The sequence below is a fragment of the Paenibacillus silvestris genome (genome assembly GCF_009882985.1).
Classification (GTDB): domain Bacteria; phylum Bacillota; class Bacilli; order Paenibacillales; family NBRC-103111; genus Paenibacillus_E; species Paenibacillus_E silvestris.
Map to the genome: position 1 here is coordinate 697,422 of NZ_WTUZ01000022.1, position 57,671 is coordinate 755,092.

Below are 57,671 nucleotides of genomic sequence, written 5' to 3' on the forward strand. Positions count from 1 at the left end.
ACGAAGGAGCAGAGTCATACGGACAGTCAACTGGCTGCCAAGCTGCAAAAGGAAGAAAAAGATCTGGAAGAATTGAAGAAAAGCATGGATGCCTTCATCAAAGAAAATCAGTTGAATGAGCAGTTAACAACGAAACTTGATAACGAGAAACTGACGATAACGATCAGTGATCGCGCGTTGTTCGATTCCGGATCTGCAACCATGAAGCAAGATTCTCAGAAGCTGGCAGTTTCCATTGCAGGTATGCTGGCGAGTTACCCAGGCTATCAGGTTGAGGTGGGAGGGCATACGGACAATATCCCGATTCACCGAGCGGATTTTGAAACAAATTGGGATTTGAGTGCCAAACGATCCGTTAATTTCATGAAGATCTTACTGAATAATGGTAAAATCGACCCTTCCTCTTACTCCTCAGTTGGCTACGGGGAATACCGCCCAATTGCATCGAATGACACAACAGAAGGCCGCGCCAAGAACCGCAGGGTGGAAGTCAGCATTCTGCGCAATATTAAGGCAACGGATGAGATTGCGAAATAAGTCTATACGCGAGAAAGGCCAAGAACCGATGAATGGTTCTTGGCCTTTTTGTGTCTAGATCTTTACTTAAAGTTGTGCAGAAAAACCATACCGTTAACATATCGTCTTGCCAAAGAGTTAAAGCTGGACGAATGTACGGAAATAATAGCTACATGGATGGCATTTTTGAGCATTTCCTGTTCCTTGGCATTCGCATGCGGGCAATGTGAAACGGCATATTCATGTGCTGCTTCATCCAACATTTGATCCCATTTGGAGATAAAATCCTGACTATTTCCTGCGAAATTCCTGTAACGAGCATCTAACACTTCATAAAGTTCCGCATAGACGGAATAGAACGCAAGAGGGCTGATGGTTTGTTCATCGCAGCTAGATGACGCGGAACGGAATAAGATGTGGAACAATTGACGAATGGACTCATAGTCCAAGGAAGATCTTAGGTCCTCAATAATGAAAAACAAAGCCACTTGTTGAAGGGAATATTTCTTCCCATCCTCAGGAAGTCCAATCAATTCCTTGAAATCACGTTTCACCCAGTTCTGAATAGAGGTAACACTAAATTGAGTAAACTCTACTTGTGTACCGAGCGTGGCGATATCGCTTAAGGAGAAAGCCGGCTTAATATTGGACTTAATCATTTTCTCCATCAAGGGAGGAAGTGTCGTTGAAAGAAAGGCGGACATCGATTTACCCTGTTCAAGATCACTCTCATGCTGAATTCGCCATGTGTCTTGCAGGATAGCCAGAGGTGATTTCTCTAGATGACCACTCAAGGACAACATTAAATCAGCCATATCTTTGCGTCTAAAAGTTAATGTTTCCATTTGACGTCACCTCACCCGAATTCGAACCGTTCTTATGAATTTATAATAAAATACGGTTTAAGTCATGTCAAAATTGTTTATTTAATAATAATATACTAGAATAGTTCATAAGAACTTGTTATAAGAATAATTCAGTTCGTAAAGGATGAGTTGCCATGGTTTTGAATCTATTTTTAATCGCTTTACTCATATTATTAACCGCTTTTTTCGTAGCTACAGAATTTGCCATTATTAAACTCCGCCCGAGCCGTGTCGAACAGATGGTACTTGAAGGCAGCAAGAATGCGCTTGCCGTGCAGAAGGTAACAACTAATCTAGATGCGTACTTATCTGCCTGCCAACTGGGTATTACCATTACAGCGCTCGGCCTTGGTTGGTTAGGTGAGCCGACGGTAGAGAAATTACTGCATCCTTTATTTGAAATATTAACCATAAGCGATAGCTTGTCACACATCTTATCTTTTGGTATCGCTTTTGTTTTGATGACTTATCTTCATGTTGTACTTGGTGAGCTTGCGCCAAAGTCTCTTGCGATTCAAAAAGCGGAACAAATCGCAGTAGTAACAGCACCTATCATTGTTATTTTCCACAAAGTGATGTATCCATTCATTTGGCTGTTAAACGGATCTGCGAATGCTATGATCAAAATGCTCGGAATGAAGCCTGCCAGCGAACATGAAGAAGCTCACTCCGAGGAAGAGATCCGCCTTATTCTTCATGAAAGTTATCAAAGCGGGAAAATTAATAAAACAGAATACGGCTACACAGACAGAATTTTTACATTTGATGAGCTGTTGGCGCGCGAAATCATGATACCGCGGACTGACATGGTTTGCTTATATGCTAACAAGCCATTGAAAGAAAATTTGGAGATCATTAAGCGTGAACAATATACCCGTTTTCCTGTTGCCAAAGAGAATAAGGACAATATTATTGGGATTGTGAATACCAAGCAGTTTTTCTTGAATTATGATAATAACCCTAATTTTGATTTTGGATCGTTGCTGCAGCCTGTAATGACCGTGCCTGATGTCATGCCCATTAAGCAGCTGCTTAAGAAGATGCAGAAAGAACAGGTGCATATTGCGCTTCTACTCGATGAGTACGGTGGTACTGCCGGTTTAATAACCATCGAGGACATCCTTGAGGAAATTGTCGGTGAGATTCGTGACGAATTCGATAAGGATGAGAAGCGGGATATTGAATCACTGGATACGAACCGATTCTTGATTATAGGAACCGCGCTCGTGGATGAAGTTAATCATTATCTTGAAACCAAAATAGAGCATGAAGAAGTCGACTCTATTGGTGGATGGCTTTATAGTAAACAACCTGAACTAGAGAAAGGCCAGCCTTGGGATTATGGGGATTTGACCTTTATCGTACGGGAGAGAGAGCACAACCGCATTCGTAAAATCGAGATTATCAAAAAACTTCCGCAACAAATATAAGCGATAAGGCCGACCTGCCATATGCGGGTTGGTCTTTCTTCTATTTGTTCAGATAATCCGAATCAGTAAAGGGGATGATAATAGAAATTCATCAGCAAAGGAGTAAGACAAATTGGATACTACCTATGAACACACGCATATCCCGATAACGACGGTATCAAGCGGAGAAGGTCAAGAAGTGAGCATTGATATTTATTGCTACTGTATTCAGTTTGTTAACATATGTTTGATTGGCAATCCGACCAGCAAATCGAAGACATGGTTTTTAGTCGACGCCGGGATGCCACATGCCTCAGACACTATTATTCAATTGGCAGAGGATCGTTTTGGCACGATGACGAAGCCGCAGGGAATTATTTTGACGCATGGACACTTCGATCATGTCGGCTCAATCGCGGAGCTGCTTGAACGTTGGGATGTACCTGTCTATGCGCATGAGCAGGAAATCCCCTACCTAACAGGTAAAGCGAACTACCCTGAAGGGGATTCCACAGTGAATGGGGGACTCATTAGTGAGCTTTCTCCGCTATTTCCGAATCACGGCATCAACCTCGGGGATCAGGTGAAGGCGTTACAGGCCGATGGAACCATTCCTGGGCTGCCTGACTGGCAATGGATACATACCCCGGGGCATACGCCAGGGCATATATCACTTTTTCGGGAAAAAGACCGCTCCTTAATCGCTGGTGATGCCTTTGTCACTGTGAAACAGGAGTCGCTCTACCGGGTACTTCTTCAGACGCAGGAAATTAGTGGTCCTCCGAAATATGCTACGACGGATTGGGAAGCTGCCGCAGCATCTGTCAAAAAGTTGAATGAGCTTCGTCCAAGCTTGGCTGTGACGGGACATGGCAAACCGATGCGTGATGAGGAATTGACGAATCAATTGACGTACTTGGCAGAGCATTTTGACGAAGTTGCTGTGCCGGAGGAAGGGCGTTTCGTGCATTAGCGCTTTGGAGGACAAGCTCTGCAAATTAACGGGAGGATTTCCATTTATTATAGCGCAGCAAGTGCCTACCGCGTGAAAAGAGGCTCTCCCAAAAGTCATCATGTGACCGAGGGAGAGCCTCTATTGTTAACTTCTTGGGGCAGCCCGTTCTTCGGTTACCCGATAAGTACAGGCTCTTTTTTATCCTTCGTATTTGCGTCTGCTGTCTTCGTATCGGCTGTCAGATCCCGAGAATGATCAGCAGCTTCTTTGACAGTTTCGTCCTTATTAATTCCTGTGAAAGCAGCCTCAACCTGACCATCTTTATTTTGTCCGTCTTCGTCCTTATCTCTGTTAACTAGGGTGCCTTCATCGACACTTGAAAGATCTATAGCTGTGTGGACAGATTCATCAACTAGTTCTTCATCAGTTTCGGTTATCTGGAATTTACTAATCTCCGTGAATAACCGGTTAGCCAAAGCGAGAATGTCATCCGACTCTTCAGCAATGCGGCGGATGGAGGCATCCTGCTGAATGGACGTCGAGTTGACTTCTTCCACACCAGCTGCTGTTTCTTGGGCGATCGCCGCCACGAACTGCACGGAGCCAACAAGCTGATCGTTCTTGGAACGAGCTTGTTCGATTTTCGAATGAATGTGCTCAATCTGCTCCTTGATCCCAGTCATGGAATGCTCGATACTCTCGAAGGAGCTGAGCGTATCAGCGACACGATGATTCTGGGTAACCGCAGAATCCTTCGCTTCCAAGAGCGAGCTCTGCAGCTCTTGGATTTGTTTCTGCAGCGCCTGCGTAATGCCGCTGATTGTCTTGGACGAGTCGCTCGTCTGCTGCGACAGGTGACGAACCTCATCCGCGATGACGGAGAAGCCGCGGCCGTGCACGCCGGCCCTTGCCGCTTCAATCGCGGCATTCAGGGCCAGGACGTTCGTTTGCGTCGATATCTCCGTAATCGAACGTGTGATGGCGCCAATCTGCTTCGAGCTGGCGGCTACGGTCTGCATCGCTGCATCGACTTTGTGCAGCACTTCCTGCGACTGTTCGGACGATATCTTCAGCGCCCGGACATAACCTGTGCCTTGCAGCGTACCGGCTGCGGCTTCATCGCTCGCTTTTATCATTTCATAGGTATACGCGGTAATGTCCCGAATCTCTTCTTCCAGCTCTGTAATGATGAGCGAACTGGACTCTGTTTGCATGGCCTGTTCATCGGCCCCCTGTGAAATTTCATTGATCGCTTTCAAGATGTCCGTATTGGCAGACGCCGTAAGCTGAGAGAAGCGATGAAATTCATGCGAGTGATCGCTTAAAGAGGAAGCGATTTGTTTGGTTGCATAAAGCATATGACGCACCTGGCGAATCATATGATCGAAGCTTTGGCTGAGCTGACCGAGCTCATCTTTGGAAGTCGCATTGATCGTATGGGTCAAATCCCCTGCCGCGATAAGCGAAACGGCTTTCTGCAGTCTTTGAATCGGACGGATAAATGAACGAATCAATAAGAAAGCGATCAAAACCGTAATCACTAGCACGACAATGGAAACATACGTCATAACCAGACTCGTGCTATCCAAAGCTTTGGTGGAGGAGACGATGGCCTGATCGGCTGACTCCGCATAGGTCACATAGAACTTATCGACTAGATCAAAGATCACATTTTTCAGATCCTGAGACTCATTGTACAAATACATGAGGTTGATTTCTAAATCCTTCGTACTTGTACCATTATTGACCTGAATCATTTTGGCAGCAGAATCAAAGTTATTAATGTAGTCAACGGAGGCTTGTATTAACTGGCTGCGCCATTTTTGCTGATCGGGCGTAACCGCGGTATCCCCTATTTTTTTAATATAATCATTGAAAGGCTGGCGTTTGGCATTGTATTTAAATATGTATTCGGGTTTCTTCGAAATCTCAAGTCCAGAAGCAATTATGTTCATGTCTTGAACCATTTCCTTTAATTCCAACGCCATAACTTTCAGCTGGACCTTGTCATTCTGATCATTCATATGTTGTTTGATTTGGCTAACCTGATGAAGATTGAAATAAGCAACAGCTAGAAAAATCAAGAGCACCCCACTGAAACTGACAATTAATTTGGAACGCATGGTCATATTGAAGAAAAATAACCGGCTCACATTCATCCCTCCATAAATAGACAAGATATGACGCGTTTCTTGTTTCTACTTATAAATATAGGAGACTTCTATTAACTAAAGCGTCGAACTGTGTAAATAAGATGTAAAATTAACCATACAACTCTATCGAAAGTCCTATGAAAAAGTTTTACATTACGTTTACGTTTCATGGGTTTGGAATTTACATTCGATTGTTACGATGTATTTGTAAGTTAGTTGCGAGGGACAAACAAGGAAATCGAAACTAACCAGAGAAGCAACATAAAATAAAAGGAGGACATGCTGACTATGTTCAAGTTCATGTCGAAAAAAGGAATTACATTATCTCTATCCGCGGTATTAATGATGGGGTCATTGGTTGGATGCGGAGCAAAAACAGAAACAAACGGAGCTGCTTCCGCAACACCTGCTGCAACTACAGCTGCTACAGCGTCTGCAAAGCCTTCTGATACGCCTAAAACAGAACTTACTGGTACAATCACTGCTTCTGGTTCAAGCGCATTGCTTCCACTAGTTAAACAAGCAGCAACTGAGTTCATGGAAAAGAACCCAAAAGTAACAATTAACGTTACAGCTGGTGGTTCAGGAACAGGAATTAAAAACGTAGCTGACGGTACTTCCGATATCGGTAACTCCGACGTTGAGCCAGGTGCTGAATATAAAGATAAAGGTCTTGTTGACCACCAAGTAGCAATCGCTCCTTTCGCATTCATCGTTAACAAAGATGTTAAAGTTGAGAACGTAACAAAACAACAAGCTGCTGATATTTACATGGGCAAAATCACGAACTGGAAAGACGTTGGCGGTAACGATGCGAAAATCGTTCTTGTACACCGTCCAGATAGCTCTGGTTCCCGTACACTTGTAAAAACAATCATTCTTGATGGTAAAGACTTCACTAAAGACGGTATTACACAAGAAAACAGCGGTGCTATGAAAACAGCTGTTGTTGGTCAATCCGGTTCCATCGGTTATGTAGATACTCCTTACATCGACGATACAGTTAAAGCGTTGAAAATTGACGGCGTAGCTTTCTCCGAAGAGAACATCAAAAACGGTACTTACAAACTATTTGGTGTTGAGCACATGTATACAAAAGGTGAAGCTAAAGATCCAGCTAAAGCATTCATCGAATATATGTCCACAAAAGAATTCCAAGGTAAACAAGTTCGTGATTTGAAATTCTTGCCTGCTGATTTGCTTAAAAAATAATTGGATTTCTCAACTAGGGCGTTCGCATCATGCGGGCGCTCTTTTTGCTGCTTTAGACCTGAAGAACACGAAACTTTTACATTGCCTTTACAATTCATTAACGATGCAATGACATTCATGTCCTATCATAACAGTATGACATGTTAGGGCATGTGGTATTAAATAAAGGGGGATTAACCCAATGAATTCCGTAGCAGACAAACTATCAAATGCGAGTTCAGACAGCAAAAGCCGTCCAATAGTTTCTAAGTGGACCCGAGGACAACATAGACAAGACAGCATCATGCGATGGGTGTTTGTCATTAGTGCTGCTCTTGTATCGGCGATTATTTTCTCAATCATTGTTTTCGTAGGGATGCAGGGGATCAAGACTTTTCAAGGAGTAAGTCCCTTGGAGTTTTTCTTCTCGACGGACTGGACACCAGGTTCGAATAAATTCGGAGCGTTTCCTTTCTTATACAGCACCTTGCTGATGACGCTTGTTTCCGTCGTCATTTCAGTTCCGCTGGCTTTGTCGGGCGCTTTATTCATGGCCAAAATCGCTCCAAAATGGATGCGCGAAATCATGCGTCCTGCGACTGATCTATTCGTAGGGATTCCATCTGTCGTGTACGGTTTGATCGGGTTAACCGTCATTGTGCCTTTCTTAGGTAAATTAACCGGCGATGTCGCTTACGGCATACTGCCTGCTTCTATTATATTAGCAATTATGATTCTACCAACTATTCTCTCCATCTCAGAGGACGCTATCCGCGCACTTCCTGGTCGTCTGGAGGAAGCTTCTCTAGCGCTTGGAGCAACACGCTGGCAAACGATGTGGCGCGTGTTGCTGCCGGCAGCTAGACCGGGCATTTTAACAGCAATCATTCTTGGGATGGGCCGTGCAATCGGAGAAACAATGGCTGTATTCATGGTAATTGGTAACTCGCCACAAATGCCAAAATCATTGCTCGATTCTACAACGGTATTAACAACGGCAATCGTCAAGGACATGGGGAATACGAACTACGGATCAACATGGAACAATGCGTTATACATGATGGCGCTGCTTTTACTTGTGATCTCCTTATCCTTAATCATCATCATTCGCGTTGTTGCAAAAAGGAGTGAAGTGAAATGACAAGTAAATCAACAGACCGGATTGCTACGGTATATTTTTGGGCATCAGGCATTGTTATCATAGGGATTTTGGCTTGGTTTCTCATTCGGATTTTGGGGGATGGCATTCCTCATCTGTCCTGGCATTTTATCTTCGGCAAGCCAGAAGAGATTAAAGCGGGGGGCGGCGTAGGGCCCCAATTGTTCAACTCTTTCTATGTCTTGTTCTTGTCACTCTTGATCTCCATTCCAATCGGATTGTTTTCGGGCATATACTTAGCCATTTACGCACAAAAAAATTGGTTTACAGATCTTGTCCGTATTTCTGTTGAGGCTTTGTCTTCTGTACCTTCCATCGTTTTTGGATTGTTTGGATTCTTGCTTTTCGCCAATTTGCTCGGGCTGAAGTTTTCCATTATCGGTGGCGCGGCGACGGTTGCCCTGCTGAACTTACCAGTCATGGTCAGGGTTACAGAAGAATCGATCCGCACGGTTCCTGAGTCCTATTGGGAAGCAAGCTTGGCACTAGGTTCAACGAAGTGGCAGGCGATTCGTAAAGTACTTATTCCAGCTGCATTGCCTAGCTTGATTACAGGCATCACGCTGATTGCTGGTCGTGCATTAGGTGAATCCGCGATTCTTATTTACACAGCTGGGTTATCGGTTTCCCGGTTCTTCCCAGATTTCAACCCGCTGAACATGGGAGAGACGTTATCGGTTCATCTTTGGTATGTCGGGGCTGAAGCGCTGGTTCCAGATGCAAAAGAAATTGCTAAGGGAAGTGCCGCACTGCTCCTGATCGTCGTACTTATCTTTAACCTGCTGGTCAGCATACCAAGCCGAATCTTACAAAAAAGACTTTCCGGGGGGAAATAAACAATGGCGACTTCAACCATGACAAAAACAAAGATCAAAGCAGAAAAATTGAATTTATTTTATGGCGAAAATCATGCACTTCACGATATCGACTTGTCGATTGAAAAAGGAAGTATCGCGGCATTGATTGGGCCGTCAGGTTGTGGAAAATCAACGTTCCTGCGTACTTTGAACCGGATGAATGATTTGATTGACAGTGTTCGTATTACAGGAAATGTCGCTGTAGACGGTCATAACATCTATGGCTCTGATTCTGATGTCGTCTCATTGCGTAAGCGCGTGGGTATGGTGTTCCAACGCCCGAATCCTTTTCCAATGAGCATCTATGACAACATTGCTTATGGCCCGCGCATTCACGGGATCAAGAAAAAAGCTTTGCTTGATGAAATCGTGGAACGCAGTCTTGTACAAGCTGCGCTATGGGATGAAGTTAAGGACCGTTTGAACAAATCCGCACTTGGATTGTCGGGTGGGCAACAACAGCGTTTATGTATCGCACGTTTGCTCGCAGTTGAACCAGATGTATTACTGATGGATGAGCCGACTTCTGCCTTAGACCCAATTTCAACATTGAAGGTTGAAGAACTTACACAAACCCTGAAAGACAAATATACGATCATTATCGTTACACACAACATGCAGCAAGCAGCTAGGATTTCCGATATGACATCCTTTTTCTTAAATGGCGTTTTAGTCGAAACTGACAAAACAGATAAAATCTTTACAAACCCGAATGATCAACGCACCGAAGATTACATCACAGGAAGATTCGGCTAACCACTACTGGAAGGGGCAACGTACATGGATGCAAGACCCGGGTTTCATCAATCATTAACTTTGCTGCAAAAAGAATTACTTGAGATGGGGGAAAGTGTTAAGGAATTGATTCTAACGTCCGTTAATTCCTTGGCAACTCTCGATGAGAAGGCCGCGCAGCAAGTGATTAACAATGACGATCAGATCGATGATTATTTAACGAGGATTGATGAACTGTCGCTGCGTCTCATTGCTTTGCAGCAGCCTATGGCGAGTGATCTGCGCATTATTAGCACTGCACTCAAAATTGCCATTGATTTGGAACGTATTGCTGATCATGCGGTAGACATCGCCAAGATTACAATTCGGTTCGCGGGAGAAGAACTTGTGAAGCCTCTCGAAACGATTCCCCAAATGGCGAATATCGCCATTGAGATGCTGCAAGAAAGCTTGCTCTCCTATACAGAGCGCGATGTTCACCGTGCTGCGGCGCTGGCTGAGAAGGACGATCGTGTAGATAAAATGTACAGCACTGTAATGACAGAGCTGATGGGTATGATGAATTCCGATTACCACCGGAATCGCCAGTTGACTCACTTGCTGCTGGTTGCCCACTTCCTGGAGCGGGTAGCGGATCACACAACGAATATTGGTGAAGGCGTTATTTATATGGTGACTGGGAAGCGCAAAGATTTGAACGTGTAAGGTTATTATGAATGGTAGAATGATAGAATAATAAAGAAAATAGGCTGTCCAGAGTAGAATTACTACTTTCGGGGAGCCTTTTTTATTGGTACTAGAGTTCGTTATCCACGGCCGATAGGTTTTTGAAATTTGTTTGTGGCAGGTGAGGTGGAGGAGGATTGGAATAGTGGAAGTGGTCGTATTTCCCACAGTCTCAGTCGAAGTAGATGGAAAATCTCCCGTTATTTTGTGCTGCACGGGGCATTCGGACGAAATAGCGGTATAAACTCCATCTAAATCATCGCTTGCGGCGGGTTCGAGCTGAAATTGGTGAGATTAGCGGGAGAAATTCCATTTAATGACACAAAAGTGGTTCAAATGAAGATAATAGCAGGAGTAATCGGCGTTGCATACAGTAATCAATCTACTCCGTTGCCCGGTTACCAAGGCTCGATTAAAGTATGGCACTCCGTAGAGGAATTGCCCATCAAAAAAGACCGTAAAACCAAGCGGAACCCGCTTAGTTCTACGGTCTATCCTGCCTCCCTGCCAATCGGTTCGCTGAATGCCGCGGCTCCTGCGGAGCGGAGCTGGCATACAATAGTCAGCATAATCAATCCTAATTAGGATCGATTGTATCTACAGGAATAGGGAAACGGATAAGAAAAGTCGTCCCCTCCGAACTAGATTGGACCTCTATGGAGGCCTTGTGCCTAGCAGCGATGCTATAGCAAATGGCTAAACCAAGACCTGTGCCTTCATCCTTCGTGGTGAAGAAAGGGCGTCCAAGCTTCTCCAGATGCTTCTCATCAATGCCTGTCCCCTCGTCCGATATCAACAAGACAACATATCCGTTTTCTTCGAAGGTTTGGATCGTAAGCGTTCCGCCAATCGTCATGGCCTCAAGCCCATTCATGCACATATTGAGAATAAGCTGCCGCATTTCTTTATCATCAAGATGAATAACAGGACAATCTACGAATTGGAACTGAACGTGCTTGCCTGACATGACGGCTTCAGCTTGGATAAGTGGAAGGAGCATTTCGATGATCCGGTTAATTTGATCCGGTTGTTGATGGGATTGTTTATTTTTGGCCAGCGACAAATACTCGGTAATGATTTCGTTAGCCCGATCCAGCTCCTCGAGCATAATCGGAATATACTCTTTTTGCATATTGCGATCGTTTTCACGAAACAATTGCAAAAATCCGCGAATCGTCGTCATCGGGTTGCGAATTTCGTGGGCGATGCCGGCCGCCATTTCCCCGACCAAATTCAGCTGAGCAAGACGAGCCATCTCCGTCTCGAAACGCAAGCTCTCCGTAATGTCGACAGCCACTTGAAGCAAGCAGCTCTCATTTTCGATATCGATGATCTCCGTAGACAGAAGTGCTGTCCGAGTCTCCTTGGATTTGGTTTCATATTTCACTTTGCAGTTATGGATGACCTCATCGCAGCTAGTTGATTCCCCGGAATCCGTGCGCAATAAATCCATATTGGTGCCAATGATCTCATCGCCATACCCCGTATATTGCTTCCAGCTTTCATTTATTTCGATATAAGTAAGATCCGGCAGACGGCGGATGGCCATCAAAGAAGGGGAGAGCATGAACATTTTCTTGAAATGGTCCTGGGACTTCAGCAGCTTCTCATGGGCATCGACTAGTTCCGTAGTCCGTTCTTCGACCCATTGTTCTAATAGCGAATTCTGCTGTTTCAGCTTCTCCTCGGCTTCCGCCAGTTTGCGGTTCGTTTCTTCGAGATCAAGCGTCCGTTTGTGCAGGAGCTCACTTTGATATTTGATTTTCTGGTGTCCCAAATGCATATTGACGAAAGCATCGACTTTCATACGCAGCATTTCGGGATGAACAGGCTTGAATAAATAATCAATTGACCCTACATGATATCCTTTTAATACATGCTCTATCGATGTACTGAGAGCCGTTAAGAAGATGATAGGAATATCCTGACAGGCTTTGCGCTGTTTAATCAGCTCAACCGTTTCAAAGCCGCTTAAACCCGGCATTTGTACATCCATTAGAATGACAGCGATATGATCGGCGGGTTCCTTTAACAAATATCGAAGAACTTCCTCACCCGATTGCAGAGAAATAACGTCATAGTGGGAAGAGGCCAGAATGCTATTCAGAGCCAGCAAGTTCTCGTAGCGGTCATCTACCGCCAAGATTTTGACTTGTTGTTCCATTTCAAATCCTTTCCGTGCTTGTACAAGCGCTTGTACGCACCTAGCAATCGTCCTTCTATTTTTTCGTGGCAAAAGGGCAATTCCCTCTTTTTTATTTAAACTCTTTACACACATTTTACATATTGATAATAAAGCCTGCCATTTGGTTTGATAGACTGAGAGTAAACTTAAAGACGCAAGGGATGATGGACATGGGTATTCAGTCAGAAGAGCTCCTCCAATTTTACGATATCATTGAAAAAGGTTCCATATATTCTGTCTATCAGCCTATTGTTTCTATGCAAGATGGCCTAGTAATGGGGTATGAAGCACTAATTCGTGGTCCCAAGGATAGTAACTTTCACTCGCCGTTAACGATGTTTCAATTCGCAGAACAGCACGGTGAGCTTTATAAGCTTGAGCAGCTAGCTCGCGAGAAGGCCATACAGGGGTCAATTTTGGAACATCCGCAGCAATTGCTTTTTATTAATATTTCTTCGCATGTGCTGTATGATCCTGGGTTTGTTCCGGGGAAAACGTTGGAAATTCTACAGAAACACGGACTTCGGCCAAGCAATGTCGTTTTTGAAATAACAGAAAGAACCTCCATTGAGGATTTCTCCCTAGCCCAAAAAATATTGGCGCATTACCGGAAACAAGGGTATCGGATTGCGATCGATGATGCTGGCGCGGGGTATTCGTCTATGCAGGCCATTGCCGAGCTTCAGCCGGATTTTATCAAGATTGACCGATCTCTCATCCAGGATATCCATATCAACAAAGTAAAAGAGTACATATTGGAAACATTCGTTACTTTTGCACAAAAAATGAACATCTCTTTGATCGCTGAAGGCATTGAACATGTCGATGAACTGACCAAATTGGCGAGGCTTGGCGTACATTATGCCCAAGGCTTTTTGCTGGGCAGACCGCAACCGGATGCTGCTACGATTCAGGACAGCTTGAAGATGTTGATTTGGCAGCAGCGCAAAGTACAAGGAGGCCATATGACCTGGGCGATTGGCGATCTGAAAACACCTGTGAAAGTGTTCGACAAGAAAGTGCCTATATCGGAAGTGGCGGATTATTTCAAAAAGAATCAAGAATCTGTAGGAGCAGTCATCGTTAGTGAAGAAGTACCAGTCGGCCTCATGATGAGAGATCGCTTGTTCCAGCAGTTAGCGGGGCAATACGCGTTCTCTTTATTTTGGAATCGGACGGTTGACAGTGTCATGGACGACTCGCCGCTCATCGTGGACGAGTTTATTTCAGTCGAGCAAGTGTCCCAGATGGCAACTTCGCGGTCGATTCATCATTTATATGACCTTGTAATCATTACAAGTAGTGGGAAGATGGCAGGTATTGCTTCAATCAGATCTATTCTAGAGAGCATAACCAATGTCCGGATGGAGTCGGCTCGCGTGGCCAATCCACTCACTGGCTTGCCGGGGAATTTGCAAATTAACCGGGAATTGAATAAACGGATTCATGAGAATAAGCCTTTCCATGTTGTGTATGCGGATCTGGACTATTTCAAATGGTTCAACGACAGGTTCGGTTTTCAAAAAGGGGATCAACTTATTCAATATACGGCGGATATTATGCAGCAGGCGATCTCCGTTTGCGGGAACCCGCTTGATTTTGTGGGGCATGTCGGAGGCGATGATTTTATCGCGATTTCTTCTACGGATGAGCCTGAGCTTCTGTGTCAGGAAATGATTCGCAGGTTCGAAATGGGCGTGAAGATGTTTTATGAAGATGAGGATTGGGAGTATGTGTGGGACAGGAGCGGCAACAAGGTTAAAAGCGAGGGAGTCACACTGTCGCTGTCATTAGTCGTTTGCAGCTGTGAATCTCCCATTTCACTTGAACATATTTCACAAACAGCGGCTGTGCTCAAAAAGAAAGCAAAGGCCTACCCAGGCAGCATTTATTATTTTCAAAATATAGGGTAAACACGTTTAGAAGGTGTAGATCAACTGTTTAAAGGAACGGATGATAACGACCTTCTGCTTGCCGATCCGTCGTTCAGAAATTTTCTTCATATTCCCGGGATGAATCCAGATGGCATCTAGACCGCTTGAAGCGGCTCCTACCACGTCATTGCGCCACGAGTTACCAACCATCACACTTTGGCTTGAAGCCGCGTTCATGGTCTTCAGAGCTCTCTCAAATATAGCTGGGTGCGGTTTACGCGGACCGTCCTTCTCCGAGCTAAATAAGCGATCTTCGGTGATCCACCGGGTCAGCTTCAATTTATCCAAATTGCTATGTAATCTTCTGCGGTTTCCGTTACTGATAATGGCAAGCTTATAGTTCTGGGACAAAGCTTCCAGCGTATCCTCTACTCCGGGAAAAAGCGCTACAAAATGGTCCTCTTGTTCCTCGACCTGTTCAAAAAAAGCGCGAGTAAAACCCGTGCTGACATTCACTGGCAGCGGGTGCAGCGCCTTGCGCAAACAAATATGCCTAAGCTCATCCGGCGATAAAGGACTCCGTACAGGCGCTTTGCGGTGCCGGCTCCACTCCATTTTGTAACTTTGAAGAACGTCTTGCGCAGTGAAAAGAGTTTCGTCCGGCTCCCACCTCGCCGTGTAGTCATTCATGACCTCAAGAAATGCGGAATCAAAGCATTGTCTGCGATCCAGAATCGTATTGTTCATATCGAAAAATATAACCTTTTTACGTGTTGGTGAGAAAAAAGGGCTCATTCGGAGAACCTCCTTTTGAAGAGCGGAACATCGATTAATGGATTCCTTACATGTTTATGTGCGCTAGCGTTTTTTTATTTTAATTTCGTATGCTATGATGAAGGAAGTATGTCTAAAAACGGGGTGCGAACTTATGGATAAGCTTATTATTATTGACGGTAACTCTATTGCGAACAGAGCCTTCTATGCTTTACCGCTGCTCAGCAATTCTAGTGGGCTGCATACGAATGCCGTTTATGGTTTTACAACGATGCTGCTCAAATTAATAGAAGAAGAAAAGCCGACGCATTTTCTTGTTGCTTTTGATGCCGGGAAGATTACGTTTCGACATAAAGAATATACCGAATACAAGGGCGGACGGGCCAAAACGCCGTCGGAGCTTTCCGAACAATTCCCGCTGATCAAAGAATTGCTGAAAGCGTTCAAAATTCCGCAGTTTGAGCTGTCCGGCTATGAAGCTGATGACATTATCGGTACGCTGACCAAAGCCGCAGATGCCAAAGGCGAGAAAGTTCTTCTCGTCTCAGGAGACAAGGATATGCTGCAACTGGCTTCCGATCACGTGACCGTTGCGATAACTCGCAAAGGAATTACGGAAGTTGAGCTCTATAACCCGGCTGAGATCAAAGAGAAATACGGTCTTACGCCTGCGCAGATTGTCGATCTAAAAGGACTTATGGGCGATACATCAGATAACATTCCGGGTATTCCGGGAGTTGGCGAGAAAACAGCGCTCAAGATGCTCCATGAATTTGGCACTGTTGAAGAAGTGCTTGCGAATACGGCTAGCCTGAAGGGCAAAATGAAAGAAAAAGTCGAGGAGCACGCGAAAGACGCGATCATGAGTAAAGAACTCGCAACGATCTTCCGTGAAGTGCCGATGGAAACTGCGTGGGATACGTTCCGTTACGAAGGTTTTGACGGACAAGCTTTGGCAGGCATGTTCCGCAAGCTGGAATTCAAATCATTGCTGGAGAAAATGGATTTCGGCACTCTGGATTTGGAAGCTGAGGGAAAAGTTGTTGAAAGCATGGAAGCGGTTGTTGTTACAGAAGCCAATGTGGGTGAGCTGATTGCTAAACTAAGCGACAGCGGAGCCATCCATATAGAAGCTGTCGGCGAAAATCCACATCAAGCCGTCAATGTCGGCGTTGTCTGGTTTACACATGATGGGGACGTGAATACGTCCTATTACGTGCCTATCCAGCTCCTAAAAGGGGAAGCGGGCGTGCCGCTGCGCGCATGGCTGGCTGATGATTCGAAGAAGAAGCAGCTCTTTGATCTGCATCGTTCTATTCTGGCTTTGGCCTGGCAGGGGATCGCGCTCAAAGGTGTGGATTTCGACGCCTTGCTGGCCGCTTACCTGCTCGACCCTACGGAGTCGAATCTCACCTTGAGCGGCTTATCGGCGAAGTACAGCCTGCCTGGTCTGAAGGCAGACGAAGACGTGTTCGGCAAAGGCGCGAAATTCCGCCTGCCGGAGCTCTCAGCGCTTAGCGACCACGTGGGACGCAAAGCAATGGCGACTGCGCGCCTGGTGCCGGTGCTCGCGGGAGAGCTGGAGAAGGGCGAGATGCATCAGCTCTTCTATGAGCTGGAGCAGCCGCTGGCTAGCGTGCTCGCCGAGATGGAGCTGCGCGGTATCGCCGTAGACGCCGAAGGGCTTAAAGCGCTTGGCGTGGAGCTCGTAAATAAGCTGGACACGATTATGTCCAGTATTTACAAGCTCGCCGGCGTGGAGTTCAACATCAACTCGCCGAAACAGCTTGGCGAGATTCTGTTCGAGAAGCTGGGGCTGCCAGCTTGGAAGAAGACCAAAACCGGCTACTCGACGGATGCCGAGGTGCTGGAGCGCCTAGCGCCCTACAACGAAGTGGTCGGGCAGATTCTGAACTACCGTCAGCTTGCGAAGCTGCAATCGACGTACGTTGAAGGGCTGCTGAAAGAGGTGCGGCCAGAGACCGGTAAGGTGCATACCTATTACCGGCAGACCATTGCCGCCACAGGACGGCTCAGCAGCCAGTTCCCGAACCTCCAGAACATTCCGATTCGTCTGGAGGAGGGCCGGAAGATCCGCAAAGTGTTCGTGCCATCCGAGCCTGGATGGTACATTCTCGCTGCGGATTACTCGCAGATCGAGCTGCGCGTGCTTGCGCACATCTCGCAGGATGAGAATCTGAAGGAGGCTTTCCTTCAGAATATGGACATCCACACGAAGACGGCGATGGACGTCTTCGGGGTCGAAGAGAGCGCCGTCGACGCGAATATGCGGCGCCAAGCCAAGGCCGTTAACTTCGGCATCGTTTACGGGATCAGCGACTATGGCTTGTCTCAGAACTTAGACATTACTCGCCGGGATGCAGCGCAGTTTATTGAACAATATTTTGCTGTCTTCCAAGGCGTACGCAAATATATGGATGATATCGTAAAGGATGCACGTGAGAATGGTTACGTCACGACGCTGCTGCAGCGCCGCCGGTATTTGCCGGAGATTACGCATTCGAATTTCAACCTGCGCTCCTTTGCGGAGCGGACCGCGATGAACACGCCGATTCAAGGTACGGCGGCTGACATCATTAAGCTTGCAATGGTACAGATGGATGCTCGCTTGAAGAAAGAGGGCTTGAAGAGCCGTATGCTGCTTCAAGTACACGATGAGCTCGTCTTCGAGGTTCCGGAAGAGGAGCTGGAGATGATGCGCCGCCTTGTGCCGGAAGTCATGGCAGGGGCATTGAAACTGGACGTGCCGCTGAGTGCGGACGTTGATTATGGCCTTACTTGGTATGATGCCAAGTAAACAAGTAAGGAAGGCTGAACTACTACCAAAGAGGTGAACATCCATGCCTGAACTACCCGAAGTCGAGACGGTCAAGCGCACACTGAACAATCTGATCACCGGTAAAACGATCGAGCAGGTTCAGGTCAGACTGCCCCGCATTATCCAGAAACCTGATGATATTCAAATGTTTGAAGTGCTGCTGCAAGGGCAGCAAATTGAAACGATTGAGCGCAGAGGCAAGTTTTTGCGATTTGTTTTAACCGATTACGTCATGGTCTCGCATCTGCGGATGGAAGGCCGTTATGGTTTATACAGCAGTGAAGATCCACTCGAGTCTCACACGCATGTGCTATTTCGCTTTACCGACGGCAGCGAGCTGCGATACAAGGATGTGAGGCAATTTGGCACCATGCATTTGTTCCCGAGAGGGGAAGAGCTTACGCAGCCGCCACTGCATAAACTTGGCTTGGAGCCACTGGATGAAGGCTTCACGTTCGAAGCTTTCCGGGACCGGATCGCTCACAAGAAGACGAAGATTAAGCCTCTGCTGCTGAATCAAGAATATATTGTGGGCATCGGTAATATTTATGTAGACGAGTCCCTTTTCTTAGCCGGCATCCATCCGGAACGAGAGGCATCTTCGCTCAGCAAGAAGGAGCTCATGTTGCTGCATGAGGCGATTATTCGCACGCTTAGCGATTCTGTCGAGGTGGGAGGATCTTCGATCAAGTCGTATGTGAACGGCCAAGGTGAAATCGGCCTATTCCAGCATCAGCTGAACATTTATGGCAGACAATCGCAAAGCTGCAAAACATGCGGAAGCGAAATCTACAAAACCGTGGTTGGGGGCCGCGGCACGCACATTTGCCCAACCTGTCAACCGTTAAAGCGAAAGAGAATCATAAAGAAGTCTGAGAAATAGGCACGTGAAGCGCGCCCTTCCCATATGATATGGAGTACTTAGCCCAGATGATGTGCTGTTACCCAGCTTTTGTCGTCAGTGGTAAAACTCTTAGGAGGGGTATTATGCTTCCGGTGGTTTCTTTGCTCATTCTGGCTTTCGCAGTTTCTTTAGACGGTTTCGGCGTTGGCGTCATGTACGGATTACGTAAAATTCGCATCCCATTTCTCTCTATTGGTATTATATCCCTATGGTCTGGTATCATTATTTATAGTTCGATGCAAATTGGCGTCCTCATGTCTTCTTTCATGTCTCCCCTGTTTGCCAAACGGATCGGTGCTCTCATCCTGATCGGGATTGGTATCTGGGCGCTTTCCCAGCTGAGACAGCAGAAGTCGCATGATGCTCAAGAGGCAGCCAAATCGCCTGAGGACCAGATATCTCTCAGCAGCGTTCCTCCTTCTGGTCATGAGCCCGCCACGCTCGATACGCTGCAAAGGACGAAGGAAATTCTGAATATTGAGCTCAAGCGCTTTGGTTTGGTTATTCAAATTCTGCGAACACCGTCCATTGCAGATGTGGATAAATCGGGTAACATTTCAGCTTCTGAGGCAACATTGCTAGGGCTAGCCCTCTCGCTCGACGCATTTGGTGCGGGAATTGGCGCTGCATTAATTGGTTTTGTTCCATTGTTAACGGCATCGGTTATATCGGTTTCGAGCGGTTCGTTTATTGCATTAGGACTTCGTATTGGTTTTCGTTATGCCGAAATGACTTGGATGAAGAAGTTAGCTATTCTTCCAGGATGCGTACTTATTCTCATGGGTTTATTGAAAATGTTATAGTGGAAAAGGAATATACTTAGGAGAGATTGGCCTATGAATATCGGGTTAACAGGAGGAATCGCTTGCGGCAAAAGCACGGTTAGCGCCATGCTGGTTAGCCGCGGTGCTCTATTAGTAGATGCGGATCAAATCGCGCGTGATGTTGTCCAGCCCGGCAGCCCTGTTCTTGAACAGGTTGCTGCGCATTTTGGACAAGCGGTCATTCAGGAAGACGGCTCGCTGCATCGTAAAAAACTAGGAGAGATCGTATTTGGGAATACAGAAGCACGTAAACAACTAGAACACATTTTACACCCGCCTATTCGCAAGATGATTAGAGATCAGATGGAAGCCTATGAGAATCAGTTTCCAGACAAGCTGGTTGTCGTCGATATTCCTTTATTGTTTGAATCCGATTTATCCTTTATGTTCAATGAAGTAATGGTCGTGTATGTGCCACCTCACATTCAGGTGGAACGTTTAATGCGCAGAGATAACTTAACGGAAAGCGCGGCCAACAACCGAATCAACGCCCAAATGTCGATAGAAGAAAAACGCAAATTGGCGGATATCGTGATCGACAACAGCGGAACCTGGGAAGATACCTTAGCGTCGGTTGAACGGTTTTGGCTAGGGAAGGGGCTTTCATGAAGTTTTTACGCAAAAAACGAGTTTTTGCCCTTTTACTCGTTTGTTTCGTTGTAGTCCTCTTTATGAACAGCACTTTTATAGGAAGAAAGTTGTATCCCATCTATTTTGAGCAGGAAATTAGGCAAAGTGCGGAGAAGCACAATATAGACCCTTTTCTCATTGCAGCCATCATCAGGGTGGAAACGAATTATAAGCATCACTTGGAATCGAGTAAAGGTGCCTTGGGGCTAATGCAGTTGATGCCAGACACGGCAGAATGGATTGTGGAGTCCACCAATTTAGGACCACATACCCAGGAAGATTTGTTAAAAGCGGACGTGAATATTAATCTCGGTTCTTGGTATTTGAGCTGGCTTAATAAGCATTACAATGGAAATTTAATTTATGCGATTGCCGCTTACAATGCAGGACAAGGGAATGTGAATAAATGGAAGCAAACGAACCTTTGGGACGGCTCACAGGAGCGCATTGACCAAATTCCATTCGGCGAAACGCGTCATTATGTTCAGCGAGTTATTTATTATTATGAGAAATATACCAAGCTGTATGGAGAGCAGTGGCAAAGTCAGACGTAGTCATGACAAAAACAAAGAAGCATTGGACTGGCTCCTTTATGGGGGGCTTAAGTCCAATACTTCCCGTTTTGCAGATTCTGCGGCTATTTCATCTCAAGATTACTTGAATTGACCAGCCAAAGATTGTTCTGCGATTTGTACCAGGCGACGAGTAATGTGACCACCGATGGCACCAGTGTCACGAGTAGCCATGTTACCGTAGTATCCATCTTGTGGGATAGAGATACCAAGTTCTTGGGCTACTTCGTATTTCAACTGATCCAACGCTGCGTTAGCTTGAGGAACAACTAGCGTGTTGCTGTTTCCTGCGCTCATGTCTGTTCACCTCCTTGTCGGTTGGTACTAGTATTGTGCGCACTTCTTCATTGTTCATGACATGTAACATATGGTAATCCATCACATAGAAAAGAAAGGAGAGATAGCGAATGAAGTGTCCGTTCTGTGATTATTCCGGTACGAAAGTGCTTGACTCACGTTCAGCTAATGAAAACAAATCGATCCGCCGTCGCCGGGAATGTGAGAAATGTGCCCGAAGATTCACGACCTTTGAGATGGTGGAAGAAACGCCGCTTATTGTGATTAAAAAGGATGGCAGCAGGGAAGAATTTAGTCGTGAGAAAATATTAAGAGGCTTAATACGTGCCTGCGAGAAGCGTCCGGTGTCCATGGAGAGACTGGAGATGCTGGTATCCGAAGTCGAAATGCAGCTTCGTACGACGGCTCATGCGGAAGTTGACAGTTTAGGCATTGGCGAAATCGTCATGGAGCAATTGTACCCCGTCGATGAAGTGGCTTACATTCGCTTCGCTTCTGTTTACCGACAATTTAAGGACATTAATATGTTCCTAAAAGAGCTTACCCAAATATTGGGAAAGCATGATCCCGGCCTACTCCGGGACAAATAAAGAAAGCCGGTTCTGATTCGTTCAATTGAACGTGCTCAGATCGGCTTTTATTTGTTAAATTTGTTGGATTGCTTAGACCGAATGAATGACCGTAGTGACAACTAAATTAGATGTCGTTGAAGTTGATGTCGAGGTAGCAGTAAACGAGAGTGTCTCCAGAACAACCGTGGCGCCGATCGTAAGGGAATTGGTGATAACCAGATTGGCTGTGGTCAATGTCGTAAGGCCTCCCGCAATGAGAATGCCATTCACGAACACATTGTAATAGCCATTGCTGCCTGGAACAGTAAGACTGTTCGCGGGCAAATTCGTGCCAGAGTCGTCCTTGAAACTGCTGGAGGGAATGGTGGTCACACCAGAGAGAATGTTGCCTATGACGACAGTATCTGTGAAGCGTTTGACCAGTGGCGTAATGGTCGAGGTGGTCGTTGTTGTAATGGTCCCCGAAACGGTGCTGGTTGCAGTTAAATGCAAGGTAATCAAACCTGAACTCATCGTCACTCTCCCTCTCTATCCCTCTATCAAATCATCATTCTAGTACTCTATATACTATATGTAATTTAATTGGAAAAAATTGGATGAAAGACTTGTTGAGGCAACATATTCAAAAAAATATTCCAACGAGCTAAACTTTAAACCTTAAATCTGACAAAAAATAAGAAAAAGACAGCGGGATTCCCGTTGTCTTTTTACTGTTTTATTCATAAAAGGCTATGATGACGCGATTTCGTTTGATTATAAAAAAAATAATGTTATTGACATCAACCGACTGCATTTTTGTGGGCGTTCGTGCATAATTCTGTTATTGGGTACGTTTGTCCAGTTCACTCCTAAGAAATTGAATAAATCGAATTGATTCCTCGGGGGACAACACGTTGTTATTAAACTTAAAGGAGAACATGTTCAAAATATCAGATTCTGGGAGATGCAGGTTAGCAATTAAGTTTTCCACATCCAAGCTTATGTTTCCGTTTAATACAATTTTATCCATCCTTTTCAGCTCCTCCTAAGTCATTCTACATTAATCGGACGGAGGCTGTTGGCAGCTGGCTGACATTTTGGACATATACACATGCCAAATTAGTCCCTATAGCTTTGCGTCATCACTTTTCAGTGATTTTGCCCTTGTCGTGCCGATTAATGCTTGTAAGAAAACTATATCACATTATTTCCATTTATTACATCTATTCGAAGGATGGTTGAAGCATATGTCCGTCAAAACGAATCCAATTCCAGGTTTTTCTTATGAATTAGACATTATGAAAGTAGCCAGCTCGTTAGGAATTGATCAAGATCGCTTACTGGCTTATGTGTATTCGAATATGGATACTACGAAACGGAGTGAGGATAGGACCGGGCAGCCGATGATTAGGCTTGATGAGCATTCCTAAATTTCGTATATAAATCAAAAAAAGCACTGCAACCATAGCGGCGGCAGTGCTTCTTGAGCGTAGAAAAGGCTCTTTCTACACCATAATTTTGCAAATATCGTTCGTGAACTCAACGGGATCTTGAAGAGGCAAGCCTTCGATCAGGAGAGCTTGGTTGTACAAGAGGGCTGTGTACAGGTTCAGCTTCTCTTTGTCTTTCTCGAAAGCATCTTTCAATGAACCGAAGACTTCATGGTTCATGTTGATTTCAAGAACCTTCTCCGCTTTCACATTCGGGTTATTCGGCATCGCATTCAAGATTTTCTCCATCTCGATCGTCATGTCACCATCTGTTGATAGACATACCGGATGCTTTTTGAGGCGCTTGGATGCTTTGACATTAGAAACTTTGCCAGACAACAAGCTAGTCATGTAATCAAAAAGCTCTTTATTTTCGCTTTTGTCCGCTTCGGTTTCGGATTTATCATCAGCTTCAATGCCGAGGTCGCCGCTGGAAACAGATTTGAATTCTTTTTCCTTGTAAGTCATGATCATCTTGATGGCAAACTCGTCGATATCGTCAGTGAAGTACAAGATTTCATACCCTTTATCGGTAACAATCTCCGTTTGTGGAAGCTTATCAATGCGCTCCATGGACTCCCCGGAAGCATAGTAGATATACTTCTGATCTTCCGGCATTCTCGCGATGTACTCGTCGAGTGTAACGAGCTTCTTCTCGTTGGAGGAGTGGAACATCAACAAGTCCTGCAGAACGTCCTTATGAGTCCCGTAGTCGCTGTAAACGCCGAACTTGAGCTGACGTCCGAACGATTTGTAGAAGGTCTCGTATTTCTCTCTTTCATCTTTCAGCATGGATTGAAGCTGGCTTTTGATTTTGCTCTGAATGTTTTTGGCGATCAATTTTAATTGACGATCATGCTGCAGCATCTCTCTGGAAATGTTCAGAGACAAGCTTTCGGAATCGACCATCCCTTTCACGAAGCTGAAATAGTCCGGAAGCAGGTCCGCGCATTTGTTCATGATAAGAACGCCATTCGCGTACAGCTCTAAGCCTTTTTCATATTCCTTGGAATAGTAATCGAAAGGCATGCTTTCTGGAACAAAGAGGATCGCTTGGTAAACAACAGCCCCGTCTGCGCTAACATGAATATGCTTGAGCGGCTTATCGAAGCCGTAATGTTTCTCATGATAAAACTTCTCATAATCCTCAGGCGTTAATTCACTTTTGTTTTTTCTCCAGATAGGCACCATGCTGTTGAGCTGCTGCTCATCTTGATAATCTTCGAACTCATCTTCCGTGCCTTCTTTAAGTCTTTTGCCGGCAACGTCCATTTTAATCGGGTAACGGATGAAGTCGGAATATTTTTTGATGATAGCTTTCAGGCGGTACTCGTCCAAAAACTCGTCATAGTTGTCATCTTCCGTATTTGCTTTGATTTGCAAAACGATTTCTGTACCCACAGAGTCTTTCTCTGCTGCTTCGATCGTATAGCCATCAGTGCCCGTGGATTCCCACTTGTAAGCCGTGTCGCTGCCAAGCGCTTTACTTGTTACTGTCACGACATCCGCTACCATGAATGCGGAGTAGAAGCCTACGCCGAACTGACCGATAATATTGTGGCCGTCTTTGGCTTCATTATCTTTTTTGAACGCAAGGGAACCGCTCTTCGCAATGATCCCTAGATTGTTCTCCAAATCTTCCTTCGTCATCCCAATACCCGTATCCCGGATTGTTAACGTTCTATTTGTTTTGTCAGCAATGACTTTGATAAAGTAACTATCTTTGTCAAATACCAACGAGTCGTCTGTTAGAGCTTTGTAGTAAATTTTATCGATGGCATCGCTGGAGTTGGAAATGAGTTCTCTCAAGAAGATTTCTCTTTGCGTGTAAATGGAGTTAATCATCATTTCTAATAGTCGTTTGGACTCAGCCTGAAACTGTTTCTTTTCCACGGTTAAATCTCCTCTCGATATGTAACAACACTTCAATATTAGCACTCTATCTACTTGAGTGCTACACCTTATTTTTATATCATTCCTCCAAATTAATGTCAATTGCTATTCCTGTGAATCCCCCCTGAAGATGACAAAAAAATGCCGTCTCCCCCTTGCACGCAGAAGTGCTAGCGAGAAACGGCATTTCCTTATCTCATGGAACCCGCTGGTCCGGGCTTCAGGGCGACACTTGATTTCCGGTGATGCAGCCCGTAATACAGCAGGGATGAACAGGCGACAACGACTCCTGCCACGAAGTACATCGTATGATAGTTTGTTTTGGATGCCACAAGGCCAAGCACATACGAGCCGATTCCATAGCCGGTATCGAAGAGCAAGAAAAACGTGCCTGTGGCAAGTCCTCTTCGGTGCGCAGGCGCGGCTTGGATGGCGATGGTCTGGAAGCTCGGAAGCATTGCACCGAAGCCAAGTCCCAGCAGTCCGCCGGCAACTAAAAAGGGAACCGGGGAAGACGTCAGACTGAGGCCAATCATCCCCAGCGAGAACAAAATAACGCCAGGATATACTAAGCCGTTAGGTCCTGAACGATCGAACCTTTTGCCTGTAAAGGGCCTGGAAATGACAATCATCAAAGCGAACACCATGAAGAAGTAGCTCGCATATTTCTCCAATCCGTTCGACTTCGCATAAACGGACAGGAACGTTGTGATCGCACCATAAGAGAAGGCGAGCACACTGCCTGTCAAGGAAATCGGAATCGCGCGCGGCTCGATGAATTTTCTCCAACCCTTTTCCGGTTTCACAGAGGCTTGTACGACGCGCTGCGGGATACGTAGAGATAGTCCGAATATAAGGGATAGCACGGAGAATACGATACATATGCTGAATAGCAGCACATTATTGTTCGATTGCATAATCGTTAAACCGAGAAACGGTCCAACAACCATCGCTAGGCTCATGAAAAGACTGAAGTAGCCGATGCCTTCTCCCTTGCGGCGATCTGGCACAAGATCAATGGCGACTGCACCCGCGGCAGTTGTCGCCATCCCGAAGCCAATGCCGTGAAGAAAACGTAGGCCAAGCAATAGACTATACTGATGTATAAACGGATATATCGCGGTGCAAATCATAAAGAGAACAAGGGAGAAGGAGATGATCTTCTTCCGGTTCCATTCGTCCATCCATTTACCAGTTAACGGCCGTAAAATAACGGTTGAAATAATGAAGACGGTCATCACCAGACCAATTTGCTCCTGCCTTGCATGCAAAGTATCGGTGACAAAGATAGGCAGAGTTACGGCTAGAATATAAAAAGTCATAAATAAAAAAAAGCTGCTGAGACAGACAGCAACGAAATCACGATTCCACAATTTCTGATCGGTATCGGTATTCACTGTGTTTCCTCCACTTCCTTGATGCGTGCATTGGCTTCTTGGGTGATTTGAATAAGCAGTGACTTGAGCAGGGAAGCCTGCTCCTCTGAGAGGCTGCTGAGAAGCGAGGCGATGACCTCCTGCTCAATCGGAGTAAGGATGTCATTCATGGCCTTGCCTTGATCTGTAATGAACGTTAGAAAGGACCTTCGATCCTGTTCATTAGCGCGGCGTTCAATCATACCTTTGCGCTCCAATTGGTCAAGGATTCGGGTAATATTCGTCTGATCTTTCTCCGCCCGGATAGCAAGTAGTTTCTGCGTAATGCCATCCTCGTATGCGAGACGATGAAGCACGACCCACTGTTCTGTCGTCATATCGTATGGCTGGAATCGAGATCCTAAGAGCTGTGTCATTCGCCGTCCGGCATGATTCAAGATAAAGCCAAAGGAATGATCTAAGTGCATAGCACAAAGCCCCCTTTCGAAATTTAGTTGCTATAGCAATTATATTCTTAGCAAGTAAATTCGTCAATGATTTAGACGCGCTTTGCATAAGGTTAGGGAGATCGGACATACTATTTTTGACGGTGATTTAGAGAGGTGTTGTGTCGCATTTCATGTAGACGAAATACCAGGGAAGTTGTTGTTGAATCTACCGTAAAGCGAGGAGATGTGCCGCAGGCCATTAATGTAGTCCAAAACTGCAGGAATGTGATGAGGTAGTTACCGAGCGTAGTATGGTTCAAGGCAAAAGTACCATCAATTTGTCACCGTCGAAAAGGACTCCGTGAGGAGTCCTTTTTCTTTTGCTTATTCTATTGGTGCAAGGCAAAAAGTCAGAAGCGGTTCATATCCATGCTCTCGATGATCGGCTTGGAATAACCGTTGATGGCAATTTCAATCATGGCGCGGCCAACCTTCTCCGAAGTCGTGACTGAATTCGGGAACCATTTTTCCAGCATAGGGTAAAAAGGTTTCATGATCGTATAGACGGCCTGATATAACTTCGTTTTGGATCTGACGCCATGCAGGGGGAGAATGCCTCCGGGCCTAAACATATAGGCCGCTTTAAAAGGCAGCTTGAGCAGGTCATTTTCTGTTTTGCCTTTGACACGCGCCCACATACTGCGTCCTCGCTCGGAGCTATCTGTGCCGGTGCCAGTCACATAGGTAAATGTCATGGCGGGGTTCAGTCTCACCAAAGTTTTGGCCACACTCAGAGTTAAATCGTACGTTATCGCCGTATATTTCTCCTCGCTCATTCCCGCTGAAGAGACGCCAAGGCAGAAAAAGCATGCATCAAACCCGGAGAGTTCGCCCTCCATGGCTGACAAATCCAGCAAGTTCGCATGCACAAGTTCGCGCAGTTTTGGGTGCTGCTGGCCTGTTGCATTTCGACCTATCGTTACTACACTCTTAATCCTTGTATCAAGGAGACATTCGCGCAGCACAGATTGCCCTACCATTCCGGTTGCTCCGAAAAGAAGAACGTTCAAAATGAGATCACACCTCTCTATTTACTTCCATTGTTTCCGATTAAAAGAGTTCATAAAAGATGCAGCTTCCGGTAGTGCGAAGGGGTAATTCGCAGGTGTTTTTTGAACACGCGGCTCAAATAGAATTCATTCTCGAACCCGCATTGTCCTGCAATTTGCTGAAGCGTTAAGTCGCTATCTAGCAATAACTTCTGCACCTTCTGCAATCTCAGAGAGGTTAGGTAATCAAGCGGCGCCATGCCGGTCGATTTTTTGAATCTCCGCGTAAACTGTACCTGCGTCAGCCCTAATTCCATGGCCAGTTGTTTTAAATTGAACGAGGATGCTGCGTGCTCTAGCATGAAGTCAATGGCTTTCTGCACAAGGATGTCCTTAACGCTGGATGGTGCACGCGAGTCTGAATGCCATTCTTCCACAACCTGCATCCAGATATCCGTCACATAATGATGACGTAAAGCAGTAGAGCTATCAGTGCTAAACGCTGCCCACTTTCGCAAATAAGTGTAAGTCGATGTGAGGCGATGCAGATCGTGAACGGTTATTTTGCCAGTAGGGATACCGTCATCCGTGAGTAATGTACTGTTCGCTTCGTTGACCCATCTCAGCAAAATGACGTGAAAGGAAAGCGGATGGACCACTTCTCTTCGAAACGTGACGCCAGGCGGACAAAACACGAGATCACCGAAAGAGGCGGTGCCTTCCTGCGGACCGATTGTGTAGGTGAAGCTGCCCTCTTCCACAGCGAATATCACCCAGATGTCGTTCACGTCCTCTTGCAGTTGAAAGGCGGCTTTCTCCTTCCAGTACACATGGCTGATCACTTCCGGTTTCGTAGTCGTTACATCGCGTATTCGCACGGGTTTGTCCCTCGTTCCTGCCAATTTACCCCACATGACTATCATATCCGAAATCTTGAAGGTAGTGGAAGTGGCACATGAAATTTTGTATATGTTTATGTTGAAGGCGTGCATGGAGTAAAGCGCTTACTATCATTTAGAATGAGGATATAAGCGAGCGTGGAGGGGGAAATGGGAATGAAAGAGGAACTGGTAAAAACGGATATAGCCGTTATGGGCGGCGGTTTATCAGGAGTGTGTGCAGCGATTGCGGCAGCACGACTTGGGCAGTCGGTAGCGCTCGTACAGAATCGGCCTGTGCTAGGCGGGAATTCGTCCAGCGAGGTACGCGTTTGGGTCTGCGGAGCGACAGGACACGGGGTCAACCGCTATGCGAGGGAAACGGGCATAATGGGGGAGCTGTTTGTCGAAAATCAATATCAGAATATGGATGGGAATCCGTATTTGTGGGATTTGACGGTACTCGAAGCGGTGCGCGCTGAGAGCCGTATTCAGCTTTTTCTCAACACTGATGTCCATGAGGTAGAGGCGGGTGGTGATGAGGAGAATCGAATGATCCGCAGCGTTACAGGTTGGATGATGGGCTCTGAGCGAAAGATTCGGTTCGAAAGCGAAGTATTTCTGGATTGCACCGGGGATGGGCTCATCGGCTTTCTGGCAGGCGCCAAATACCGGATTGGACGCGAAGCTAGGCAGGAACATGGCGAGGCATGGGCGCCGGAGGTGGAGGACGGCATTACGCTCGGCAGTACGATTTTATTTTATACAAAAGATGCAGGACATCCAGTTACGTTCAATCCTCCGAGCTTTGCCAAAGACATTACGCAGACATCGATTCCGATCAAAAGGGTCATACGCAGCGGAGACTCGGGCTGTCATTATTGGTGGATTGAGTGGGGTGGCGAGCTGGACACCGTACATCAGAATGAGAAGATCCGTGACGAGTTATGGTCAGTCATATACGGAATTTGGGATTATATTAAAAACTCCGGTAACTTTGAAGCGCAGCAAATGACGCTCGAGTGGGTCGGTGCTTTACCCGGTAAAAGGGAGTACCGGCGTTTTGTCGGCGATTATGTGCTTAATCAAAATGACATCATGGCGCAGACGCCTTTTGAGGATCGCATCGCCTTCGGCGGATGGTCGATTGATCTGCATCCACCGCAGGGGATGTACGCTGCGGAGAGCGGCTCTAAGCATCTGCATGCCGACGGCGTCTACCATATTCCGTTCCGTTCGCTGTACTCGGTGAACGTCAGCAACATGCTGATGGCGGGACGCAATATCAGCGCTTCGCATGTTGCGTTCGGCACGACGCGCGTTATGGCGACCTGCGCCGTCATTGGAGAGGCGGCAGGTACTGGCGCGGCCCTGTGCGTGCAAAAGCAAGTGATGCCGCGCGAGTTGTATCAGAAGCATCTGAAGGAGCTGCAGATGACCTTGCTGCGTCAGGATGCTTCCATCATCGGCCTCCGCAGCGAGGATGAGGCGGATCTGGCCCGTGGGGCGCAGGTAACGGCGTCGAGCACGTTAACCAAGATAGGCGTGGAGGCGGCCGTGGAGCCTAGGCGCTTGCATACGGACGTGGCCGTGTTGTTTCCTGTAGCCCCGGCGCTGCGGGGCTTTGAGCTTCTGGCGGACGTCTCGGAGGCAACGACGATTAGCGTCGAGCTATGGGATACGGGACGCGCGGAGAACTATGTGCCGAAGAGCATGATTGCGGCAGCATCGGCTTGTGTTGAGGCCGGCGAGCGGCAGTGGGTTAGATTTGATCTGCGCTGGCAGCCAGAGGTGGCGCAGAACGCATTTGTCATTCTAAAAGCGAACGAGCACGTAACTGTGTACCATGCGAATGAGCCGAGCACAGGGACGATCGCTTTGGTTAAGGGAGCGAAACCGATTGTTGATCCGAAGCTGGAAGATCACCAGCCGGAGCAGCCAGTTGTGCTGTGGAGCATGAAAGGCGGCTTGGACCGCAAGCCGATCTGCTTCCGAGCGTCTGAAGCGACAAGCGCCTTCTCGGCGGAGAACGTGATGGACGGCTATCTGCGACCATACGGCACGCCGCATCTGTGGATGTCGGAGCCAATGGTTGCAGACAGGGAAGAGTGGCTTGAGCTGGTCTGGGAGGAGCCGAAGGAGATCAGACAGGTGCAGGTGACTTTTAATGATAATGTGAATCAGGATTTGATCAATCTGCACGCGTTTAGAACGTCCTTTGACGTTATGCCGGAATTGGTGAAAAATTACCGGATTGAGGCTTATGTGGACGGGGCGTGGATCGTTCTGCAGCGTGAGGTGAATAACCGGAAACGAACACGCAGACATGAGCTGGCGAGCTGCGTTTCTGCTGCGCGATTGCGGCTGATCATCGAATCGACGAACGGGAGTCCGAGTGCGGAAGTGGTGGAAGTACGCGTGTATGGGTGAAAAAGAGGGTATCGTTGGGGCGCTGGTCAGGATGCTGGAGCTAGAGTAGGGGGAGGGAGAAGAAGAAGAAGAAGAAGAAGAAGAAGAAGATGAAGAAGAAGAAGAAAAGGTAGAGGTAGAGGTAGAGTTAGAGGTAGTGTAGTGATTGTACTGCACTGGTGCACTCATTGGATGGATTCCAATGAAAGTAGGTTTTTAGTCGTCGAAACTGCCGTCTCATTGGACGGAATCCAACGCAGCCAGCTATTTTCGCCGTTTATTAGGGCTTTTCAGTTGAGTTCGTTGGATTCTGTCCAACGAAAACGACGATCAGCCCGCAAAAACAACCAGCTCATTGGAAATCATCCAATGAAAACTAAAAAAACCAAGGCCACCCAATCCACTACTGGATTGGATGGCCTTGGGAAGTTTAACAGGCAGCCCTTTTTCCGCAAGCGATGCCCTTCTAATCTTCTAACCTTTTAACCCTGAACTGGCGAAGCCCTCCACGAACCACTTCTGACAGACGATCACGACGATGAGAAGTGGCAGCAGAGCGGAAACGGAAGCGGCCATGGTAAGGACATAATTGGTGCCGAATTCTTCGACATAGCTGGTTAACCCAAGCGGAATCGTAAACAGCTGTTTGTCTCTCAGGTAAATAAGCGGTCCTTCGTATTCGTTCCAATGAGAAGTGAATGAGAGGATGAGCAGGGTAACGATAGCAGGTTTGATCAACGGCAAAGAAATCTGCCAGAAGGTGCGCCAGTACCCGGCTCCGTCTACGCGGGCTGCTTCGAGCAGTTCGTTTGGAAGCGTGCTAAAGAACTGTCTCATCAAGAATGTGCCAAATACCGTAAACAAGCCAGGCAAAATAAGCGAATAGTGCGTGTTGATTAGTTTCATCGAATCGAACAAGATAAAGCGTGGGAGTAAGAGCACTTGGCTTGGAATCATCATCGTTGAAAGATAGAGCAGGAATAGGAAGTTTCGTCCTTTGAAGCGGATTTTGGCGAAGGCATAGCCAGCCATGGCACTGGTGAATAAGTTGCCTATCACGGTAATTCCAGTAATTTTAATGGAGTTCCAATAAAACAGATAAAAGGGGTTAGGACCTGTCCATACTTGCTTATAATTTTCAAAATGCCACTTTTTCGGAATCCAATCAATCGGATACTTGAACACTTCTCCATTGATTTTAAAAGAGGTAGAGATCATCCAGATGTAGGGCAGTATCATGATTAGCGCGAAGGCTGCTATAACGATGGTTATGATTGCTTTAATGGCCCAGGGAAGCTGCTTGGTTTTCGCACGCGTCTTCTGTTTTGCGGATTGCACCGGATAAGTGGTTTCCATAATCGTTCTCCTTCCTACCTAGAAGTGATCCTGCCAACGCTTTTGGCTCTGCCACTGAATGAGTGTGATGATGAAGATAATGGTGAACAGCACCCATGAGACCGCAGCCGCATAACCCATTTTATAAAAACGGAAAGCAAGTAGGTAAATGTGATAGGACAGCACCATCGTTGAATCAATCGGACCTCCCTGCGTCATCACGGCGACTGGACCGAATACCTGGAAGGACCAAATGATGAGCGTTATCGCAATGAGAAATGTCGTTGGCGTTAGCATGGGAACCGTGATTTGGAGAAATTGCCGTATCCTTGAGGCGCCATCAATCTCCGCTGCTTCGTAAAAATCCTTAGAAATGCCTTGCAGACCTGCCAAATAAATGACCATGGCATAACCAATCGTAACCCATACCGACATGATAATAATGGCGAAAAGCGCTGATTTGGGACTGGATAGCCAACCTGGCGGATGTTCGATGCCGATCGATAGCAGGAATTGGTTGATAGGTCCGTTCGTTGCACGGTACATAATGCTCCAAATGACGGAGACGGCAACAAGGGAGGAGACGTAGGGTAAAAAGATGAGCAGCCGCAACGTATTTTTGAAAAATACATATTTGTTTAGAATAACGGCCATGAACAGTCCTATCACGATGGAAGCGGGTACGCTGACTAGTGTAAACACGGTGTTATTTTGCAGCGATTTGAGAAATTTCGGATCACTTGGAAGCGCTTTGAAATTGTCGAAGCCAACCCACGTGATGCCGGCAAAGCCTTTGAGGTATTCCCAATCTACGAACACCAGATAAAGACTGAATAGAATAGGCAATAAAATAAAGGCTAGATACCCGATAAAATTAGGCAAAATGAATAGGTAACCAGCGAGGTTTTCTCTGAATTTCGCGGTTTGCCAGAATGGTCTCATGGGCGAGTCACCCTTTCGTTTCATATGTTAGGCTTACTTTACCAACACCCAAGCCTAAAGCACATAGCGTGAGATTGAACGTTTCTGTATTTTTATTGAGAATGTTGTTTAGATGGAAAAACTACCGTTAATCTGCGCTGCTCAGTAGTTATGAACGAAATAACGGTAGATACTCCAGCTAAATTGGGGTAGGCGACGAAATTAGCTGGATTTGACAAAATGAGCGCCAGAAACTCCAGTTAACTACCGGAAAATGGATCAATCGCAGCAAATAGATGGAGAAATCGGCGTTACCTAAAAAAAAGCTGTCCCTAGGTCATTGGATGACTTGTGGGACAGCTTCCTCGGCTGCACGCTTATTTTTTGGCGCCTTTGATCGTTGCATCGGAGCGGGTTTTCATGGTTTCCAGTGTTTTATCAATGGGCTGCACGCCGAGTAAGTATTTCTCCATCTCATCTTTGTAGATGGCTTTCAGTTCAGTAGGGACAGGTACATTGTAGGCAGTTGGGAAGGTGTAACTGCCAGCGAGCAGTGCTTTCAAGGATTCTTCATCGATCAAATCCTTGGCATCGCCGATAAGAATAGAAGCAATTTTGCCGGCATCGGCTTTCTTACTAGTCGGGATCCGACCACCAGGAACCATCGACATGTTGCCTTCTTGCAGGTACCAGGAGATGAACTTCATTGCAGCTTCTTTGTTTTTACTGTTTTTATTAATGGACATATAGTCGCCCATGCCACCACCGGGGTTCACATTGCCGCCGGCTGTGAATTGCGGATACGGAGCGAAAGCGACTTTGAAGTCGTGCGGGAAGCTCTTCGTATCTTTGATGTATCGGATGATATAGATGGCGGAAGGCGTCATAGCCGCTTTGCCTGTCAGCAGCTCGTTCTGCACCGTAATTTTACCGGCGACGGCTTCGGAATATTTCATCATGATGCCTTTGCTCTCTAAGCTTTGTTGAAGCTCCAAGCCTTTCTTCAGAGCGGGACTGTTGAAGTTCGACGTGCCGTCATCAGCGATGAAGGAGTCTTTGGCTTTGCCGGTTTGCAGGACCATTTCCCCGAAGGTGGACAAGGCTGGATCTAGCATTGTGCCTTTGCGCTCGCCTTTATTGAGCTTCGCTGCAAGGGCGCTGAAGTCATCCCACGTCCAGGAGGTTGGCAGCTTCTCGCCAACTTCGTCTAATGCTTTCTTATTAAAAAGCACAGCACCAACGTTTTTGTTAGCAGGCAGATAATAGTATTTGCCATCTGCAAATTTCTTGATATTGGCGCTGCCGATAACGCCTTCCACGTCAAAGCCCGCTTTGGCGATCAGATCATCGAGAGGTTCAGCCATGCCGGCGGCTTGACGCTTCGTCATTTTATCATCACCGTAGTTCATGTAAATGTCCGGGGCGTCTGTATTGGAGAGCAAAGCGGTTTCCAGCTTCAAGTTACCAGGATCATCATTCACATAACGGATATATTCAACTTTAATGTTCGGATTTGCTTTGTTCCAGTTGTCGACGGCTTCTTGCGGGCCGCTCTCCGGCGGTACGCCTCCCCAAAACTTCAGTGACACCGGCTTTTGGGCTTCAGGCGCAGGCGTTGCGGCAGCCGTTGTTGCTGCAGGCGCTGCAGAGGTGGAGGCTGTGGGTGCAACGTCAGTTTTTGCGCAACCAGACAAGAAAACGCTTACAGATAGCGCAAGCGATACGCTTACTCCAAAGAATTTCTTCATGCATTCATCCCCTTTTCTTTTGGTAATTAAATCGTAATGGAATCCGCCAGAAAAAGACACGCACGATTCTTTCCAAGTTAAGCATAATTCTATGATGTTCGCCCGCCAAAATACAATTTGCGAAATTCGGTGGGATACATGCCTTCAAGTTGCTTAAAGCTGCGGCTGAAATGATTCGGGTCGGCGTAGCCGATTTTCTCCGAGATTTCGAATATTTTGAAATCGGGATTTTTGAGCAGCTCTCTAGCCATTTTCATCCGAACGTTGGTCATATAATCCGTGATCGTCTTGCCGGTTTCTTTTTTAAATAAAATACTTAAATAATTTTCGGTGTAACCGACCTTGCTTGCCAAATCCGTCACTTTCATCGGCAAATTGTACTGCTCCGTAATCAGGCGGATAACTGTTTGAATCTCAGGCCGCAGCTTTTCTTTGCCATGCTGTCGTTTGTAGGCCATGAAAACCGGAATCCATCCAATGAACCAATCCGCCAGGTCCTGCAGCGTTTCCGCGTTCCGGATCACATGATACGGGTATTGATTCTCGTGAAGTGTGACGGAGTAGATGTCGTTGCCTTCTGCTTTGAGACTGCGAGAAAAAATATGCAGCAGACTGAGCCACGTTTCGCGCAGCAGGAGTGGAGGCACGTCTTTTTTAATCAGCAGCTCCTGTGTCCAATCCTTCAATCGTTGCTGAAGTCCGGACTGATCTTGTTCGTCAATGCGTTTACGCAAATCCTCTTCGTCCCAAGGTTCCGAGAGTCGGTGAGCAGCGAACGGGATTTGTTGATAGGGAATGATGCACAATCGTCCGAAATAAAACCGATAGCTCAGCGAATAATCGGCTTTCTCATAGGCTTGTTGAAGCAGATAAGGATCCTCCATGGGAGGTGATACACCACAAGAAATGGAAATTTTCAGGAAAGTGTGTACAGCATTTTGCATTTCCTGCAGGACATCGGGGTTCAACTGACCCATGAGCACACAAAATTTGCCGCCACCAATCTCGAGCAATTCGCCATTTCCATATTTTTTTAAAATCTCGCTAAGCACATTCTTAACCGTGTAAGTCAGAAGCCGATCGCTTTGATACCGGTTGTTATGTGTCAACTCATCATAAGATTCGATCTGAATGGCAATGGCGGAAAGCGGCGCAGGGAAAGGTTCCAATTGGAATTCAATGAATTCCTGCTCGATTTCTCTGCGGGAAGAATGACCCAGCACGAGCTCGCGGAGCCGCTTTTCCTTCACCTCGCTGCTGTATTGGTTCACTTTTTGCTCCAGTTTTGTGTACGCAGATTGCCCTTGCTTCTCGATCTGAAGCTGTTCCTTAATGGCTCGAAGTTTCTGCATAAGCTCGGAAGGATTAATTTCCAGCTTCGTGATGTATTCCGTAGCCCCGAGCCGCAAGGCCATTTGTACATAGGTGAAGTCACTATGATTCGATAAAATGAGGCATTTCATCGCCGGCCAGCGTTCCCTGATGATTTTGAGCAGCGCCAGTCCATCCATTTCTGGCATGCGGATATCTGTAAGCACGATGTCACAAGGATGGTTTTCCAGAATCGCGAGAGCTTCGAGTCCACTAGCTGCTTCACCGATAACTTGGAATTCATTGCTGTCCATAGGAATAATCGTTTTTAGCCCAATTCGTACCAAAATCTCATCATCTACGATCAGGATGCGCATGATCCGAGTCCCTCCTGTTAAGTGGCAGAATCAATGTCAGTCGAACACCTTCGTTCGGAGAGCTGGCGATATGTATACCGTATTGTGCGCCGAAATGCAGCTTGATGCGTTCATTCACATTCCGAATGCCGATTCCGCTGAACTTGACGTGGGGTTGGTTAAGCTCGTTTTCTACCTGTTGAATTTTCTCCAAGCTCATGCCAACTCCGTTATCCTGCAGGAGGATGTGCAGCTTGCCAGTGACCTCTTTGGCTTGGAGTTCAATGATTAACGGGAAGCGGTTGCCGTGTATAAGGCTATTTTCGACCGCTGGTTGCAGCGTGAATTTCAATATTTCACAGTCCAGCAGTGACTCTGGGATATCGAAAGAGAACTTGATTTGATCATGATAGCGAATTTCCTGCAGGGAGAGGTAGACCTGAATGTAGTCAAGTTCTTCCCTGAGCGTCACGAACTCCTGCTCATTCCGCATGGTGAAATTGAGCAGCTTGCCAAGCTTCGTAATCATTTCGCTGACATGCTCAGCGCCCGATAGAATGGCCATCCATTTAATGGAATTGAGCGTGTTCAGCAGGAAATGGGGGTTAATTTGCGCCTGAAGCGCCTGGAATTGCGCCTTCTGCTTCCGCTGCTCCTCATCATATAAATTCGCGATCAAATGCTGCAGATGGCTGACCATCTTGTTGAAGTTACTCCCCAAGACGGCAATTTCGTCCTCACCTTTTATCGTGACCATCGTATTAAACTCGCCTTTTCCGACCCTGTTCATCGATTTGGCGAGCTGCTTGAAAGGACTTGTAACACGGAGCATCAGGATAATGAAAGCGATTGCGAATAGAAAAAACCAGGCGACGACCCAACCGATAGACTTATCTTTTTCACGGCTTAACTGTGTAGCAAAATCCTTCTGATTCATCAGCTGTACTAGCCTCCAGCCAAGCTGGGGGACGTAGGCATCATTGACGAGATAGTCCTGGTTGTTCAAGGTTATTTTCTGAATGCCGCTGGCGTCTTTGTGCAAGGTTTGAAGGGAATCTGAGGCTTTGAAATGGCTCGACGTGCTGTCACCAAGCAGAAGTTTCTGGTCCTGATCTAACAGAAAGGAGATGACGCCGGATTCTTGTTGCTGGTGCAGCTCCTGCGCGTTAAAGAAGAATATTGAGGTAGGAACCCCAATCAGGAAAAAGCCATAATTGCTCGTATATTCTCCATTGACCTGTCTAGTCATGACAACGAGGTCTTGACTGCTGCCAGCAGTGCGCAGTGTGTAGGGCACAGACCAGTAGGGAGAGCCGCCCAGCTGCATAGTTGGTTGATACCAGCTTTCCTTGCGATAGGAGGCAATATCTGTCTTAGTGACTGCAGACCAGGTAGTGTGCGTGTAGCCCCGGTTGTCATAGAGGCCTAAGTAAGCATCGCTGTCGAGCAGCAGGTCTTTCACGTTAGACAGTTTCTTTTGCAAGCTGGTAAGTTTAATGAAAGAGCTGTAGCTATCGGACCAATCAGCAGGTTCTCTTAAGAATTTCTCCGTTTCTGGATCGTTGATAATGAGGCTGGATGCTTTAATAATACGAACGGCTAGATCGTTCATCATATCTGCTTTTTGAGCCACAGCAGTTTGGTTGGATTGATTGAGTTGCATTTGAACAATAAGCTCAGAAGAATTATAGAATCGATAAAGGATGACGACGACGGGTAAAATGATGAGAACAAACAGTGAAATCAGAATTTTGCCACGCAGTGTCTTGAAGGGACTTCGCAAAAGATTCATGGCAGTCACCATTCCTGTATTTTCCTAGTTAGAAGAACTATCTCTATCATACAACGGATGATTCCGAGGTTGCCATAGGACTTGAAAAGCGCTCTAAAAAGATCAAAGAATATGCTGTAAACTAAAAAGAATTATGCTAGTTTGTAATACGCAAACAACAGGTAAATCAAAAAATCCCTCGAGGCCATAGCCTCAAGGGATTTCGTCGTGCAAAGGCGCCTTACGCCTGTGGTATTTTGCTTTGTACAAACGTTTATAAATTTACCTTGGATTGCACGATATTCTTAAGTACATCACAGGAAAGATCAGATTTAAAATCTTGTATGGTAAGTAAAGCCTGCTGTTCATCAAGTCCTAACACGCTTGTGAAGTAATAAAGCATATGATCATAGATTGAATCATAGTTTCTAAGTTCATTGGAGTTAACAGATAAATAGTGCTGATGCTGTTTTATGAGCTTCTCGGTGACTGCTTTCAAAGTTAATATACCTCCAATGGATGATACAATCAATCTACCATATTTATTGAAGGGAGAACAGGCATTATTTTACGATTCATAGAAAATATTTTATGTTAAATTTTGCTGGATTAAGGGGAGCCGAAATGACTATGTATTTAAAAAAGCAATTTGAATAATATCCTTCACTTTTTTAAGATTTCGTTCATCTAATTGATGCAGCATGGTAACGATTTCGCTTATTGCAGTCGGCTCTTCGAGTACTTGAACGGGTGACGCAGTCTGCGGCTCGTCCTGTTCAGATTCAGGCTGTACCCAGGACGTTGCTGAAGTATCTTTCATGCACTGAACAAGAAAACGCATTTGCTCGACCGTGTACCTGAGAAGGAATTTTTGCACATTTCGTTCGATATGAAGATGCAACTGTTTATGTAAGATGTATATGTGACGGCCCAGTGGAGTGAGATGAAACAAGACTTCTTTCTTGTTATCGGGAAGTAACTCAGAGTTCAGCATACCCTGCTCCGCAAGTTTTCGTGTGATTTTGGATACGCTGCCCCTTGGAATGCCGAATTGCTTAGATATTGTAATCCCGTTCACGGGCTCTAATTTTCCAATAGCATCGATGACATGAAGCATAATAACGGTCGAATCTTTAAGAAACGCGATAAGATTCGGGTCGCTTGTCCGTTCCATCATCCAACGCCTTTCATCATCTTCACCTTCGGATAGAAATTGTTTTTGCATAGCTGCGACTTGCTGCATCATCTCTTGAAACAAGATCTCTCTTTCGACGCTTTCCGTCATCGTAGACTGTGTTTCTGAAAATTGGGTCACGATCATTTCCCCCTTAAGCGTTCTGGCCTTATTATACCAACAAACGCTTATCCAAAAAACCCACGAAGAAATCGCAGGTTACATTCGGTCTTTGATGAGTTGTTTGATCTCTTTAAATTCGCGCATCATTTTGCGATAAGTGAAATAGCCAATCACAGATTTGATCCCAAAAAAGATAACAGCGGCTATGATGATCAAAATATAATTGTGGCTGATGGCTCCAATCCAGTTATTCAGCTTTTCCATAACGATTCGCTCCTGACATGAATCTCATTTCAGGTTAGGTTTTCTAGTTTGGATTCGCTTTATCCCACTGTGATGACAACATTGCCTTTTTTACGCCCGCTATCCACATATCGGTGTGCCTCTGTGATTTGTTCCAAGGCATAGCGCCTGTCAATGACTGATCTTAATTTCCCTGCTTCAGCAAGCTCTTTGAGAAAGGTGAGATTCTCTTTCTTTTGCTTGAGTCCAGTAGCCGCGAAGTAGGCTCTTTTGCTGCCGATTCGTGATGTCCACAACATCTGAAGCAGGATAGCGAGTGAAGGGACCGACGAAAGATAGATGCCAGTTTGCTTAAGCGAGCTTTTGCAGCGTGTGAATGAACTTTTACCCACCGCATCAAAAATAATATCGTAGGTTTCGCCATTTGTAGTAAAGTCTGTTCTTGTATAATCAATGACATGGTCGGCACCTAATGATTGGACTAAATTTACATTAACCGAACTGCATACCCCCGTAACTTCCGCTCCATAGTACTTGGCAAGCTGCACCCCGTAGGCACCAACCGCACCTGAAGCGCCATTGATAAGGACTTGTTGTCCGCGCTGAATTTGGCCAATATCTCTAAGGAAAGACAATGCCGTTAAGCCTCCATCACAGATACCAACGGCATCTGCATAGGTCATATTAGCTGGTTTAGTGATGATCACGCCAGTTTCCGGCAAGCATTTGTATTCAGCATGAGCGCCGAAACCAGTGCCAGAAGTTCCAAATACCTGATCACCTTTTTTGAAAAGAGTTACCCCGCCACCTACTTCTTCAATTTCCCCGGCAAGCTCAAATCCTGGAATACAGTTAGGTTTGGTCAGGCCGCTGAACAATCTTGTCATAAAAGGGTCAGCTTTGCGAAAAGCGCAGTCTGCTGGCGTGACGACCGCTGCACTTATTTTGATTAGAATTTCATTATCCTTCGGGATAGGCTTTTCAACCTCTCTAAGCCGAAGTACATCGGGGGATCCGTATTTTGTTGTTATGATTGCTTTCATAAGCACTCCTCCAAGATCAAGCAGATTCGGCCACCGCCTAATAAGCGAGATATGCCGCTTGCTTCATCTACAAACAATAATAGCTACAAGCAGGTATCACTGTGTAGATACTAAAGTATCGTTTTGAGATATGGTTGCTCACTAAGCGAACTTTGGGCTACATCAGGCCTAACTCGCGGGCCTTGGCAATCGCTTCGGTGCGTCTTTTGACTTGGAGTTTGTCAAAGATCCGCTGATTGTGCCCTTTTACCGTACTCAATGCGACGAAAAGCTGCTCGCTAATCTCACGGTTGGAGAGTCCCAATGCAATGAGTTCGAGCACTTTTAACTCGCGTACACTTAACGGCTCTATAAGGTTCTGTGCAATTGAAGCAGGAGCAGGAGCAGGAGCAGGAGGCAAGTCAGAATTGTCAGCGTCAAATTGATCCCCAGTTTCAGAGGAAGCTAGCAGTTTGCTTAGATAGTCCGGCATGATTTCATGCGGCTGTACGTCAGAGAGGAGCTCCGCGATGGGAATGCCTAAGTCAACAAAAAGGCGAATATAGCCGCCCGGCTCTGCCAACTTCAGCACTTCAACAAGCAGCGCTGCTGCCTCTGGCTTGTCACCATTAGCATGAAGAGCTGCCACTTGCAGGGCCATTGCCTTGAGCCGTTCATCTGACGAGCTGCTCAATTCGGTACGCTGGCGCAGCTGCTCCAACACGGCTAGTGCGGCAGGTGCATCGCCTTGGGTCAAATGGACGCGAGCCTGGCTGATCGCGAGCTCCTGGGAATGCGCGAGCTGCGCAGCTGCCTCTAGATTGCCCTGCTGAAGCAGCATGAGCACTTGTGCAGCAGCGATATCAGGCATTCGAGATACGAAGTTATGCTCTCGGATAAACTGATCTGCTTTCGCTAAATGAGCCGCAGCGCCAGCCGCATCCCCTTGGGCAAGCTTGAGGCGTGTGAAAAACAGTTCACAGAGAGCGTAGGTGTCAACGCTTGCTATCTGCCTCGCCAATTGGAGGCTTTGCTGGGCGTGCCGTTCAGCGGCCTTGAGCTCGTTCCACTCGTAGGAAATACGAGCCAAGCCAAGATGAGCTTCGCAGGCCGCCGGTAGGGCAGGTTCGCCTGCTAATTGGATCACTTGCTCGTAAGATTCGGCTGCCAAGACAAGCTGACTGTCTGCTTCTTGTATGCTGCCGAGGCCTGTTGTAGCTGCGATAGTGATCATGATCGATGGAGTCGATTGGCCGAAAGAGATGACCTCTCTGTACGACTGACTCGCTGAGGAACGGTCGCCTTGAAGCTGATAAGCAAAACCCAGCGTCCAGGTAGCAGCAGCACGTACCGACAAGTTGTCAGGATGCAGGTACTCCAAAGCGCGGAGGGACTGGGCGAGGATGACATCGCTCTGATATTGTGGGATAGCCAGCATGGCTCTTATGAAAGCGATTTGCCCTGCAAGATCTCGTGCTGTGTCATCAGCCTCGGAATTTTTTAGTGCTTTTTCAGCTGTTAGTAATTTTTGTTCCACGCTGTTGTTTTGTCCCGAAAATACTAATGCCGAAGCATACATCACCAACAAAGAAGGCTTAGCTTCCAGCACAGTCGCCCGCAATGAGGCTAACCATTGTAATACGGGAGCCATCATCCCGCGAAAATGCAGTGGAATCCCGTTACCTTGCAGTAAACGAGCAGCACGATCTACCTGCTTCGCAGCAGCAGCATGGTGGAAAGCTTCAAGCTCCAGCCCGTTCTCCTCGTACCACCTACTGGCACGAAGGTGCAGTTCGCCTAGGGCATCTTCTCCAGATGAGGCGGAGGCGAGTATGTGGCTCTGTTGCAGCTGCTTCCGCAGCAAATCAGAGAAGAGATGGTGATAACGGAACCAACGACGCTCGTTGTCCAGCGGAATGAGGAAAAGGTTGGCTTGCTCAAGCTTTTTCAAGATTTCATGGCTGGAAGATGAGGAGGTGCCTCGCATAACGGCATCACAGAGCGGAGCGCAAAAGCGGTCCAGAATCGACGTATGCAGTAAGAAGGTCTGAATGCTTGTGGATTGTTTGTGCAGCACCTCTTCAACCAAATAGTCAAGAACGAAGCGGTGGCTGCCGCTAAAAGATTTGATGAAGCCTGTGGCATCATGAAGCCCCTCCATAGAAATCGCGGCTAGTTGCAGGCCGGCAACCCAGCCTTCTGTTCGCGCTTCCAGCAGAGAGACATTGTCAGTGGAGAGGTTGAGCCCCATTGTCTGGTTGAGGAAGTCAGCAGCTTCCGAAAGAGTGAGACGTAAGTCGGCAGCACGCAGCTCAGTTAATTGTCCGCGTGCTCTTAGCCGGGCTAGTGGTAGCGGTGGATCTTCACGAGTGGTGATAACCAGATGCATCTGTGGTGGCAGGTGTTCAAGTAGAAAAGAGAGCGCCTGGTGTATGGGGTCAGCATCAATCCGATGAAAGTCATCCAGCACAAGGATAAATGGGTGCGCAGCGCTGCTAATTTCATTGAGCAGCACGGTTAGAATGGACTCAATGGGCGGAGGATAAGGGGCTTGAAGGCCTTCTAAGAAAGCTTCCCCAATGTTCGCTCCAATGCTCCGAAGTGCTGCCGAGAGGTAAGCCAGAAAACGTGCGGGATCGTTATCGCTCTCATCGATCGATACCCAAGCGGCAGGTCGCTTACAACTTGCAAGCCATTCGCTGACGAGCAGGGTTTTACCGAACCCAGACGAGGCTGAGAGGAGGGTCAATTTGCGATGCAGACCTTCACTCAGCCTTTCAGTCAGGCGGGTGCGAACGACCATTTTAGGCCGCGGAAGGGGAATATGCATTTTAGTGGATATAAGTGTCGTAGACATGGATCTGTAACCACCGTTCTGCGCCGTTACTGCAGCGCTTTGATAGGTTTTGTTAGTATGTTCGACGGTTTTCGTGCATTTCCTTTGCCGCGGAGCTCCAAATGAAACAGCACCACAACCTTGTTGGTCGTGATGCTGCTTTCTCGCTGCGACAGTTACTTTTTAACGCTGCCTAAACTGGCTCCATCTGTGAAGAATCGCTTGATGTTTTTCTCAACCGTTGGGTCCGGAATTAATGGAGGTGCTTGGTGCGGCTTAATTCGAGCATCAATCACGATGTTATCGCAAGCCCAATGCTTATTCTCATAATAACTATTCACGCCATAAATATCATGGGAGGGGTTGCTGCGCGTAAATGTGCCCCAAACGAAATTATCAATGGACTCACTAATAAATTGGCTGTCATCGCAGACGATAATCAGCGGACAAGTCGGGAGCGGGCCTTTGGCCCCGATGGCCTCACATATGTCTCTCATTTCCACTTGCGTATCGCCATAACTTGTAAACTTAGAAACCTGAACGGCAACGATTCCCGGCATGACCAAATGCGCGTGCTCAATTCCTGCGATGTCATTCAAAACATCAGGAACCTCTTGGCATAACTCTCTTTTTATATCACCGACTGCTGCAAAAACAACCTTACTTCCGCTATTTAGCCCAGTGCCCGAGTAATCGAGCGTGTCGATCGTCGTATTTGTCTGGAAATGAAGGTCGCGATGAAGATCCATTCTAGCTAAAATGTAAGTTAGAAAATGCTCAACATTATGAGAATCCAGAGGCTCGCTCTCTTCTGCCGTAATGAATAAATACTTGGCCAGACTCACCTGTCCCGTGCCTAAAATTCGATTAGCTATGGTGAGCAGCTCTGCCGGTTGTTTGACTTGTTGATAAGGCGTGTACCGCTCACTACCAATCGCAAAGAGCAATGGATGTACTCCGGCAGCGTCGACGGCATGAACCTCTTTGACACCAGGGATTTCTTGCTTGATGGCATCTCCGGTTAGTTCATGAATTAAGGCGCCGAATGCCGTATCCTCTTGAGGCGGTCTGCCAACGACAGTAAATGGAAAGACAGCATTAGTCTTAGCGTAAACCTTATGAACTCTCATGAGAGGAAATGGATGCGTCAGGCTGTAATAGCCCAAATGATCGCCGAAAGGGCCTTCCGGCTTGGTTTCGCCAGGGTATATTTCCCCGGTAATAACGAAATCCGCATCATGGCTGATGCAGTATCCATCGATATAGCTATAACGGAAACGGCGCCCTGAAAGCAATCCAGCAAAAGTGATCTCACTCATGCCTTCCGGCAAAGGCATCACCGCTGACAGCGTATGCGCCGGTGGCCCGCCAATAAAGATGCTTACTTTGAGAGGAAGCCCCTGTTTGGTTGCTTTGTCTTGGTGCACGCCGATGCCGCGATGAATTTGGTAATGTAAGCCGATTTCCTTATTCAGCTCATATTCGTTTCCGCTCAGCTGAATCCGATACATGCCCAGATTGGAATTCATAATTCCGGGCTTCTCCGGATCTTCTGAATAGACCTGAGGCAGCGTGACGAAGGCACCGCCATCTTCTGGCCAGTGTTTAATAAGAGGGAGATCAGCTATGCTGACTTCTTCCATTGAAGCAGGCAATCCGCCGTTTACTTGGAGGGGGAGTGCTTTCCACGCAGCGAGCCCCGTTCCGAAATGTTTCAGGGGACTCTTCAATGCCTTCATGGGATCGCTTCGCAAAGAGATTACCTTCTGGACGCCTTCCCACGTATCCCGAAAAATAAATTTGCTGCGCTCAACTGTCCCAAAAAGGTTGGATACCGCGCGGAATTTTGAACCTTTTACATTCTCGAATAATAAGGCCGGGCCGCCAGCTGCATAAACTTTCATATGAATGGCTGCCATCTCTAGCTCAGGATCAACTTCTTCATGAATGCGAACCAAATGTCCGTTATTCTCTAAATCAATGAGGCATTCTTCTAAATTATGATAGATCATGATTATCTCCAATCGGATAGCTATTCCCCAAAGGTCTTATTTGATACTGTCATTCTACAACAAAAATCGCCAAAAATAAAAAACACGTCATATCGACGTGTTGTCTTCGCCTTCCCTTAGACAGGAAGCAGTTCATAGGCTAACTTTTTGATGATCTCTTTATGCTGCGGATATTGCTTAAGTAACTCTTCCTGCGAAAATAGTTCAAAATCCTGAAAATCAAATCCTGGAGCTACCATACATCCTACAAGTGAGAATGTATTTTTCTCCATCACCGAGGATCCGAAAATACAGTTTTTAGGCACCAGATATTGGGGGATTTCTCCATTTTCCAAATGAATGCCTAATTTAACTTCCTCATAGGTGCCATCCTCATGAATGACGTGAATCGTCAAAGGGCTTCCTGCATGAAAATACCATAACTCATCCGACTTCAATCGATGGAAATGCGAGACATCATGAGATTGCAGGAGAAAATAGATACTCGTATAGAGCAGTCGTGAACCATCGAACTCCACGGACAATTCTTGATCCGTAATCTTTTCTTGGGCTTGAAAAGTTCGTTTATAGTAACCGCCTTCGGGGTGAGCTTCGAGTTCTAGTTTGGAAATCCAATATTCGGGGCTATTCGTAAGCATGTCATCAATTCCTTATGTGTAATGTAACATTCCAAGCTTGTATTATAATCTAGCATGTTCGTGAGATCAATCATAGCTTAGTAGATTTAACGCAAATAAGACCCTGTAGTCTCCTCAGGATCTTGATATGGTCGATTCTGTTCCAATAGCACACAGTAGTTCCTTTTAGGGACTTATCTTAATGGCATTTAAGATATAATCCCATTCTTTCATGTTGTTTGTACTTGGAATTTGAACAACACAGACTTGGTCCAAACCCCAATCTAACTCAGTTACCTGTTGTAAATTGGCGATAGGATTAATGATAAGTACTTTGAAATCACCATTTGTAAATTTTCGCAATACCGATTGCAACTCAAATGCTTGATCATGGGTGGCAAGAAGTCTAACAAAAAGTGTGGATTTAGACTTTGTCGTTTCTTCGAGAAACCTTTGAATACGCACATTCAATTTCGCTTTATAAACATGATAAGTGTAGTGCCAACTTTGATTAGGAATAATAGGAAAGTCATGAACGGAAGTCACATTATAGTGCATATCTTTGATGAAATAGGAAGGCGTTTTCTGGACAACAGTTGCAAATTCATCGACATATTGTGAAGTGCCTTCAATGACTTGCATGTTGGACAGGTCCATGTATCCTTGGAATCTATTTGCTAATAATCGATTTACATCTGTGAGAGAAGTAGAAACAACCCAGTCCAAAGGCATGGAAAACTTTCTTAACTGGTGTCTCCTTAAGTGACTAGCGGGGTCGCAGTTTTGTCCCAAACTAGCAACTAAATCATAGGTTGTACGATTGAGTTCTTGTAAATTCATAATCACCCTCCACCTTTCCACTATTATTAAATTCAAATCTAGTTAGAAAAGGTTGGATAGATGAACTAGTACGAGGATGAAAGTTTTTCCTAATTATCCCATAAAACGCGTCGGACCTTTTCGTCTATTTCGGGCTAGGGCGGTCTCAAACACCTAATTTTTAGATGGGAGTTAAAGAAAAGGATGCTTCGTTGGTCATGAGGTTGACTGAGCGACACCTTTTTTAGAACGCGCGTCGGGTTACTTCGCTAACGGACACAGTGGGCTTTATTTGATGGAAATGAAGCTTATTTGAAAGCTAACGGACTCCAATGCAGCTATTCACGATTTCTGTGTGTAAAAAGGCTGGTTATTGGTCTATTAACGGCTCTGGTGTCCGTTATTTGTGCAAACAGGGTTGGAAATCGGATATAGCGTCAGTGGTGTCCGTTAGAGATGAAGTTTTCGTTCTCTGCCTGATATGACGTAAAATCTGCGGTTTTCTCCCCTAGTTCCATATAAGAAAACCGCGATCTCTAAGGACCGCGGTTTTCTTATATGGAACTAGGGGGATGTATAAATTTCGATTTAAATAGCTGACGAAGCAAACTCGGACGAGGACAAGCTTAGCGGAAGATTCAGACGCCGTGCTCCTGATTATGCGCTCTCCACCAGTATGTCGGTTTCACTACTGAATAGATTAAAGCAAGCTGCTCCAGTTCCTCTTACCATTAAGAATCCGAATAATTGTAACGGTTTCTTCTTTCTCAGAAACGATATAAAACACGATGTACGAGTCCACAAGTAAATGTCGAATGCCATTGGCTGCCAAACGTTCATCACGAACCAATCCGTTTCTAAAAGACATTTGTTCCAATTGAGAAGCGGCTTCAGCGATTCTGGATATTATTTTTCGTGCTGCTGATGGTTCCAACAATTCATTTGCTATATAGTCGGCTATGTCTCGCAGATCCGCCTCTGCTAAGTCAGTAATCAGTAAGCGATATATTAAACTCACTCTGGAATACCTTTCTCAATGTCTGTAAGTGCCTCATGAAAAGGTCGGACTTTCTGCTTTTTCAATGCATCCATACCTTCATCCAGCAGTTTATATAGTTCGAATTTACCAACTATTTTTTCGTATGTTTCAATACTCATCACAGCCAGATCACCTTGGCCATTCTTCGTAATGTAGACAGGTTCATCAAATTTATGGCAAAACTCAGAGATCTCATTGTAATGATTTCTTAGATCTGAACTTGGTCGAATTGTGGGCATATTCTTTCTCCTCCCTGTATATATCGTTATTTTATCAAAATAACGATATATAAACAAGGTTGTTCAGGTGGGATTACCGCTTGAATTCGAAAAGTCGTGCTCCTACACTCGAAGCCAAGCTACGAAGTCAACTCATCTGTTCCGTCCGCGCGGGCGAACCCACCGGGGTTCTCTCCCCACAGCTCCAAAAGAAATAAGCGCCACAACCAAAATGGTTGTGATGCTTATTTTACTATGGAGCCTAGGGGGATCGAACCCCTGACCTCATCGCTGCCAGCGATGCGCTCTCCCAGCTGAGCTAAGGCCCCGAAATGTCTCAAATAACGTCGACTTTTCGTATTATACATGAAATATATGAAGCAGGCAAGCCCTTTGCACAGATAATTCATTTTGTCTTTTATGCCTGCGACGTTTCTGTTGCAAACGGTGCCAAACGTTGTTTTCATTTGCATTTTCATGCTAACCTAGTAACAGAAACTAGTTGATCGTGTAGGAGTGACGAAAGAGTGTCAAACGGGGTCTTGTATTGGGTTTTCTTGGGAATATCTTTTGTGTTGCCGTTTGTAATCGGTGTGTGGTTAATGCGGAAAACGAATCGGCTGGGATTCTCTTTCTGGATAACGACAGCCTTAAATATTGTACTGACTTTGGCTGCAGCCTTCTGGTGGAAATCAGTGACGGAGGATCCGTTCCGCATGATGTTTGGGATGGCGTTCTATGGGGTGTCGGCCGTGAATTTGATGGTCATCGAGTTTTTTGCGCTATTTAGTATTCGCAAGAAAATGAATTCGTAGAGGAATGGTTCCTTCATGACACAATCTTCTTTCAAGGTTTACTTTTATGTGTTTATGATTGCTGCCGTCCTATGGATGGCTTTTATTTTTTTTAAGTCAGGGCAGACGTATCAGCAGCAGTCACTGCGACCGCTTTTAGAATCCAAGCTTAGTGGATCAAACCTTACAAATCAATTCCCGCATATGGCATTCAACTATGACGGGCAAAAACTGTCGTGGCAGGACCCCATCGATGTTATCGAGTTCTTCATAAGAAAAGCAGGGCACGTAAGCGAGTTCGCTGTACTTACCCTGCTCTGGATCTTGGCCTTACTGTCGAAGCAGGTACAAGTAATCATGGCACTGCTCACCTCCTTTATGATTTCGGTTTTGTATGCAGTGACCGATGAGTGGCATCAAACGTTCATTGATGGCCGCACGGGTCATGCGATTGACGTCGTCGTCGATACTTTCGGAGCACTATTGGCTGTTCTGTTGGTACTGGCGGTTCTCGGGATTCGCGCTGTGATTAGACGAAGAAGAACAAACTTGTAATCATCATATACACTTTTCTTTTTTTGATGGATTTGAATTTCCAAAGCTCGCGAGCTTCGACTTCCAATTCGTGCTGCTGCCACTGCATTAATTTCTCAGATACATATAAGTTGGATGGTTGCATGATTCGATTCACCTTCCTTTCTTTTCCTGTTAGATCCAGTTTACATCTAGAATAAGGGGAACAAAAAGTGTATAATTCACTTTAACAATTTCCCCTTTTGGAGAAGGACGTGAATCATGCAGATTCTGTCTCATTTTTTGGAGCTTCGGTCTGGCTTTGCACATGGTGTAGAGCATGAACCGCAGCCGATCACGTTAGAAGAACTATCCGAAAGAATGTACTGCACAACGCGGAATGTAAAGATTTTGCTGAAAAAAATGATGGACCAAGGCTGGATTTCCTGGAAGCCTGGAAGAGGAAGAGGCAATGTTTCTGAGCTAACCTTCCTTGTTTCCGCTGAAGACATGGTTTCCAAACAGGCAATGGAACTAGCGAGTCAAGGCGATTATAAAGGTACGATTGAACTCATTCACCAATTGGGCAGGGGAGAAGCTTTGCAGGACTCTTTCGTCGATTGGTTATTTAGCTTTTTCGGATATCGAACTGTTGTCCAAGAGGAATGTTACAAGGATACACTGCGTTTTCCAGTCTACAAATGGCTGGTATCACTCGATCCGGCTTTCAGCTTTTTTGCGTTTGACACCCATCTCATTAATCAGATTTTCGATACGCTGGTTCAATACAATCCCAGTACTCGGGTCGTAGAGCCACACTTGGCGCATTATTGGGAGAAAAGCGAAGATGGCTTGCATTACACTTTTACTTAAGAAAAGGGGTTCTGTTTCACCATGGCAGGGAGATGACAGCGAACGATGTCAGTTACTCATTATCTAGGCTCATGGAGCTTGGTTTCTCCGCGTGCCAAGGCTGGATGACGGAATGTATCGAGAATATCCGGGTACTCAACCGGAGTGCAATTGCTATCGAGCTGAAACAGCCCAACGAGCTATTTCTGCAGCAGCTGGCGCATCCTTCATTAGCAATCTTGCCGGAAGAAATTTGCCGGGAGAATGAGGGGATTTTTGGCCGCATGCCCATTGGAACAGGGCCGTTCAGGCTGGAGCGCAATGATGATTATATCTGTAAGCTTCGTGCCTTTGACAGTTATTTCGGGGTTAGGCCGCATTTGGATTAATTGGAAATATGGCTGTTGCCGCAGGAGTTGTCGGAAGTCGGCCCGAGCTGGGATATGGTGCAAGTGTTGTGTGACCACACAAATTCCCGTAAACCGGTCGGAGCTGTCGGAAAAGATTCAGAATGGCATCAGATCGAACAGTCGATTCTGGGATGTTCATTGCTTACTTTTAACCAAGAGAAAGAAGGACCTCAGCAGCACCCGAATTTTCGCAAAGCTATCGATTTGATCCTTGATAGGGAACGAATGATTGAACAGCTAGGAGGCTTCAGGGAAGCGCCAGCCAGTTCCTTTTTACCAGCAATGAATGACAAAGGGACAGCCGCTGTGCATCGAACCGATTTGGAGGAGGCTAGGCGCCTACTTAAAGAGATGGGGTACGATGGCGAGCTAGTAACCATGTTTATCTATAGCCATAATAATGAGGATGCAATTTGGATCTGTGAGCAGTGTGTCAAGGCAGGTATCCGGATTGAACTGACAACTCGGAGCATGTCGGACATGATGCGGCTCGATACGATCCATGAGGCAGATCTTATTTTTTACCACATCTGTTTGGAAAGTGAGTACGATCTCCATATTATCCAGACGCTTAAGCAGAGCAACAGCTATGTCCGCGCGCATCTAACTTCGGAAAAAAAGGAATGGATCGATGAAGAAATGGTTCATATTCTTATGATTCCGGACATCAAGGATCGCATCGCGAGACTTCATGACATCATTGAAGTGCTGCAGGAGGATCAATCCTTCCTCTTTGTGCTTCATCGCTCTCAGCAAACGACCTATCATGATTCGATCAGAGGGGTATGTATTAACGATTTGGGTTGGGTTGATTTTCGGAAAATTTGGTTTACGCCAAGCGCTTGATAAATCCTGTTTGACCTGGAAATACTCTTGGTAACAATCATGAAATGCCAGGAGGGTATGGGTATGAGCAAAATTAAAGAGGCTAATGTTGTTCGGTTTATTGAACGTCACGATGTGTGGTGCGCAGATGTTGAAGTGACTGCCGAGGGCATCACGGGTACGCTGGTCGTTGAATTTGCGTCGACCAAAGGGGATCAATTCGAGATGAGCCATGTATATCGCAAAAACGCGTCCCGTGAACTGGATTGGTATGATAATCATTTGCACAATGCCTATGAGGACGTTTCCAAAGAGTTGTTCGAAACAAAATCGCAAGAATCGAAGAAGTGGGGGAAACGCGAAGAATTCGAAGAGGAAATTCTCGCTTTCGGCACAATCCGTGAAGAGTTGAAGGAGCATTTTCAGCTTAGCCGCACGGCATCCCTATTCCATACGGAAGATGTAGAAGACCAAACCTATTTACATTAACGCCCTTCTTTTTTAGCAAATAAAAAACGACCATTAAGGTCGTCGGCTTCTAGGCTCGTAACGGTTTTCCATCGCCATCCAGCTAGCATTGGCAACAAAAAAACCAATAAAAAAGAACAAAACTAAACGAATAGGCACCCAAACTAAGCTAATTTCGTGCGTATTAAGTAATTCAATAATGCTAAATAAGGCCGTAAGCCCAACACCCCAAGGGAGAAGGCCGAAATTCACCAAATATTTGTTTCTGCCGAGCTGTTTTCTCTTCAGCCATATGGCCTTGCGTGGATCTTCGTTCATATCGAAACTCCCTTTTTCTTTTTATTATAGCATTGCTTGAAATAAATCTCGAATCAGTATTCATAAGAAGCCTCCATTCATATGCTAGTCATAGGGACGGGAGCTTTTTTCTATGGAAGAGATGACCAAAGTCCTCATATTATGGTAGTATAAGGAAGTTGAAAGGGGGTATATCTTTTGCTGCTTAAATTTCTTGCTTTTGGTCTGTTATGGCGACTTGTCGGTAATCCATTCCTTGCACTTCTTATTCTATTAATCATCCTATATGTGTTAGATAGAAGATTTATCGGATTGACGCCGAATATTTTTAAGCCATTTCAATTAAGGCGAAGAGCATCCAGGCTGCGAACGGAATTACATGCGAATCCTCATCATACGTCAGCGAAGTTGGAGCTTGCAAGGAACTTGCTGCAGCGGAATAAATTCCAAGAAGCACTTCCTTACTTGGAACAAGCGCTGCCGATTATGGAAGACTCCGCTGATGTGCACTACGAAATCGGACTTTGCTACCTGAAGTTAGGCGATTTGAAAAAGGGAGAGAGCTTCATGCTCCAAGCGGTAGAGCTGAACCCGCGGGTCAAATATGGCGAGGCCTATTTACGCCTAGGGGAAGCTTTAGCGCCTGTTGCTCCTGAAAGGGCTGCTCAGCTGATCGAGCAGTTCCGCGATTTGCACACCTCTTCGGTCGAGGCCTATTACCGTCTTGGCTTGCTGTATCAGCAGCTTGGACGCGGCAATGATGCGAAGGCAACGTTCCGCGAAGCGCTGGATATTTACCGCGGCTTGCCGCGATACAGCCGCAGACAGCAGCGGCGCTGGGCCATGCTTGCGCGCTTCAAATGAAAAGGTTCCGCTGCTAAGCGGAACCTTTTTTCACGGCTGCGTACAGACGCATGAGCAGCCAAGAGCCGAGCAGCCCGATCAGAATCGAAGCAGCTGTATGCAAATCGTAGAGCCAGCGCTGATCTTGGATTGGCGTGAGGCGACCCCATAGCGTCAGGAGTGCAGGGTGCACAAGGTAGATGCCAAAAGAAGCAGCTCCTAACGACGTAAGTGCAGTGCTAAGCCTTGGGCTGTTGGCAAGGCGCTTAAGCGACCAATGGACGGCCCACAGGGGAACTGCCATACAATACACGAGGAGAGCCAGCTCGAACCCTATGTTTCCGATGCTGGCCAGTCCATATTGATGCAGAAGCAGCATGCCTACGAACGTGGCTCCTGCTAGGCACATGATGCTCCCTATGAAATGCTTGTAGCGTTCGGACCAGGCTGCAATTGCCGAATAATGAATACCCATGAAAGCTCCAAAGGCGAAAAGCGCGGTGTAGCTGACAAAAAGCGAAGCATATTCCGGCAGGGGATGCACACCATGATGGAAAGCATAAGCTGCGGCTTGAATAACGATACCTAGTGGGATTAGCCCTCGGCGAACCCAAGATGACCGCCTCACCACAGAGATGAGAAGCGGGAACAAGAGGTAAAACTGAACGATAATAACCATATAATAGAGATGATAGCTGGCATTCCCAGAAATAAGCAGCTTGATAAAGTAAATGACATCAAATCGAATGTTTCCATGAAACATAATCTGATTAAATAAATAATAGAACAGAGACCATAGCACATAGGGAACTAGGATTCTCCGCAGACGCTTTGTCCAGAAAACACGCGACATGCCAGTCTCCCAGCGATCATAATACGTATAAAAGAGCACGACGCCGCTGATCCAGATGAATAGCGGCACAGTGAATAAACTAGCTTTGTTAAGGATGAAAAAGATGGCTTGCGAGCCGCTGCCAATCGGTAGCAGCGTAGCGCTTGATGTGCCGTGAATAAGCACTACGGCGATGATGGCGATTGCGCGGATGAGGTCGATCTCTGGTAGTTTGGGTCTTGACGACATGACGGTAATCTTCTCCTTTTTTCACTTTGTTCACTGTAACATGAATGAAAAAGGAGGACAATACACGCTAATCAATCACGATAAGCGACAAAACTGTCTGGATCAAGCAGCTTCCACTCAGATGGAGGTGACCCGAAATCAGGGACATCCATCATGTCACCTTCCCGTTTGGAAGATTCATGTGCGACTAGCCCTGGCGCTAAGTAATCCGCAGCCCGCCAAGCATGATTAGGTGGCAATTTCTTCGTGTATATGGCTTTCAAATAATCATCAACAAGAAATTGATGAGAACCGAAGTGCCCATTAGGCAGCCCCTCATAGGTATGGGGCAAGCGGAAGCTGTGATGCACCTTGGCCAGGCTGGCATGGAAATCGTGCTGCAACGTTTGATTCAGATTGGAATCGTTCAGATGCACATATTGATCCTTGCAGGCAAGCTGCGGAGTTAGATCCTGAACGGCTCCCCACTTCAGAGAGGTCCAGGCTGAACCACCTGCATGTTCCTCGTAGCTGCCGGTTGTTCCGAACATGCTCATATACACACTGTTGTTCCCTCCCCAGCCCACGCGCCGGAACTCATTGAGGCGCATCATCCCGCCATCTGAGGTACGTACTAAAGCGCTCTGATTACTGAACGTATTGTCCCACAGGTTAGCCCCTTCCCGAAAAATCCCATCTTCGTGCTGGTCTACATAGCCCAAGCAGGATACCTTAGTCGCCTTTGCTCCTGTAACCGAGAGAACCATTGAGACAGAGTGCGTCGGATAATACATCGGCGGAATGCCGGCCACTTTCTTCCAATCTTTCCCGCCCGAATATTTGAAAGCATCATAGAATCCATGTGTCATATCATGCAAATACTGAGCTTCTCCATAGACAAAGCGTCCGAAATGGCCTGCTTTGAACTGGTCTCGGCAATATACCGTGGAGGGGTAGTAATAACTTGTCTCCCCCGTCATGTAGATTAATCCGGAACGCTTCACTTCCTCGAGAATGGCGGATATTTCTTCTAAGCTTTGTGCCATTGGCACTGCGCAATAGACATGCTTGCCTGCTTGCAGAGCTTGTATCGTCATAGGGCCATGCAGATGTCTTTGAGTAAAAATGGCAACGGCGTCCACATCGCTGCTCAGCATCTCTTCCAATGAAGCGTACGTTTGTTTGAGGGAAAAAGCTTTTGCGAATTTTTCGCGACGATCCTCGTGCAATTCCGCCAAAGCAACCTCATCGACATAAGGATGTGCTTGAAACAACTGCACGAAGCATTGTGAGAATTGACCTGCCCCAACAATTCCTATTGTAATGCCCACGAAAATTCCTCCTATAATGAGAGCTTATCATTTTGCTGCCAATAGACGACTTCACTTTAATTGTAAGGAGGTTTCAACACGATGTATTTAGTCCAAAGTAACAATATGGTTTCCAAAATCACAGGAAAGAGACCCAACTTGCATCAGCCAACGTGCTTGCTTGACGCTCTACAGCTAGCGCGATACACTGATAGAAGTGAATACAGCGAAAGTCAAGAGGGTGATTGTACATGAGCTACGAATATCTCATGCAAGCGGTATTGTTAATTTTCCTGGTTGTCATTACTTTTTTTGCAATGTTGATTTGGACGAAATGGCGAAAAAGAGGACGGAGATAGCATTATGTATTTTATTAATCATGAACAGATCAATGAAAGAATTCAGTTTTTATCAACTTTGGCTGAAGCGAGCAAACAGTTAGAACAACAATGGGGACAAGGCACGAATGATCTTGTTTGGCAGCTTGCCCAAGAGCGTGTTCTTCATCTTGCTATCGAAACCGTAACGGATGTAGGAAGCCTGCTGATCGATGCCTTTATTTTAAGAGATGCCAGCAGCTATGAGGATATTGTTGAGATCATACACGGCGAAGGCGCATATTCGGAGGCATTAACCGAGACACTGCTTCAACTAGTGAAGCTCAGAAAACCACTTGTGCAGGATTTTGTAGCATGGAACCGTCAGGATCTGAATCCATTGGTGCCTAAACTTCCAGCGGCTTTTGAAGAGTTTGCAGCGAGTGTAAGGGCCTTTATCAAGAGTGAATTGGAATAACATACATAGATGTTTCTTAATTTACAACTTGGATCTGATGCTGTAAAATGAAGCATAATGATGGATCCGAGGGTAGGTGAGCTAATGAATCAAGCACTTGAGACATCTACGCGTAAAGTGATTCTTTCCATGCTCAAAACTAGTGGACCTCTAAGCGTCCAAGAGATATCCAAACAGCTCGGAATTACGGAGATGGCCGTCAGGCGTCATATTCATTCCATGGAAAAGGACGATCTGCTCGAGACAAAGCTTGTGAGGCAAGCGATGGGGAGACCAACCAACGTGTATACGTTAGCTCCCAAGGCAGACGAATTATTTCCTAAGAAATATATGCAATTGACACTCGATTTACTGGATGAGTTACTGGAAGATCAGGGGCACGAGAAGATCGAGCGGCTTTTTGAAGGCCGACAGGATAA

The 57,671-nt window shown here is 46.2% G+C and carries 55 protein-coding genes, 1 tRNA gene, 1 pseudogene and 1 riboswitch (2 of these 58 cut by a window edge); of the genes and pseudogenes, 26 read left to right on the plus strand and 31 right to left on the minus strand.

What is annotated here, in order from left to right; genetic code table 11:
- Positions 1–537 carry the 3' portion of a flagellar motor protein MotB gene (motB, locus tag GQF01_RS23500; RefSeq protein WP_161409089.1) on the plus strand. Its footprint begins 270 nt before the window's first position, so only the last 537 of its 807 coding nucleotides appear in the window; the start codon falls outside the window, past its left edge; the stop codon is at positions 535–537.
- A 62-nt stretch (positions 538–599) separates the two neighbouring features.
- Here the strand turns inward: motB and GQF01_RS23505 are convergent, their stop codons facing one another.
- Positions 600–1,361, minus strand: a complete 762-nt coding sequence (locus GQF01_RS23505) for a DUF1836 domain-containing protein (protein ID WP_161409090.1) — start codon at positions 1,359–1,361, stop codon at positions 600–602.
- Positions 1,362–1,516: 155 nt separating this feature from the next.
- On the opposite strand from GQF01_RS23505, the gene GQF01_RS23510 reads away from it, so the two are divergent.
- Together GQF01_RS23510 and GQF01_RS23515 are read left to right on the plus strand one after the other, a co-directional pair.
- A complete protein-coding gene (locus GQF01_RS23510; protein ID WP_161409091.1) occupies positions 1,517–2,812 on the plus strand; it encodes a hemolysin family protein in 1,296 nt (431 codons plus the stop codon).
- A 112-nt stretch (positions 2,813–2,924) separates the two neighbouring features.
- Positions 2,925–3,764, plus strand: a complete 840-nt coding sequence (locus GQF01_RS23515) for an MBL fold metallo-hydrolase (RefSeq protein ID WP_161409092.1) — start codon at positions 2,925–2,927, stop codon at positions 3,762–3,764.
- 155 nt (positions 3,765–3,919) lie between these two features.
- Here GQF01_RS23515 and GQF01_RS23520 read toward each other — a convergent pair whose 3' ends face one another.
- Positions 3,920–5,899 carry a methyl-accepting chemotaxis protein gene (locus tag GQF01_RS23520; protein WP_161409093.1) on the minus strand — a complete coding sequence of 660 codons (1,980 nt, stop codon included), beginning with the start codon at positions 5,897–5,899 and terminating at the stop codon, positions 3,920–3,922.
- A gap of 288 nt (positions 5,900–6,187) precedes the next feature.
- Between GQF01_RS23520 and GQF01_RS23525 the strand changes: the two genes are divergently transcribed.
- From GQF01_RS23525 to GQF01_RS23550, 6 genes are all read left to right on the plus strand, one after another.
- Positions 6,188–7,111, plus strand: a complete 924-nt coding sequence (locus GQF01_RS23525; protein ID WP_145659411.1) for a phosphate ABC transporter substrate-binding protein — start codon at positions 6,188–6,190, stop codon at positions 7,109–7,111.
- Between the two features lie 181 nt (positions 7,112–7,292).
- The gene (gene pstC / locus GQF01_RS23530) at positions 7,293–8,231 is read left to right on the plus strand and encodes a phosphate ABC transporter permease subunit PstC (protein WP_161409094.1); all 939 of its coding nucleotides are present in this window, start codon (positions 7,293–7,295) and stop codon (positions 8,229–8,231) included.
- Positions 8,228–9,085, plus strand: a complete 858-nt coding sequence (pstA, locus tag GQF01_RS23535) for a phosphate ABC transporter permease PstA (RefSeq protein WP_161409095.1) — start codon at positions 8,228–8,230, stop codon at positions 9,083–9,085. Before pstC ends, pstA begins: the two co-directional genes overlap by 4 nt.
- Before the next feature lie 3 nt (positions 9,086–9,088).
- Positions 9,089–9,862 carry a phosphate ABC transporter ATP-binding protein PstB gene (gene pstB, locus GQF01_RS23540; protein WP_161409096.1) on the plus strand — a complete coding sequence of 258 codons (774 nt, stop codon included), beginning with the start codon at positions 9,089–9,091 and terminating at the stop codon, positions 9,860–9,862.
- A gap of 24 nt (positions 9,863–9,886) precedes the next feature.
- Complete coding sequence (gene phoU, locus GQF01_RS23545) at positions 9,887–10,546, plus strand: phosphate signaling complex protein PhoU (protein ID WP_161409097.1); 660 nt, start codon at positions 9,887–9,889, stop codon at positions 10,544–10,546.
- A 357-nt stretch (positions 10,547–10,903) separates the two neighbouring features.
- Positions 10,904–11,152 carry a hypothetical protein gene (locus GQF01_RS23550; protein WP_161409098.1) on the plus strand — a complete coding sequence of 83 codons (249 nt, stop codon included), beginning with the start codon at positions 10,904–10,906 and terminating at the stop codon, positions 11,150–11,152.
- On the opposite strand, the gene GQF01_RS23555 is transcribed toward GQF01_RS23550, so the two are convergent.
- Complete coding sequence (locus GQF01_RS23555; protein WP_161409099.1) at positions 11,145–12,731, minus strand: response regulator; 1,587 nt, start codon at positions 12,729–12,731, stop codon at positions 11,145–11,147. The genes GQF01_RS23550 and GQF01_RS23555 overlap by 8 nt on opposite strands.
- A 191-nt stretch (positions 12,732–12,922) precedes the next feature.
- Here GQF01_RS23555 and GQF01_RS23560 point away from each other — a divergent pair, with 191 nt between their 5' ends.
- A complete protein-coding gene (locus GQF01_RS23560) occupies positions 12,923–14,665 on the plus strand; it encodes a GGDEF domain-containing protein (RefSeq protein WP_161409100.1) in 1,743 nt (580 codons plus the stop codon).
- Positions 14,666–14,671: 6 nt separating this feature from the next.
- On the opposite strand, the gene GQF01_RS23565 is transcribed toward GQF01_RS23560, so the two are convergent.
- Entirely contained in the window at positions 14,672–15,421 is a 750-nt protein-coding gene (locus GQF01_RS23565) for an HAD family hydrolase (RefSeq protein ID WP_161409101.1), read from the minus strand.
- A gap of 133 nt (positions 15,422–15,554) precedes the next feature.
- Between GQF01_RS23565 and polA the strand changes: the two genes are divergently transcribed.
- From polA to GQF01_RS23590, 5 genes are all read left to right on the plus strand, one after another.
- On the plus strand, positions 15,555–18,218 hold the full coding sequence (gene polA, locus GQF01_RS23570; RefSeq protein ID WP_161409102.1) for a DNA polymerase I: 2,664 nt from the start codon (positions 15,555–15,557) through the stop codon (positions 18,216–18,218).
- 43 nt (positions 18,219–18,261) lie between these two features.
- Positions 18,262–19,122: a DNA-formamidopyrimidine glycosylase gene (gene mutM, locus GQF01_RS23575; RefSeq protein WP_145659401.1), complete on the plus strand. Its 861-nt coding sequence runs from the start codon at positions 18,262–18,264 to the stop codon at positions 19,120–19,122.
- A 104-nt stretch (positions 19,123–19,226) separates the two neighbouring features.
- The gene (locus GQF01_RS23580) at positions 19,227–19,946 is read left to right on the plus strand and encodes an MntP/YtaF family protein (RefSeq protein WP_161409103.1); all 720 of its coding nucleotides are present in this window, start codon (positions 19,227–19,229) and stop codon (positions 19,944–19,946) included.
- Between the two features lie 33 nt (positions 19,947–19,979).
- Complete coding sequence (gene coaE / locus GQF01_RS23585) at positions 19,980–20,576, plus strand: dephospho-CoA kinase (protein ID WP_161409104.1); 597 nt, start codon at positions 19,980–19,982, stop codon at positions 20,574–20,576.
- Positions 20,573–21,151 carry a lytic transglycosylase domain-containing protein gene (locus GQF01_RS23590; protein WP_161409105.1) on the plus strand — a complete coding sequence of 193 codons (579 nt, stop codon included), beginning with the start codon at positions 20,573–20,575 and terminating at the stop codon, positions 21,149–21,151. Before coaE ends, GQF01_RS23590 begins: the two co-directional genes overlap by 4 nt.
- Positions 21,152–21,250: 99 nt before the next feature.
- On the opposite strand, the gene GQF01_RS23595 is transcribed toward GQF01_RS23590, so the two are convergent.
- On the minus strand, positions 21,251–21,466 hold the full coding sequence (locus tag GQF01_RS23595) for an alpha/beta-type small acid-soluble spore protein (protein ID WP_127458075.1): 216 nt from the start codon (positions 21,464–21,466) through the stop codon (positions 21,251–21,253).
- Between the two features lie 110 nt (positions 21,467–21,576).
- On the opposite strand from GQF01_RS23595, the gene nrdR reads away from it, so the two are divergent.
- Positions 21,577–22,056: a transcriptional regulator NrdR gene (gene nrdR, locus GQF01_RS23600; protein ID WP_127458074.1), complete on the plus strand. Its 480-nt coding sequence runs from the start codon at positions 21,577–21,579 to the stop codon at positions 22,054–22,056.
- 72 nt (positions 22,057–22,128) lie between these two features.
- On the opposite strand, the gene GQF01_RS23605 is transcribed toward nrdR, so the two are convergent.
- Positions 22,129–22,551 (minus strand): DUF4183 domain-containing protein, encoded by a 423-nt coding sequence (locus GQF01_RS23605; RefSeq protein ID WP_161409106.1) that lies wholly within the window; start codon positions 22,549–22,551, stop codon positions 22,129–22,131.
- 307 nt (positions 22,552–22,858) lie between these two features.
- Positions 22,859–23,047, minus strand: a complete 189-nt coding sequence (locus tag GQF01_RS23610) for a hypothetical protein (RefSeq protein WP_161409107.1) — start codon at positions 23,045–23,047, stop codon at positions 22,859–22,861.
- A 47-nt stretch (positions 23,048–23,094) separates the two neighbouring features.
- Positions 23,095–23,190: riboswitch (cyclic di-GMP riboswitch) on the minus strand.
- 74 nt (positions 23,191–23,264) lie between these two features.
- Between GQF01_RS23610 and GQF01_RS23615 the strand changes: the two genes are divergently transcribed.
- Positions 23,265–23,447, plus strand: a complete 183-nt coding sequence (locus GQF01_RS23615; protein WP_161409108.1) for a hypothetical protein — start codon at positions 23,265–23,267, stop codon at positions 23,445–23,447.
- Between the two features lie 75 nt (positions 23,448–23,522).
- On the opposite strand, the gene htpG is transcribed toward GQF01_RS23615, so the two are convergent.
- From htpG to GQF01_RS36900, 5 genes are all read right to left on the minus strand, one after another.
- On the minus strand, positions 23,523–25,400 hold the full coding sequence (gene htpG / locus GQF01_RS23620) for a molecular chaperone HtpG (protein WP_161409109.1): 1,878 nt from the start codon (positions 25,398–25,400) through the stop codon (positions 23,523–23,525).
- Between the two features lie 191 nt (positions 25,401–25,591).
- Positions 25,592–26,797 carry an MFS transporter gene (locus tag GQF01_RS23625; RefSeq protein ID WP_161409110.1) on the minus strand — a complete coding sequence of 402 codons (1,206 nt, stop codon included), beginning with the start codon at positions 26,795–26,797 and terminating at the stop codon, positions 25,592–25,594.
- Positions 26,794–27,243 carry a MarR family winged helix-turn-helix transcriptional regulator gene (locus GQF01_RS23630; RefSeq protein ID WP_161409111.1) on the minus strand — a complete coding sequence of 150 codons (450 nt, stop codon included), beginning with the start codon at positions 27,241–27,243 and terminating at the stop codon, positions 26,794–26,796. The genes GQF01_RS23625 and GQF01_RS23630 overlap by 4 nt, the downstream gene beginning before the upstream one ends.
- A 371-nt stretch (positions 27,244–27,614) precedes the next feature.
- Complete coding sequence (locus tag GQF01_RS23635; protein WP_161409112.1) at positions 27,615–28,274, minus strand: NAD-dependent epimerase/dehydratase family protein; 660 nt, start codon at positions 28,272–28,274, stop codon at positions 27,615–27,617.
- 50 nt (positions 28,275–28,324) lie between these two features.
- Positions 28,325–29,131, minus strand: coding sequence for a helix-turn-helix domain-containing protein (locus GQF01_RS36900; RefSeq protein WP_161409114.1), 807 nt, complete (start codon positions 29,129–29,131; stop codon positions 28,325–28,327).
- 177 nt (positions 29,132–29,308) lie between these two features.
- Between GQF01_RS36900 and GQF01_RS23645 the strand changes: the two genes are divergently transcribed.
- A complete protein-coding gene (locus GQF01_RS23645) occupies positions 29,309–31,561 on the plus strand; it encodes an FAD-dependent oxidoreductase (protein ID WP_161409115.1) in 2,253 nt (750 codons plus the stop codon).
- A gap of 453 nt (positions 31,562–32,014) precedes the next feature.
- Here GQF01_RS23645 and GQF01_RS36680 read toward each other — a convergent pair whose 3' ends face one another.
- From GQF01_RS36680 to GQF01_RS23715, 15 genes are all read right to left on the minus strand, one after another.
- A complete protein-coding gene (locus GQF01_RS36680; RefSeq protein ID WP_161409118.1) occupies positions 32,015–32,896 on the minus strand; it encodes a carbohydrate ABC transporter permease in 882 nt (293 codons plus the stop codon).
- Positions 32,897–32,914: 18 nt separating this feature from the next.
- Positions 32,915–33,817, minus strand: coding sequence for a carbohydrate ABC transporter permease (locus GQF01_RS23655; RefSeq protein ID WP_161409120.1), 903 nt, complete (start codon positions 33,815–33,817; stop codon positions 32,915–32,917).
- A gap of 356 nt (positions 33,818–34,173) precedes the next feature.
- Positions 34,174–35,544, minus strand: a complete 1,371-nt coding sequence (locus GQF01_RS23660) for an ABC transporter substrate-binding protein (RefSeq protein ID WP_161409122.1) — start codon at positions 35,542–35,544, stop codon at positions 34,174–34,176.
- Positions 35,545–35,633: 89 nt separating this feature from the next.
- A complete protein-coding gene (locus GQF01_RS23665) occupies positions 35,634–37,232 on the minus strand; it encodes a response regulator (RefSeq protein WP_161409123.1) in 1,599 nt (532 codons plus the stop codon).
- Positions 37,210–39,015, minus strand: a complete 1,806-nt coding sequence (locus GQF01_RS23670; RefSeq protein ID WP_161409125.1) for a cache domain-containing sensor histidine kinase — start codon at positions 39,013–39,015, stop codon at positions 37,210–37,212. Before GQF01_RS23670 ends, GQF01_RS23665 begins: the two co-directional genes overlap by 23 nt.
- A gap of 595 nt (positions 39,016–39,610) precedes the next feature.
- Positions 39,611–40,297 (minus strand): winged helix DNA-binding protein, encoded by a 687-nt coding sequence (locus GQF01_RS23675; RefSeq protein ID WP_202556621.1) that lies wholly within the window; start codon positions 40,295–40,297, stop codon positions 39,611–39,613.
- Between the two features lie 78 nt (positions 40,298–40,375).
- Entirely contained in the window at positions 40,376–40,543 is a 168-nt protein-coding gene (locus GQF01_RS36000) for a hypothetical protein (protein WP_202556623.1), read from the minus strand.
- A 59-nt stretch (positions 40,544–40,602) separates the two neighbouring features.
- Positions 40,603–41,565: an NAD(P)-dependent alcohol dehydrogenase gene (locus GQF01_RS23680; RefSeq protein ID WP_161409127.1), complete on the minus strand. Its 963-nt coding sequence runs from the start codon at positions 41,563–41,565 to the stop codon at positions 40,603–40,605.
- A 157-nt stretch (positions 41,566–41,722) separates the two neighbouring features.
- Positions 41,723–44,401, minus strand: a complete 2,679-nt coding sequence (locus GQF01_RS23685; RefSeq protein WP_161409129.1) for a LuxR C-terminal-related transcriptional regulator — start codon at positions 44,399–44,401, stop codon at positions 41,723–41,725.
- Between the two features lie 155 nt (positions 44,402–44,556).
- Positions 44,557–46,392 (minus strand): UbiD family decarboxylase, encoded by a 1,836-nt coding sequence (locus GQF01_RS23690; protein WP_202556625.1) that lies wholly within the window; start codon positions 46,390–46,392, stop codon positions 44,557–44,559.
- A 116-nt stretch (positions 46,393–46,508) separates the two neighbouring features.
- Positions 46,509–47,030 (minus strand): cupin domain-containing protein, encoded by a 522-nt coding sequence (locus GQF01_RS23695; protein ID WP_161409131.1) that lies wholly within the window; start codon positions 47,028–47,030, stop codon positions 46,509–46,511.
- Between the two features lie 165 nt (positions 47,031–47,195).
- Positions 47,196–47,849 carry a DUF1796 family putative cysteine peptidase gene (locus GQF01_RS23700; RefSeq protein WP_161409133.1) on the minus strand — a complete coding sequence of 218 codons (654 nt, stop codon included), beginning with the start codon at positions 47,847–47,849 and terminating at the stop codon, positions 47,196–47,198.
- 679 nt (positions 47,850–48,528) lie between these two features.
- A complete protein-coding gene (locus GQF01_RS23705; protein WP_202556627.1) occupies positions 48,529–48,846 on the minus strand; it encodes a type II toxin-antitoxin system RelE/ParE family toxin in 318 nt (105 codons plus the stop codon).
- The gene (locus tag GQF01_RS23710; protein ID WP_161409135.1) at positions 48,843–49,106 is read right to left on the minus strand and encodes a type II toxin-antitoxin system Phd/YefM family antitoxin; all 264 of its coding nucleotides are present in this window, start codon (positions 49,104–49,106) and stop codon (positions 48,843–48,845) included. The genes GQF01_RS23705 and GQF01_RS23710 overlap by 4 nt, the downstream gene beginning before the upstream one ends.
- A 235-nt stretch (positions 49,107–49,341) precedes the next feature.
- Positions 49,342–49,414: transfer RNA gene (locus tag GQF01_RS23715), tRNA-Ala, on the minus strand.
- A 228-nt stretch (positions 49,415–49,642) separates the two neighbouring features.
- Between GQF01_RS23715 and GQF01_RS23720 the strand changes: the two genes are divergently transcribed.
- Together GQF01_RS23720 and GQF01_RS23725 are read left to right on the plus strand one after the other, a co-directional pair.
- Entirely contained in the window at positions 49,643–49,900 is a 258-nt protein-coding gene (locus GQF01_RS23720; protein ID WP_235960182.1) for a hypothetical protein, read from the plus strand.
- A gap of 15 nt (positions 49,901–49,915) precedes the next feature.
- Positions 49,916–50,434 (plus strand): VanZ family protein, encoded by a 519-nt coding sequence (locus GQF01_RS23725; RefSeq protein WP_161409139.1) that lies wholly within the window; start codon positions 49,916–49,918, stop codon positions 50,432–50,434.
- Here GQF01_RS23725 and GQF01_RS23730 read toward each other — a convergent pair.
- The gene (locus GQF01_RS23730; RefSeq protein WP_157322777.1) at positions 50,409–50,558 is read right to left on the minus strand and encodes a hypothetical protein; all 150 of its coding nucleotides are present in this window, start codon (positions 50,556–50,558) and stop codon (positions 50,409–50,411) included. The two genes, GQF01_RS23725 and GQF01_RS23730, sit on opposite strands and share 26 nt — an antisense overlap.
- Before the next feature lie 116 nt (positions 50,559–50,674).
- On the opposite strand from GQF01_RS23730, the gene GQF01_RS23735 reads away from it, so the two are divergent.
- The 3 genes and pseudogenes from GQF01_RS23735 to GQF01_RS23750 all read left to right on the plus strand — a co-directional run bounded on the left by GQF01_RS23735 (position 50,675) and on the right by GQF01_RS23750 (position 52,968).
- Entirely contained in the window at positions 50,675–51,265 is a 591-nt protein-coding gene (locus GQF01_RS23735; protein ID WP_161409141.1) for an SgrR family transcriptional regulator, read from the plus strand.
- Positions 51,266–51,297: 32 nt separating this feature from the next.
- Positions 51,298–52,500 (plus strand): annotated as a pseudogene (locus tag GQF01_RS23745) (ABC transporter substrate-binding protein).
- A gap of 63 nt (positions 52,501–52,563) precedes the next feature.
- On the plus strand, positions 52,564–52,968 hold the full coding sequence (locus GQF01_RS23750) for a hypothetical protein (protein ID WP_161409147.1): 405 nt from the start codon (positions 52,564–52,566) through the stop codon (positions 52,966–52,968).
- A 33-nt stretch (positions 52,969–53,001) separates the two neighbouring features.
- Here GQF01_RS23750 and GQF01_RS23755 read toward each other — a convergent pair whose 3' ends face one another.
- Positions 53,002–53,265: a hypothetical protein gene (locus GQF01_RS23755; protein WP_161409149.1), complete on the minus strand. Its 264-nt coding sequence runs from the start codon at positions 53,263–53,265 to the stop codon at positions 53,002–53,004.
- Between the two features lie 177 nt (positions 53,266–53,442).
- Between GQF01_RS23755 and GQF01_RS23760 the strand changes: the two genes are divergently transcribed.
- Entirely contained in the window at positions 53,443–54,108 is a 666-nt protein-coding gene (locus tag GQF01_RS23760) for a tetratricopeptide repeat protein (protein ID WP_161409151.1), read from the plus strand.
- Positions 54,109–54,121: 13 nt separating this feature from the next.
- On the opposite strand, the gene GQF01_RS23765 is transcribed toward GQF01_RS23760, so the two are convergent.
- Positions 54,122–55,168 carry an acyltransferase gene (locus tag GQF01_RS23765; protein WP_161409153.1) on the minus strand — a complete coding sequence of 349 codons (1,047 nt, stop codon included), beginning with the start codon at positions 55,166–55,168 and terminating at the stop codon, positions 54,122–54,124.
- Positions 55,169–55,239: 71 nt separating this feature from the next.
- Positions 55,240–56,478: a Gfo/Idh/MocA family protein gene (locus GQF01_RS23770; RefSeq protein ID WP_161409155.1), complete on the minus strand. Its 1,239-nt coding sequence runs from the start codon at positions 56,476–56,478 to the stop codon at positions 55,240–55,242.
- Positions 56,479–56,820: 342 nt separating this feature from the next.
- Here GQF01_RS23770 and GQF01_RS23775 point away from each other — a divergent pair, with 342 nt between their 5' ends.
- Both GQF01_RS23775 and GQF01_RS23780 read left to right on the plus strand, forming a co-directional pair.
- Positions 56,821–57,252, plus strand: coding sequence for a DUF86 domain-containing protein (locus GQF01_RS23775; RefSeq protein ID WP_161409156.1), 432 nt, complete (start codon positions 56,821–56,823; stop codon positions 57,250–57,252).
- Positions 57,253–57,336: 84 nt separating this feature from the next.
- Positions 57,337–57,671: the 5' portion of a helix-turn-helix transcriptional regulator gene (locus GQF01_RS23780; protein ID WP_161409159.1), read on the plus strand. Its footprint extends 295 nt past the window's final position; 335 of the gene's 630 nt are visible here — the first part of the coding sequence; its start codon is at positions 57,337–57,339; the stop codon falls past the right edge of the window.

Coding starts and splice junctions, on each gene's coding strand:
- GQF01_RS23505 (WP_161409090.1), bottom strand. CDS start 1,361: ATGGAAACATTAACTTTTAGACGCAAAGATATGGCTGATTTAATGTTG.
- GQF01_RS23510 (WP_161409091.1), top strand. CDS start 1,517: ATGGTTTTGAATCTATTTTTAATCGCTTTACTCATATTATTAACCGCT.
- GQF01_RS23525 (WP_145659411.1), top strand. CDS start 6,188: ATGTTCAAGTTCATGTCGAAAAAAGGAATTACATTATCTCTATCCGCG.
- pstC (WP_161409094.1), top strand. CDS start 7,293: ATGAATTCCGTAGCAGACAAACTATCAAATGCGAGTTCAGACAGCAAA.
- pstA (WP_161409095.1), top strand. CDS start 8,228: ATGACAAGTAAATCAACAGACCGGATTGCTACGGTATATTTTTGGGCA.
- pstB (WP_161409096.1), top strand. CDS start 9,089: ATGGCGACTTCAACCATGACAAAAACAAAGATCAAAGCAGAAAAATTG.
- phoU (WP_161409097.1), top strand. CDS start 9,887: ATGGATGCAAGACCCGGGTTTCATCAATCATTAACTTTGCTGCAAAAA.
- GQF01_RS23550 (WP_161409098.1), top strand. CDS start 10,904: ATGAAGATAATAGCAGGAGTAATCGGCGTTGCATACAGTAATCAATCT.
- GQF01_RS23555 (WP_161409099.1), bottom strand. CDS start 12,731: ATGGAACAACAAGTCAAAATCTTGGCGGTAGATGACCGCTACGAGAAC.
- GQF01_RS23560 (WP_161409100.1), top strand. CDS start 12,923: ATGGGTATTCAGTCAGAAGAGCTCCTCCAATTTTACGATATCATTGAA.
- GQF01_RS23565 (WP_161409101.1), bottom strand. CDS start 15,421: ATGAGCCCTTTTTTCTCACCAACACGTAAAAAGGTTATATTTTTCGAT.
- polA (WP_161409102.1), top strand. CDS start 15,555: ATGGATAAGCTTATTATTATTGACGGTAACTCTATTGCGAACAGAGCC.
- mutM (WP_145659401.1), top strand. CDS start 18,262: ATGCCTGAACTACCCGAAGTCGAGACGGTCAAGCGCACACTGAACAAT.
- GQF01_RS23580 (WP_161409103.1), top strand. CDS start 19,227: ATGCTTCCGGTGGTTTCTTTGCTCATTCTGGCTTTCGCAGTTTCTTTA.
- coaE (WP_161409104.1), top strand. CDS start 19,980: ATGAATATCGGGTTAACAGGAGGAATCGCTTGCGGCAAAAGCACGGTT.
- GQF01_RS23590 (WP_161409105.1), top strand. CDS start 20,573: ATGAAGTTTTTACGCAAAAAACGAGTTTTTGCCCTTTTACTCGTTTGT.
- GQF01_RS23595 (WP_127458075.1), bottom strand. CDS start 21,466: ATGAGCGCAGGAAACAGCAACACGCTAGTTGTTCCTCAAGCTAACGCA.
- nrdR (WP_127458074.1), top strand. CDS start 21,577: ATGAAGTGTCCGTTCTGTGATTATTCCGGTACGAAAGTGCTTGACTCA.
- GQF01_RS23605 (WP_161409106.1), bottom strand. CDS start 22,551: ATGAGTTCAGGTTTGATTACCTTGCATTTAACTGCAACCAGCACCGTT.
- GQF01_RS23610 (WP_161409107.1), bottom strand. CDS start 23,047: ATGGATAAAATTGTATTAAACGGAAACATAAGCTTGGATGTGGAAAAC.
- GQF01_RS23615 (WP_161409108.1), top strand. CDS start 23,265: ATGTCCGTCAAAACGAATCCAATTCCAGGTTTTTCTTATGAATTAGAC.
- GQF01_RS23630 (WP_161409111.1), bottom strand. CDS start 27,243: ATGCACTTAGATCATTCCTTTGGCTTTATCTTGAATCATGCCGGACGG.
- GQF01_RS23645 (WP_161409115.1), top strand. CDS start 29,309: ATGAAAGAGGAACTGGTAAAAACGGATATAGCCGTTATGGGCGGCGGT.
- GQF01_RS36680 (WP_161409118.1), bottom strand. CDS start 32,896: ATGGAAACCACTTATCCGGTGCAATCCGCAAAACAGAAGACGCGTGCG.
- GQF01_RS23655 (WP_161409120.1), bottom strand. CDS start 33,817: ATGAGACCATTCTGGCAAACCGCGAAATTCAGAGAAAACCTCGCTGGT.
- GQF01_RS23660 (WP_161409122.1), bottom strand. CDS start 35,544: ATGAAGAAATTCTTTGGAGTAAGCGTATCGCTTGCGCTATCTGTAAGC.
- GQF01_RS23665 (WP_161409123.1), bottom strand. CDS start 37,232: ATGCGCATCCTGATCGTAGATGATGAGATTTTGGTACGAATTGGGCTA.
- GQF01_RS23670 (WP_161409125.1), bottom strand. CDS start 39,015: ATGGTGACTGCCATGAATCTTTTGCGAAGTCCCTTCAAGACACTGCGT.
- GQF01_RS36000 (WP_202556623.1), bottom strand. CDS start 40,543: ATGGAAAAGCTGAATAACTGGATTGGAGCCATCAGCCACAATTATATT.
- GQF01_RS23680 (WP_161409127.1), bottom strand. CDS start 41,565: ATGAAAGCAATCATAACAACAAAATACGGATCCCCCGATGTACTTCGG.
- GQF01_RS23685 (WP_161409129.1), bottom strand. CDS start 44,401: ATGTCTACGACACTTATATCCACTAAAATGCATATTCCCCTTCCGCGG.
- GQF01_RS23690 (WP_202556625.1), bottom strand. CDS start 46,392: ATGATCTATCATAATTTAGAAGAATGCCTCATTGATTTAGAGAATAAC.
- GQF01_RS23695 (WP_161409131.1), bottom strand. CDS start 47,030: ATGCTTACGAATAGCCCCGAATATTGGATTTCCAAACTAGAACTCGAA.
- GQF01_RS23700 (WP_161409133.1), bottom strand. CDS start 47,849: ATGAATTTACAAGAACTCAATCGTACAACCTATGATTTAGTTGCTAGT.
- GQF01_RS23710 (WP_161409135.1), bottom strand. CDS start 49,106: ATGCCCACAATTCGACCAAGTTCAGATCTAAGAAATCATTACAATGAG.
- GQF01_RS23725 (WP_161409139.1), top strand. CDS start 49,916: ATGACACAATCTTCTTTCAAGGTTTACTTTTATGTGTTTATGATTGCT.
- GQF01_RS23730 (WP_157322777.1), bottom strand. CDS start 50,558: ATGCAACCATCCAACTTATATGTATCTGAGAAATTAATGCAGTGGCAG.
- GQF01_RS23735 (WP_161409141.1), top strand. CDS start 50,675: ATGCAGATTCTGTCTCATTTTTTGGAGCTTCGGTCTGGCTTTGCACAT.
- GQF01_RS23750 (WP_161409147.1), top strand. CDS start 52,564: ATGAGCAAAATTAAAGAGGCTAATGTTGTTCGGTTTATTGAACGTCAC.
- GQF01_RS23755 (WP_161409149.1), bottom strand. CDS start 53,265: ATGAACGAAGATCCACGCAAGGCCATATGGCTGAAGAGAAAACAGCTC.
- GQF01_RS23765 (WP_161409153.1), bottom strand. CDS start 55,168: ATGTCGTCAAGACCCAAACTACCAGAGATCGACCTCATCCGCGCAATC.
- GQF01_RS23775 (WP_161409156.1), top strand. CDS start 56,821: ATGTATTTTATTAATCATGAACAGATCAATGAAAGAATTCAGTTTTTA.